Below are 57,671 nucleotides of genomic sequence, written 5' to 3'. Positions count from 1 at the left end.
GAGAATTAGTAGCAGACGCTATGGAAAAAGTATCCAACGACGGAGTTATTACAATCGAAGAATCTAAGACAATGAAGACAGAATTAGATTTAGTAGAAGGTATGCAGTTTGATCGTGGTTACTTATCTGCTTACTTCTCAACAGATATGGAAAAAATGGTTGCTGAATTAGAAGATCCTTATATCTTAATTACAGATAAGAAGATTTCTAATATTCAGGATATTCTTCCATTACTGGAACAGATCGTACAGAGCGGAAAGAAATTACTGATCATCGCAGAAGATATCGAAGGTGAAGCACTGACAACATTAATCGTTAATAAATTACGTGGAACATTCTCTGTATGTGCAGTAAAAGCTCCTGGATATGGTGATAGAAGAAAAGCAATGCTGGAAGATATCGCAATCTTAACAGGTGGTACAGTTATTTCTGAAGAAGTCGGAATGGACTTAAAAGAAGCAACAATTGATCAGTTAGGACGTGCAAAATCTGTCAAAGTTGAAAAAGAAACAACAGTTATCGTTGATGGTGAAGGTGATAAAGATGCTATCCAGGCACGTATCGCTCAGATCAAAGCACAGATCGAAGAAACAACATCTGAATTTGATAAAGAAAAATTACAGGAAAGACTTGCAAAATTATCTGGTGGAGTTGCCGTTATCCGCGTAGGTGCTGCAACAGAAACAGAAATGAAAGAAAGCAAACTTCGTCTGGAAGATGCTCTGGCAGCTACAAAAGCAGCCGTAGAAGAAGGAATCATCTTCGGTGGAGGATCTGCATACATTCACGCTTCTAAGAAAGCAGCTGAATTAACAAAAGACCTGGAAGGAGACGAAAAGACTGGTGCAAATATTATCTTAAAAGCATTGGAAGCACCATTATTCCAGATCGCAGTAAATGCAGGTCTTGAAGGAGCTGTTATCGTAAATAAAGTAAAAGAATCCGAAGTTGGACAGGGATTTGATGCATTAAATGGAGAATATGGAGATATGGTTGAAAAAGGAATCATCGATCCAGCCAAAGTAACAAGAAGTGCATTACAGAATGCAACATCTGTAGCATCTACACTGTTAACAACAGAATCTGTTGTAGCAGATATCAAAGAAGACGCTCCAGCAATGCCAGCAGGAGCAGGTGCCCCAGGAATGGGAATGATGTAGGAATTAAGCACTTAAGAGGCGTAACTTGAATTTAGTGTGAAATCTATCTTGATATAACTAAAATCCTCAGAAATTTAGTGAAATTTCTGAGGATTTTTTTGTTTCATAGAAGATTAAAAGCGATATGCTTTCTCTTTTTTCCAAACTAAATAATAAGTTACATTTGCAGCTTTATCTGTAACCGGAATAATCTTTCGATTCTCAAGGAATCCATCTGGATAGGTTCCGAAATTTGTAGTAAAACAAAAAAGAGTCGAAGAACGTACTAACTCTAAAAATTCAGATTCATCTGTCTGAATAAGAAATTTGGATGCCGGCATTTTTCTTTTACAAAGATTTGTCCAGAATCCAAGTTGATCACGAAGCAGACAGTTATATCCATTTAGCTCATCAAAAGTCAAAGTATCTTTTTTATACAATTCATGTTCATAAGGAATACAGACGGACAGATGCTCTGTAAAAAAAGGTGTAACATAAAAAGAATCATCGATATATTTATAAGGCAGGATTCCAACATCGATCACATCTGATTTAACATCGGAAATAACTTTATCTGTATCACAGATGGAAGAAGAAATCGTATAATCAGGATAAGCCGTGGAAAGTTTTGGAGACAAAAGCCATAAAGGAGCGGGCGCACACGATGAAATCGTGATAGAATGCAATTTACGGTCAAATTCCTGTACCATCAAAATTGCATTTTTTTCATCTTTTAAAAGCTGCTTGGCGTATTCCACAGCCTTTATCCCAGTCTCATTTAAAGACAATTTATTTTTACGGCGTGCAAACAAAGATACCCCAAAGGAATCCTCCACATGCTTCATATTTCGGGTAAGGGTCGGTTGGGAAATATTCATAAGTTTTGAAACTTTTGATAAAGTTCCGTATTTAGAAAAAGCAACAAATTGTTCCAGTTCAATTAAATTTAACATAAAATTCCTCACTATTCATATTATGAAAACTGTATTTCTTTATTTCTATTGTACAATGATGAAAAAACGTTGTAAACTTAAAAATATAGATAAGATAATTATTCAATTTTATAAAAGTAATAAAGGAGGAAACATCCATGGAATATGTAACATTAAATAACGGAGTAAAAATGCCTCAATTAGGATATGGAGTTTATCAGACACCACCAGAAGATACAGAAAAATGTGTTTTAACAGCGATTCAAAATGGATATCGAAGCATTGACACAGCTCAGGCATATGGAAATGAAGAAGGCGTTGGAGAGGCTATCTCAAAATGTGGTGTGCCAAGAGAAGAACTATTTATTACAACAAAGATTTGGATCACAAATGCAGGATATGAAAAAGCAAAAGCATCCATCGAAGAATCTCTAAAAAAATTAAAAACAGATTACATCGATCTTTTATTGATTCATCAGCCATTTGGTGACTATTATGGAAGTTACCGTGCAATGGAAGAAGCATATGAAGAAGGAAAAGTCCGTGCGATCGGTGTATCAAACTTCTATCCTGATCGATTCATTGATATTGCACATTTTGCAAAAATTAAACCAGCGGTTAATCAGGTAGAAACACATGTATTCCAGCAGCAGAAAGAAGCTAAGAAATATCTGGAAAAGAATCATACACAGATCATGTCCTGGGGACCATTTGCAGAAGGCAGAAATGACTATTTCAACAATCCGGTATTAAAAGAAATTGGTGAAAAACATGAAAAGAGTGTTGCACAGGTAGCTCTGAGATTTTTATTGCAATCTAATGTGGTTGTTATTCCAAAATCGGTTCATGAGAATCGAATGAAGGAAAACTTTGATGTTTATGATTTTGAATTAACAAAAGATGAGATGAAAAAGATTGAAGAATTAGATACAGGAAAGAGTTTATTTTTCTCTCACTATGATCCAGAAACGGTAGAATGGTTTATGTCTATTTTATAGAGAAAAAGCATATAGTTATAATTATTTAATATAAAAACATATTAAAAAGATCGGATTGTTTTATGATAAGGCCGATCTTTTTTACTTCATAAAAAATTTTAATCAAATGGACTATAAAATGTAAGGTAGGATTCTTTCTTGTTAGAAGGAAAGTTATGGTATAATAAAATTAACAGATAACAGCAACAAGAAACATTCAGGAGGTTAGATATGAACAATTTTACGTATTCAATTCCGACAAAAATTCATTTTGGAAAAGGACAAATTTCACACCTTGATGAATTGGTAGAGAGTGGAAAGAAGGTATTGCTTGTTTATGGGGGAGGAAGTATTAAACGTGCCGGAATTTATGACACAGCAATGAGCATTTTAAAAGAAACAGGACTCCAGGTTTTTGAACTTTCTGGTGTGGAACCAAATCCAAAGATTGAATCTGTGCGAAAGGGTGTAGATATTTGCAAAAAGGAAGACATTGACATGGTACTTGCCATTGGTGGCGGAAGTGTTATTGATTGTGCAAAAGTTGTGGCGGCTGGTGCTTGTTATGATAAAGATCCATGGGATCTTGTAATTGCCCCATACCGCATCAAAAAAGCGTTGCCAATTTATAGTGTTTTGACGCTTGCGGCAACGGGCTCTGAAATGGATAAATTTGCGGTGATTTCGGATATGTCAAAGAATGAAAAATGGGGAACAGCAAGTGAATATTTAAAACCTAAAATGTCAATTTTGGATCCGGAATATACATTTTCAGTATCAAAGAAACAGACTGCAGCTGGAACTGCAGATATGATTAGTCATACGTTTGAAAACTACTTTACGAATGTAGAGCATGCGGATGTACAGGCTAGATTTGCAGAAGGATTATTAAAAACATTTTTCCATTATGGTCCGATTGCCTTAGAACATCCAGACAATTATGATGCAAGAGCGAATCTGATGTGGGCAGCTAGTATGGCAATCAATGGACTGATTGAAAATGGCGCTGAAGTTGCATGGTGTGTCCATCCGATGGAACATGAATTAAGTGCTTTTTATGATATTACGCATGGAGAGGGACTTGCAATTTTAACTCCTCATTGGATGGATTTTGCATTAAATGAAAAGACGGCAAAGAAATTTGCAGAATATGGAAGAAATGTCTGGGGAATTCTCATTGATAATGATATGGAAGCCGCAAAAAGTGCAATTGCAGCCACCAGAAATTTCTTTCAGAAGATGGGATTGCCACAAACATTAACAGAAGTTGGAATTGATAGAAAATATTTTGATATTATGGCAGAGAAAGCAGCAAATGGATGCAAAGGATCCTTTGTACCACTTAGCAAAGAAGATATTATCAGCATTTTTGAAGCAGCTTTATAATTTTCATGATGAAAAGTTGAAAAAGATCTGATTGTTTCATGATAAGACCAATCTTTTTTATTTCATAGGGAAATTCGATGAAATCCCCTATGAAATAAAAAGCTCTTCGGGCAGGATCACACTGTAGCGGAGGGGAAAGTTGTCGCTGAAGCGACATGCAGCAAGTGGAGAATCCTGTTTTACAGGATTCTTTCTTTTATATATGATAGAAATAGGAAATAGAGTAAGAATCGAGGTGATAGAAAAAATGGCAGCTGGTATTTTGGGTGCGATTGTAATGGCTTTGGGAGGTGGAGTTTTTGCAATCCTTTTGATTGTCATCGGTATTGCAGGAATTGTTTTAAAAAAAGGCAGGATTTTTAAAGGAGTGCTTGCTGCAGGAATTTTATGTTGTATTCTTCCTGCAGGGATTGGCGCAATGATGGTTTCTTCGGTAACACATTCTTATATAGAAGAAGTTCGTTATCATAAAGAGTATCCAATCCATGCAATCTTTGATGATGATTTGGATAGCAAACGTCAAAAAGAGATTGGTGAATGGATTCAGAAGTATAAGGATAAGATTAATCAGAAAGATGAAGGTGGTTATACAGTTCTTGATAACTACATGTGCTCGGAATGCGTGCAAGCCAAGTATTTGAAAATGCTTTTGGAAGCTGGAGCAAAGCGATCGGAAAGATCCTTTCAGGAGGATGGGAGTTCTTTTTTTATCATAGCTGGAGCTACAAGAATAGATCAAGAGACAGAGAAAGGTTTTGAAAAAAATCAAATCGAGTGTGCCAAACTTCTTTTAAAATATGGAGAGGATATTAATCATAAAGAACCATCCCATCAAAATGCGACACCATTGATGGCAGCGAGTGGTTTTTTTGAAAAAGAAGAGGAAAAAGATATCCGACAGATGCAGAAAGATCCGGAAGTCAGAGAAAATGTGTCAGAAAAAATGATTCAGTGGATGAAAGAACATGGAGCAGATCCAAAATTAAAAGATGATACAGGAAAAACAGCAAAAGATTATTATAAAATAATGATTTCTAAATAAAAATAGTGATAAAATAGAGGTAAGATTTTCTAAAATGATGGTTTTTAAAAAAAGTTCTTTTCTATTGTCTGTAAAAAGGTTATAATGAACATAAAATGTTTATGACCTTGTAGAAGGCAGGGTGATCAACAAAAGATTCAGAAAGAGGTGTAAATGGTGTATAAAATCATGAAAAAGACCAGACTGAACAGCCTGGTTGAATTAATGGAGATTCATGCTCCTTATGTTGCAAGAAAATGCGAACCTGGACAGTTTATCATCATTCGTGTAGATGAAGATGGAGAAAGAGTTCCTCTAACAATTGCAGACTTTGATCGTGAGAAAGAGACTGTAACAATTATTTATCAGATTGTTGGTTATACAACAGAATTATTAAGTAAGAAGGAAGAAGGGGACTATGTACAGGATTTCGTAGGACCTCTTGGACAGCCTTCTCCTCTTCATAAATGTGATCGTGTGATTGGTGTTGCCGGTGGTGTTGGTGCAGCTCCTTTATATCCACAGCTTCGTAAATTAGCAAAAATGGGTGTTCCTGTTGATGTCATCATCGGAGGAAAGAGTGCTGAATTCGTTATCTTAAAAGAATTATTTGAAGAGTTTTGTGATAACGTTTATATTGCAACAGATGATGGAAGTCTTGGAACCAAAGGTTTTGTTACAACGGTATTAGAAGATCAGATCAAAGCTGGTGTGAAATACGATGAAGTTATCGCAATCGGACCATTGATTATGATGAAGAACGTTGTAAAGATTACAAAACAGTATGATATCCCAACAACAGTATCTTTAAATCCAATTATGATTGATGGAACTGGTATGTGCGGTGGATGCCGTGTAACTGTTGGCGGAGAAACAAAATTCGCATGTGTAGATGGACCAGATTTTGATGGATTTAAAGTAGACTTTGATGAATGTATGCAGCGTCAGGGAATGTTCAAAGAAGAAGAACATCAGTGTAAAATTGGAAGGGGGATGTAATCATGCCGAATATGAGTCTTACAAAAGTGCCAATGCCTGAGCAGGATCCAAATGTACGTAATAAGAACTTTGAAGAAGTTGCTCTTGGATATACAAAAGAAATGGCAATGGAAGAAGCTACCCGTTGCTTAAATTGTAAAAATAAACCTTGTGTGAATGGATGCCCTGTTAATGTGCCAATCCCTGCTTTTATCGAAAAAGTTGCAGCTGGTGATTTTGAAGGTGCTTATGAAGTAATCACAAGTGAAAATGCATTGCCAGCGATCTGCGGACGTGTCTGTCCTCAGGAAAATCAGTGCGAAGGTAAATGTGTCCGTGGTATTAAGGGAGAACCTGTTGGTATCGGACGTATGGAACGTTTCGTTGCTGATTGGCATATGGCCAATGCAAAACCAGTAGAAAATAACGTAGAAAAGAATGGAATGAAAGTTGCAGTGGTAGGATGCGGACCTGCAGGTATCACATGCGCTGGTGAACTGATTAAAAAAGGTTATGATGTAACGGTTTTTGAAGCATTACATAAACCGGGTGGAGTATTAAGCTATGGTATTCCTGAATTCCGTCTGCCAAAAGATCTGGTTGCAAAAGAAATTGAATCTGTTCAGAAACTGGGCGTTGATATTGAGACAAACGTTATTGTTGGACGTTCCATTACTATTGATGAATTAATGGAAGATGGATATAAGGCAGTCTTTGTAGGAAGCGGTGCCGGTCTTCCAAGATTTTTAAATATTCCTGGGGAAAATCACCTTGGAGTTTATTCTGCAAATGAATTTTTAACTCGTGTCAATCTGATGAAAGGTTACAAATTCCCAGAATGCCCTACACCAGTCAAAGTTGGTAAAAAAGTAGCCGTCGTAGGTGCAGGTAACGTGGCAATGGATGCTGCAAGAACTGCAAAGAGACTTGGAGCAGAAGAAGTTTATATTGTATATCGTCGTAGTGAAGAAGAAGCTCCAGCACGTCTGGAAGAACTTCATCATGCAAAAGAAGAAGGAATTATTTTTAAATTCTTAAATAATCCGGCTGCAATTAAGGCAGATGAAAATGGATGGGTAAATAAGATGGAAATTATCAAACAGGAACTGGGAGAACCAGATGCATCTGGAAGACGTTCTCCAAAACCGATTGAAGGTTCTAACTATGATCTGGATGTCGATACTGTAATCATTGCCATCGGACAGAGCCCGAACCCACTGATCCGTCATACAACACCAGGACTGGATACTCAGAAATGGGGCGGAATCATTGTAAATGAAGAAACTATGGAAACTTCCAAAGAAGGTGTATATGCCGGAGGAGATACTGTAACTGGAGCGGCTACAGTTATCCTTGCCATGGGTGCAGGAAAGAAAGCTGCAGCGGCAATTGATAAAAAATTAAAAGGTGAATAAAAATAAGAAAAGAGGAGGGTTTTGCTATGAGCAGAGTTATATTTCATACGGAGGTCATTGAACTCGGTGAGCAGGTAGAAGCATTTTTTGAAGAAGGAATGTTTGTGCTGTTCGGGGAAAATGTGCCGGATACTTTAAAAGATTTTTGTTATTTTATTGATTCAAAAGATGTTGACGGGACAATGAAAGCAGGAGACCGTCTGATCATTGATGGAAACTCTTATGAGATTACATCCGTTGGAGAAATTGCGCAGAAGAATCTTGAAAATCTCGGACATTTAACGGTTGTATTCAATGGTGCAAAAGAAGCAGGTCTTCCGGGAAGTATCTGTGTGGAAGCAAAACCGATGCCAAAACTTATTATGGGAAGTAAGATTTCCATAGAGGAAGAATAAGAGATACCGCGTGTATCGTAATCATAAAAAGGAGTTGCCCTTTTGCGGCGATTCCTTTTTTTGAAACATAGCCAATAATGTATTGACAGAGGCAGAAAAACTTGTTAGGATATTAAATTATATTATACAGGAAAAAACTTCCGCTTTGATCCGAAGCGGACAACAACAAATCACTAAGAAAGCGAGGAAAAAAATGGGTAAGTTAATTGGTGAAGGAATTACATTTGATGATGTGTTATTAGTTCCAGCATATTCAGAGGTTATTGCAAATGATGTGGATACAACCACTCGTTTGACAAACAAGATTAAATTAAATATTCCTTTGATGAGTGCAAGTATGGATACTGTAACAGAACATCGAATGGCAATTGCTATGGCAAGACAAGGTGGAATCGGAATTATTCATAAGAATATGACCATCGAAGAACAGGCAGAGGAAGTGGATAAAGTAAAACGTTCAGAAAACGGTGTTATTACAGATCCATTTTCACTATCACCAGAACATACCATTCAGGATGCAGATGATCTGATGGCAAAATATCGTATTTCCGGTGTGCCAATCACAGAAGGTACGAAATTAGTGGGAATCATTACAAACCGTGATCTGAAATTTGAAACAGATTTTTCAAAGAAGATCAAGGAATCTATGACTTCTGAAGGACTGGTTACAGCAAAAGAAGGAATCACACTGGAAGAGGCAAAGCAGATTCTTGGAAAAGCTAGAAAAGAAAAACTGCCGATTGTTGATGATGATTTTAATTTAAAAGGATTAATCACAATCAAAGATATTGAAAAACAGATCAAATATCCAAATGCTGCAAAAGATGATCAGGGAAGACTTCTTTGTGGAGCTGGTGTTGGTATCACAGCAGATGTTCTTGATCGTGTAAAAGCTTTAGTAGATGTTCATGTAGACGTTGTTGTTGTTGACTCTGCACATGGGCATTCTGCAAACGTTTTAAGAGTTGTAAGAATGATCAAAGAAAAATATCCAGATCTTCAGATCATTGCAGGAAACGTTGCAACAGGAAAAGGCGCTAAGGCACTGATCGAAGCTGGTGCTGACTGTGTTAAGATTGGTATTGGACCAGGATCTATTTGTACAACACGTGTCGTAGCTGGTATTGGTGTACCTCAGATTACAGCAATCATGAGTGCTTATGAAGAAGCAAAGAAAGCCGGAATTCCAATTATCGCAGATGGTGGTATTAAATATTCCGGAGAAATTACAAAAGCAATTGCAGCTGGAGCGGATGTTTGTATGTTAGGAAGCATGCTTGCAGGATGTGATGAAAGCCCTGGAGATTATGAATTATATCAGGGAAGAAAATATAAAGTATATCGTGGAATGGGATCTCTTGCAGCGATGGAAAATGGAAGCAAGGATCGTTACTTCCAGACAAACGCAAAGAAACTGGTTCCAGAAGGTGTTGAAGGACGTGTTGCTTACAAAGGAACCGTTGAAGATACAATCTTCCAGATGATGGGTGGTCTTCGCTCTGGTATGGGATATTGTGGAGCAAAAGATATTAAAACATTACAGGAAACAGGTGAATTCGTGAAGATTACAGCTGCATCCTTAAAAGAAAGTCATCCACATGACATTCATATTACAAAAGAAGCACCAAACTACAGTGTAGAATAAGGTTTTTTGCGGATAAGAAGACGAAAATGAGGAAAAGACCTGAGTCAGTCTTAAATAACTGGCCTGGGTCTTTTTTCTTGATATGAGTATGAAAGGGTAAGAGTATGATTTCAAAATTTAGCGTTCGGAAGCCCTATACAATCATTGTTGGGGTGGTTTTGATTCTAATTCTAGGAATTGTATCATTTTCTAAAATGAGTACAGATCTTTTACCAGATATGGAGCTTCCTTATGCGATCGTTATGACGACTTATGAAGGAGCATCGCCGGAGGAAGTAGAGACGACGGTAACTAAGCCAGTCGAGCAGTCAATGGCAACGATCAATAATATTAAAGAGGTAAATTCGGTTTCCAGTGAAAATATGTCTTTAGTTATTCTCGAATTTGAAGGAGATACAGATATGAATGCGGTGTCTTTGGATATGCGAGAGAAATTGGATATGATCAAAGGCTACTGGCCAGATAAAGTTGGAAATCCTTCTATTATGAAATTAAATCCGGATATGATGCCGGTTATGGTAACAGCAATTGATTCTAAGAATATGGATACAGCGCAGATGTCTGATCTTGCACAAAAGAAAATTGAACCGTCCATTGAGGCAGTCGAGGGAGTTGCATCTGTTAGCACCAATGGCTTAGTGGAAGAAAATATCAATGTTCTGGTAAGTGAAAAGAAGATTAATAAGCTGAATAAAAAAATCCAAAAAGCATTAAATGGACAATTTAATGAGGCTCAAAATAAGTTAGATCAGGCAAAAGCAAAGCTTGAATCCGGGAAAAATACCTTAAATATAAAGAAAGAAAAGGCAAATAAGGAACTTGCGAAAGCACAGGCTGCTTTGACGAACAATCAGATGTCTCTAGCTCAGAAGGAAGTGCAGGTCACTGGTACCTTGACAAATCTTCAGACACAGAAGAAGACGGTAGAAGCTTCCAGAAGAACATTAGATAAACAAATTGATCAGTTAGAAGCAAAGATGAAACAAGTTCCAGATGGAGCAATGAAACTGCAGCTTGCAACACAGGTTAATGAATTAAAAAAGCAGAAAAAAACAACCGATCAGACAGTTGCAACGCTTAATAAAAATATTGCTTCTTTACAGAAAGCATTAAAACAGATTCAGGCTGGGAAAAAGAAAGTAGAGGCAGGATTGACGCAATTCCAGGTAAAATCTTCGCAGGCAAATGCGCAGATGTTATCTGCAGAGTTAAACATTGCACAGGGAGAAAGTCAGATAAAATCAAGCCAGAAAGAATTAGATTCAAGCAAATCTCAGGCGAAATCAGCAGCTGATATTAAAAATAAGCTGACAGTTGAAAATGTGAAATCAATGCTGACAGCACAGAATTTTGAAATGCCGGCAGGTTATATTACAGAAAAAAATGTGCAATATCTTGTGCGTGTTGGAGATAAGGCAGAGAGTGAGAAAGATCTTCAGGATATGGAACTGATGGATCTTGGAATTAAGGGAATTCCTCCAATTACTTTAAGCGATGTCGCAGATGTTGCGGTAGTCAATAATCAGGATGATGTTTATTGCCGTGTCAATGGAAACAGCGGTGTGATTATGACAATCCAGAAACAAAATAATTACTCAACAGCGGATGTGGCAAATCGTGTAGCGAAGAAATTAAAACAGTTAAAAAAGGACAATGCAGGATTCCACTATATTAATATTATGGATCAGGGCGTGTATATCAATATGGTAACAGGTTCTGTTATTCAAAACCTTGTCATGGGAGCTGTTCTAGCGGTACTGATTTTATTATTATTTTTAAAAGATGTACGTCCAACGTTGGTGATTGCATGTTCAATTCCATTGAGTGTTATTTTTGCTATTGTACTGATGTATTTTACAGGAATTAGCTTAAATGTCATTTCGTTATCAGGACTTGCACTAGGGGTTGGTATGCTTGTAGATAACTCGATCGTTGTTATTGAAAATATTTACAGGTTGAGGAAAGAAAGAGTTCCGGTGAAAGAAGCAGCAATTACCGGAGCCAGAGGTGTTGCAGGAGCCATTACGTCCTCAACATTAACAACAGTCATTGTATTTTTACCGATTGTATTTACAACAGGAATAACAAAACAGCTGTTTGCAGACATGGGATTGACGATTGGATATTCTCTTTTGGCCAGTCTGATTGTTGCAGTCACTTTTGTTCCAATGATGTCTTCTGGCGTTTTGCACAAAGTACAGGAAAAAGACGTAAAATTTGTTGACAAGATGCAGGCGTTTTATCAAAAAGTTATGGGAAAACTTCTTCCAAAGAAACTTCTTGTTGTTGGTGTGACAATTGCCTTGTTTGCAGTTAGTGTTTTTGGAGCGACAAAAATCGGAACATCCTTAATGCCTGATATGGACAGTACACAGATGACGATGACAATTAAAATGCCAAAAGGCTCTTCTATGTCAGACACTGCGGCGATGACGGACACGGTAATGTCAAAAGTAAGAGGCATTTCTGATGTAGATAGTGTAGCGGCAATGATTTCGTCTTCAGATTCTACAGGACTTTCTTCTATTTCTTCGTCAGGGAAGAAAACAACGGATCAGTCTAGTATGTATATCCTTTTAAAGGATAAGAAAAAACATACAAATAAACAGATTAAAAATGAAATTTTAAAAAAGACAAAGCCATTTGATTGTGAGGTTGATGTACAAGAGTCTAGTATGGATATGAGTGCACTTGGCGGCAGTGGTATTTCGATTGAGGTCAAAGGAAATGATCTTGAGAAACTTCGAGAAGTGTCGGGACAGATTGCTAATATCGTAAAAGGCGTGGATGGAACGACCAATGTCTCTGATGGTGTGGATGAAACAACACCGGATATTCATGTTACAGTGAATAAGAAAAAGGCAGCAAAATACGGACTTACGGTAGCGGGAGTTTACCAGCAATTAAATCAAAAGCTTCAAGATGCGTCTCAGGCAACAACGATTTCCATTGATGATAAAGAAATGGATGTAAAAGTTGGAAATCAGAAAAATACGTTGACGAAAGCCGGATTAAGAAAAATAAAATTAAGTGGAACTTCAACCTCTGGACAAAAAACAAAAAGTGTTGCTTTAGAAGATATTGCATCCTTTAGAAATAGTGACAGTCTTTCTTCTATTAATAGGAATCAGCAGGAACGTACTTTGACGGTTAGTGCTGAATTAAAAGATGGCTATAATATTGGAAAAGTGAGTCAGAAGGTAGAAAAGAAGCTGAAAATGTATGAGGCTCCAAAAGGATATACTTATACAATCAAAGGAGAAATGGATTCAATTAATGAAACTGCAGGACAGGTAGGATTGATGCTTTTGCTTGCCGTTGCCTTTATGTATTTAATTATGGTGGCTCAGTTCCAGTCTTTAAAATCACCATTTATCATTTTATTTACGATTCCAATGGCATTTACCGGAGGATTTTTAGGCCTTCTTTTTGGAGGAAAAGATTTAAGTGTTATTGCTATGATCGGATTTGTCATGTTATCTGGTATTATTGTAAACAATGGAATTGTGCTTGTAGATACAATTAATCAGTTAAAAGAACAAGGATATGAACAAGACAGAGCAATTATTACGGCAGGAACCTTAAGAATACGGCCAATCCTTATGACGGCTTTGACAACGATTTTGGGACTTTCAACAATGGCAGCAGGATTTGGACAAGGAGCAGAAATGATGCAGCCAATGGCAATTGTCGTGATCGGCGGACTGATTTATGGAACGCTTCTTACGCTGCTTGTTGTTCCTTGTGTTTACGCACTTTTCCACCGCAAAAAGGAAAAGGAAATCTTACAAAAGTATTAAAAATATGGCTCTTTCCTTTACATTTTTCATAGGGAAAGATATAATGTACAAGAATCATGTCATAATCTGGCATGATTTTTATACATAAAAGGAAATATTGCTTAAGAAAAAAAGAGGCAGATTTATGAAGAAAAAAAAGGGTTATATTTTTGGAATTGTACCATTATATGCAGTCATTCCGTTGATTTCTTCCTTTGTATTTAATACGGTAATTTATTCAGGTACTATGATTTTAAGACAGGGAGCATATCATCATAATTTTACAACTGCTTTTGATCGGATGGTTCCGGTAATTCCGGCATTTACCAGTATTTATTTGATCTGTTATCTTTTCTGGGCAGCTAATTATATTATGATTGGTTGGATTGGAAGAGAACATATGTATCGATTTTTGGTAGGAGATTTTATTTCAAGAATTATTTGTGGAATCTTTTTTATCTTTTTACCAACAACTTTGATTAGACCAGAAATTACGGGAAATGGATTGTGGGAGCATTTGCTTCGATTTGTTTACTCTGTGGATCAGTCTGCGAATTTATTTCCATCGATTCACTGTCTGGTTAGTTGGTTTTGTTATGTAGGAATCCGTGGGCAAAAACAGATTCCAAAATGGTATCAGAGATTTTCCATGATTTTTGCAATTCTTGTTTGTATTTCTACACAAGTGACCAAACAGCATTATATTGTAGATCTCATAGCAGGAATCTTGCTGGCAGAAGGATGTTATCAGATTGGACAGAGAACAAACTGGTATCAGAAACTTTGGAGCTTTTTTGGCAGGATCAATGGTCTGTTAGGTCTTGAAGATCGAGGAAAAAAACAGAAAGGAAAATTATCTGAGATCAAGGGGTAGGAAATTATGAAAAATAAGAAAAAAGTCATAGGCAACGCTGTATTTTTCATTGCTCTTTTCGGACTGACAGCTTATGCGGTTCTCAAAGGAAAAGAAGTATCTGAAATATTGACGGTTATGAAATCTGTAAATCCTCTCTATTATATTGCAGGTTTTATCTTTATCAATGTTTTTGTTTGCAGTGAGTCTTATATCATCTACCGTTTTTTACGAGTACTACATTATGATCATGTACCAAAGAAGAATTGTGTAAAATATTCGTTTGTTGGATTCTTTTTCAGCTGTATTACACCTTCTGCAAGTGGAGGTCAGCCAATGCAGCTGTATTATATGAATCGTGACAAAGTCGATGTTTCGGTAGGAACCGTCATTTTGATGATTGTAACGATTTTGTATAAATTTGTTCTTGTTTTTTTAGGGGCATTGATTTTTATTTTTCGGCATTTTCTAATTACGGATTACATTCGAAACGTATCATTCTTTTTTTATCTTGGAATGGTATTGAATATTGCATGTGTGACGATTATGCTCGTTCTGGTTTTTGAACCAACACTTGCATCGAAAATAGTGATAGCGTTAATGCGAGGACTTGAAAAAATCCATGCTGTAAAGAAAAAAGAAGAACGAATGAAAAAAATTGAAGAGTCTATGGTGAAATATCATCAAGCGGCATCAGTCATTCAGGTGCATAAAATGATGGTATTTCGAATGTTTCTTGTAACATTGTTTCAGAGAATCGTTCATTTCTCGATTACATATCTTGTATATCGGGCACTTGGACTTCATGCGCTTGGCTTCGTTGATGTAGTAGCACTTCAGTGTGTAATATCAATCGCTGTTGATATGCTTCCGCTGCCAGGAGGAATGGGAATCAGCGAAGGCCTGTTTTTAAATATTTTCCGTAAGATTTTTACGGGAGGGCTTTTATATCCGGCAATGTTATTAAGCCGTGGAATCAGTTACTATGCACTAGTTTTGATTAGCGCAGTTATGACTTGTGTAGCACATATTACGATTAAACGTAAGGAATAGAGGGTGGATATGATAGGATTTTATAATGTTTCAGTAATTTTGACATACTTGGGAGTTGTCAGTGCAGTTTTTGGTATGTCACAGGCATTTCAGGGGAATTTTAAGATAGCAATTCTCTGTTTGATGATTTCAGGATTTACTGATATGTATGACGGTACAATCGCGAAAAAGATTAAACGAAGTGAAGATGCAAAGAAATTTGGAATTGAAATTGATTCTCTTTGTGATCTTGTATGTTTTGGAGTGTATCCTGTTGTCATCGGATACTGCCTTGGAATGGATACATGGTATGCCAAGATTATTTATATGATATATATTCTTGGGGCTGTCATCCGTCTTGCATATTTTAATGTAACAGAAGAACAACGTCAGGCCCACAGCAATTCTAGAAGAAAACACTATCAGGGCTTGCCAGTGACATCGGTTGCTTTGATTATTCCAATTGTTTATCAGCTGCGAAGATTTTTTACACAGCAGTTCCCATACATTTATATTGCAATGATTCTAGTCATTGGACTGTTATTTGTCATTGATTTTAAAGTGTTTAAGCCAGGAAAGAAATGTATGCTTGGATTTGTTGTAATCGGAGCGTTGGTGGCAATCAAAATGTTTTGTTTTAAATAGAGGAGAAAATGGATGAAATACGCAGATCGAAATGGAAACATTTATGAGGAAGATAATTCTCAAGATCGTTTTTTAAGGCTGCTGTATTCTACATTTGCCGGGCAGGCAGGACTTAAGGTATTGACCATGCCATGGGTATCGAAAGTAGGGGGAGCTTTTTTAAGTTCTCCTTTTTCTAAATGTATGATCAGTGGTTTTATCAAAAGAAATAAGATTGATATGAAACAATATGAGCCAGCTTTTTATAAAAGTTATAATGATTTTTTTACAAGAAAGATTCGTCCAGGAAAACGTCCGCTGCCAAAGGATCCGAAGGTCCTTTTTAGTCCTTGTGACAGTAAAGTAAGTGTATACTCGATTGGAGAAAATACTTCTTTTGTTGTAAAAGATACGAGATACACGGTGGCATCTATTTTAAAGAATAGAAAACTTGCACAACGCTTTCAGGGAGGGTATGCGATTATTTTAAGACTTACGGTGGATGATTATCACAGATACTGTTATATAGATGATGGAGAAAAAAGTGAAAACTATTTTATTCCAGGAGTTTATCATACCGTAAATCCGGTAGCAAATGATCATGTGAAAATTTATAAAGAAAATGCAAGAGAATTTACAATGATCAAGACCAATCATTTTGGGAATGTGATTCAAATGGAAGTTGGAGCTTTGATGGTTGGGAAGATTGTCAATCATCACGGAGAAGGTCCGGTAAAACGTGGAATGGAAAAAGGATATTTTGAATTCGGTGGTTCTACCATTGTGTTATTTGTTGAAAAAAATCGTGTGGAAATAAGAAAAGAATTATTGGAGCGTACAAAAAAATTATGTGAAACAAAAGTACGTCAGGGTGATCCGCTGGGACGAGCAATATAAGAAAAAATAAGGAAACCTTTGTGAGCAGAAAGGTTTCCTTATTTTTTTGTTTCTTAGAAGTTTTTTGAAAAATTAAGAAAATATTAAAAGTGAAAAAATGACTTAATAAAAAATTAACAATTGAAATACTTGATTAACAAACTAAAGAATGTTATACTAAAACTGTTGGAAAAGTGGAGGAGATTTTAGATGATTGCATTTTTACCGGAGGTTTTTTATGGGAATCAGTAAAAAAGCCGGCACATATATTGCGGCCGCCTGCTTTAGTTTTATGATGGTAGCGCAGCCAGCAGGAGTTATGGCCGCACAAAAGCAACAACAGTCGAAACCATTAAAAGTTGTATATTACAACCAGGCAGATTATCCAGGAAAGAAGATTGGAGGAAGCACCATACAGGCAGCTGGCTGTGGGCCAACAAGTGTGGCAGTGTGTTATAGTTCTTTAACTGGGAAAAAAGCTGATGTCCCGAAGATGTGTAAACAGGCATATGAGCATGGCTGGTATTACACTGGACAGGGATGTACACATAATGTAATTCCAGGGTTATCCAAATTGTACGGGCTAAGTTGTAAGGGACTTGGATACAGTAAAAGTGCCGTGGAAAAAGCATTGAACGCAGGACATCCAGTCGTTGCATTGATGGGACCTGGAGATTTTACAAAACATGGTCATTTTATTGTGCTGACACGTATGATCGGAAAAGATAAAGTAGAGGTAGCGGATGTTGGAAGCCGTGCGAATACAGCAAAGACGTGGTCATTAAGCAAAGTAGTAAGCCAGGGAAAAGAAGGGGCAACTGCAGGAGGACCATTCTGGGAAATCAGTACAAAAGAAGAAACAACAACAAAGCAGACACCAAAAGAAGAAGTGTATAAACAAGAAATTCAGAAATCACATAGCAAAATCAATGCAGTTCAGTCTGCAATCTTAAAATCTATTAATGATTAAAGAAAATTCCCTGAGAAACAAGAAGTTTTCAGGGAATTTTTTGTATAAAATGTAGAATTAAATTTCCATTCTTTTTAATTCAGGAAGTATAGTACAAAGCATAGTAACAAAACATAGTCCCCCGCCGATTACGTTTGACACAGGCTCTGCAAGAAATACACCGGAAGTTCCCATATGTAATGCATACGGCATCAGATAAGTCAGTGGAACAACAATAAATACCTTACGAAGCAGCGAAAAGAAGATCGCATGCTTTTTTTTATTTAAAGATTTAAATACGGTCTGTCCGATATACTGTAGATCCATGAAGATGAAAGCTGCAAAATACTGGTTTAATGCAGGGATCGAATCCCTTATAAGAGCAGTATCAGAGCTGAAAACACGGATCAGTGCACCAGGAGCGAGAATGATGATGCCCCACATAACGGCAGTATAGCATAAAATCATGGATGCCATTACAACCATTGCTTTTTTTACACGGGCAGGACGTCTGGCTCCATAATTATAGCTTAAGATTGGAGATGCTCCTTCGTTCATGGCGTAGATTGGTGTTTCTACCAACTGACGTATGCTGGAAATAATGGTCATAACAGAGATATAAATATCTCCTCCGGTAACGGAAAGTACATTGTTGCAAACGATGCTTACCAAACTGTTTGTCAATTGCATAATAAATCCGGCAGTTCCAAGGCTGATGATATTTTTGGCGTAGGTAAGGCTTTCTGATAATTCATTTTTGTGAAGAAAATGTACTTTTAATTCGGCTTTTCTTGTAAGGAAAAACAGAACAAAAGAAGCAGAAAGACATTGAGAGATTACAGTTGCAATCGCAGCACCGCGTACACCGAATCCTAATACAAAAATAAAGAGTGGATCAAGCACAAGATTTGCAATCGCACCGATCGCAACAGAAAACATTCCGATGGTTGAGTACCCTTGAGCATTGATAAATGGATTCATTCCGATCGCGATCATAGATGGCAGTGTACCAATGAGATAAATCATCATATAAGGAAAGGCATAAATAAGAGCATCTGTGGAAGCTCCGAATAATTTAAGAAGTGGGCGTGCAAATAAAAGTCCGATGAACATTAATAAGACAGCACTGGTACAGACCATGAAAAATGAAGTATTCATGATATGGATAGCCTGTTTATTTTTTTTCTGCCCTCTGCTGATGGAAAACAATGGCGCACCACCGCTTCCAAACAGATTTGCAAATGCGGTGATAATTACAACCAGTGGAAAACAAAGTCCGACAGAACCAAGGGCAGCAGTTCCAACATGTGGGATTCGTGCGATATAAATACGATCGACGACGTTATATAACAAGTTTAATATTTGAGCAACAAGCATAGGAAGAGCGGCTCCAAAAATATTTCCAGTTACGGTTCCATTTTCAAAATCAATTCGTTTCATTTTAAAATCATTCCTTTTCATTCTACTTGATTTTTAGTATAACAACAGTTGTCCTATATGTAAATTATTGATTTTATATCATAATTCAATAAAATTTATGATGAATATGAATTAGATAAAGCGGTAGAAATGATCATGGCAGCAAAGAAACCATTACTTATTTCTGGTGGTGGTGTTCGCTATTCAGAAGCAGGAGAAGCGGTAATGGAATTTTGTAAGGAATTTAATATTCCAGTTTCTCAGACACAGGCAGGACATTCTGCATTGCCAGATTCTTTTGAATTAAGTGTTGGTGGTGTTGGTGTAACAGGTGGTCTTGCGGCAAATCTTCTTGCTAAAGATGCAGATTTAGTGATCGGAATTGGAACAAGATTTAATGATTTTGTAACTGGATCTAAATGGGTATTGTTTAGAAATCCAGATATAAAAGTATTAGCAATCAATACATCGGAATTTCATGCAGAAAAGGTAGATGCAGTTCGTTGTGTCGGAGATGCAAAAGTCACGGTGGAAGAATTAACAAAGCGTTTGAAAGAAAAAGGATATAAGAGCGGATATACGACAGAAATACAGGAAATAAAATGTGCTTTGATACGATCTTCTCTTCTTACATACACAGGACGAGCTTCAAAATCTGTTTTCATGATCCTGAAATTTTCTTCAATCTCCCATCGCTGTTTATTGATATTTATGATCTCACGGATATCACTTTCCAGATTTGTGATCACAGCATAAAATCCATCATACATTTCTTCTTTTTTGATCTGTTCCAGATCGATATCATATACTTTTTTCTCTGCGATCTCGCCATCCGGTGTTTCAATGATCTTTTTTGCACGTTCGATCTGACGGGAACGGATCTTTCGCTGATAAGCTTTATATTTTGGAGAATAAGTGATGATCAGATTTTCATCCATGTTTCCAGTGACAACAGGGATTTCTTTATAGTAGATGGAATTGAACACATCTTCTTCTTTCTTCATTTTTTTCAAAGAATGGGTAATGATATATGCCCGGTTTCCCAGCGTGTTAAATCGACGATTGTTGGAACTTTCGAGTCCGGCATCAGAACAGAAGATGAACTCACTGTAATCAAAATCCTGCAGGATTTATAAAGCCTGCAAAGTGTTTTTAATTTATTCAACTGTCAAACTCCCGAGAAACATTCGTCATAATACACAAAAAAGTTTGTGAAATTGGAATAAATGACGAAAATAGAAAAAACAATGGACAAATAAAAAGTTACTTGATATTATAATGACAGTAAGTTTGTTATTACGTAATGGTAAGCAAGACTGTTTATGACATAGGAAGAGAAGTATGTCTTAAGCAGTCTTTTTTATGTCATAGGAAATTCCGATGGAATCCCCTATGATATGAAAAAGCTCTCCGGGCAGGATCGCACTGCGGCGGAAGGGTAATATGTCGCAGAAGCGACCCGCCGCAGGCGGAGAATCCTGTAAAGCAGGATTCTTTCTTGTACATTTATAGAGATACAAAAAATGATGAAAAACTTAGATAAAATTAGAGGAGAGGATGAACGTGAAAATAATCAGAGTTCTGAATACAAATGCTGTGGTCAGTGTAGATTCACAAGGAATGGAATTGATCATGACAGGTCCGGGAATTGGATTTAAAAAAAGAAAAGGTGAAAATATTGATCAGTCTCTGGTAGATAAGACATATCATCTAGAGAATAAAGAAGAAAGCAAGAGACTACAGGAAGTAGTAAAAGAGATTTCGGAAGAATACCTTGGAATTGCGGATCGTGTAGTAAAAGAGGCAAAAAAAGAAAAATTAGAAATAAGAGATTCCTTATATGTGACACTGACGGATCATATCAATTCAGCAGTCGCTCGTTATCGAGAAGGAATCGCATTAAAGAATATGATGAAAATCGATATTCGTAAGTTTTATCCAAAGGAATATCAGGTTGGTATGCATGCGATTGAATGGATTAAAGAACAGACAGGAGAGGATTTGGGAGATGATGAAGCTGCATTTATTGCAATGCATATCGTGTCTGCAGAATTAAATGCACAGAATATAACCGATGTGAATCAGATTACAGAGTTGATCAATACAGTCTTACAGATTGTAAGGATTCATTTTAAGATAGATTTAAATGAAGAATCTATTTCCTATGAGAGATTTTTAACACATTTAAAGTTTTTTGCGGCAAGAGTCTTTGACCATATGGAATATGAAGATACGATGCAAGAAATTTATAAAGTGATGGTAGAACAGAATGAAAATGCTTTTTCAGGAGTAAAAAAAATTGCAGAATATATTAAAAAGCAATATAACTATAAATTAACAATTGATGAACAATTATATTTATTAATTCATATCAAACGAATTTTAGATGAACAAACAAAATAATCATAGGTTTGTTATTATTAAGTTAAGCAAGACCTGACGATAGATGAAATAACCCCGGGAATTATTTTATCTATTGTCAGGTCTTTGTTATATAAAGAAAGATGAAAATTTTTAAATCCAGAAAAAAAGGAGGAAAACAAAATGGATTATGAAAATACAGCAAAAAAGATCCTTCAAAGAGTTGGAGGAAAAGATAATGTCATCAATCTGGTACATTGTATGACAAGACTTCGTTTCACATTAAAAGATGAATCCATCGTTGATGATGAAGCAGTAAAGAAAACAAAAGGTGTTATGGGAATCATGAAAAAGGGCGGACAATATCAGATCATTATTGGAAATGATGTTGGAAACGTATTTAACGAATTAAATAAACTTGGGAATTTTTCTAATGAAGTAAAAGAAGTACCAGCAAAATCGAATGAAAAGAAAAATATCTTTACAATGCTGATGGATACGATTTCAGGTATCATGGCACCTGTTATTCCAGCAATCATTGGTGCAGCTATGATCAAAGTATTGCTTACATTACTTCCTATGATCGGTGTGTTAAGCACAAATGGGCAAACATATCAGTTATTAAGTGTTATAGGAGATGGTGCGTTTTTCTTCATGCCAGTACTGATTGCAATTTCAGCATCCAAAAAGTTTGGAACAAATATGTATTATGCAGCAAGTATTGCACTGATCATGTTACATCCAAACTTGATTACACTGATGAATACAGCACATGATGCGGGACAGACTGTGAAATTTTTGAAATATATTCCGGTAACTTATGCATCCTATTCTTATTCGGTTATCCCAATCATTTTGGCAGTATATTCTCTAAGATATGTAGAACGTTTTGTAGATAAAATCACGCCAGTTGTCACAAAGAACTTCTTAAAACCAATGTTAGTTGTTTTAATTGAAGCACCGATCGCATTGATCGTTCTTGGACCTTTAGGAGCTATTTGCGGTAATGGATTATCAACAGTAGTTTATGCAATTCATGATAAATTAGGATTTATTGCCATTGGTCTTGTGGCTGGCGTTTATCCATTCGTTGTTATGGCAGGTATGCATCATGCATTTACACCGATTAAATTAGGGATGATCGCAACAACAGGATATGAGAACTTTATCTGTATCGGAGAATTATGTTCTAATATGGCACAGGGTGCAGCCTCTCTTGCAGTTGCACTTCGAAGCAAAAACAAAGACTTTAAACAGGTCGCAGGATCTTCTGCGTTTTCAGCATTATTTGCTGGTATCACAGAACCTGCACTTTATGGTGTAACACTTCGTTTAAAACGACCAATGTTAGGAGCATGTATTGGTGGTGCTGTTGGTGGATTAGTCGGTGGATTTTTCCAAATGAAATGTTTTGGAATTGCAACACCAGCAATCGTAACGATTGTTCAGTATGTAGAAAAAGGAAAACCACAGACATTATTATTTGCAGCACTCACAATTTTGGTCACAGTAGTTGTTACATTTGTTGCAACACTGATTATTGGCTTTGAAGATATTGTAGATGAAGATGATGATTTAGATTTTGTAGAAGAATCTAATGCACAGTTATTAGATAATGAGATCAGCATTACAAGTCCAGTTGAAGGGAAAGTGATTCCTTTAACAGAAGTGAAAGATCCAACATTTGCGCAAGAAATCTTAGGAAAAGGAGCAGCGATCATTCCTGAAAAAGGAGTTGTCTATGCACCATTTGACGGAAAAGTAGATGCTGTTTTTGAAACAGGACATGCATTAGGATTAGTAAGTGAAGATGGAGTAGAACTTTTGGTACATGTAGGAATCGATACAGTAAATTTAAAAGGAAAATATTTTACTCCAAAGAAAAAATCTGGAGATACAATGAAAAAAGGGGATATCTTACTAGAATTTGATATTGACAAGATTAAAGCAAATGGATACGATGTAACAACACCGATCATTATTTCCAATACAGAACAATTTGCAAAAGTCAAAGCATGTGAAGATAAAGTAGTAACAAAGGAAAGTAAATTATTAAGTGTACAGTAGCAGAAAGGAAGCGTAACATTTATGGAAGAAATGAAAGTTACAAAATTTCCAGAAGGATTTTTGTGGGGAAGTGCTTCAGCTGCCTATCAGATTGAAGGTGGCTGGAGAGAAGATGGAAAAGGGATCACAAACTGGGATCAATTTGTAAGGATTCCAGGAAAAACATATAAAGCGACAACTGGAGATGTTGCAGTTGACCATTATCATCGCTACAAAGAAGATATCGCGTTGATGGCGGAAATGGGATTAAAAACTTATCGTTTTTCTGTTTCATGGGCAAGAATCTATCCGGAAGGAAGAGGAGAGGTCAATCCCAAAGGAATTGAGTTTTATGAAAATATTATTGATGAATGTTTAAAATATGGGATTGAACCAATGGTGACAATTTACCATTGGGATCTTCCTCAGGCATTAGTGGATCTCTATGGAGGATGGGAATCTGAGGAGATCATTGAGGATTATGTAAATTATGCTAAGACTTTATTTAAGGCATATGGAAGTAAGGTAAAATACTGGATTACATTTAATGAACAAAATATTTTTACATCACTTGGATGGCTGACAGCACAGCATCCTCCAGGAAAGTTTGACGATCAGAAAACATTTTATCAAGTGAACCATCACGTCTTTATGGCACATGCAAAGGCTGTTTTGGCATATCGCGAGATGGGCGGAACAGGAAAGATTGGTGCAAGCTTTGCTTATACACCATCTTATGCACTTGATTGTAAACCTGAAAATGTTATGTCAAAACATGATTATGATGAACTGAAGAATTTCTGGTGGATGGATGTTTATGCATATGGAAGATATCCCAAAGCAGCCATGAATTATTTAAGAAAAAAAGGATTTGCACCAGTTGTCACAAAAGACGATCAGAAAATTTTAAAGGCAGCAGCGGCAGAGATTGATTTTATGGGAGTTAATTATTATCAAAGTTGTGTATGCGAGTATAATCCGATGGATGGAGTAACACCATATGGTACAATGAATACAACAGGAGTGAAAGGTTCTGCGCAGGTACTTGGAGTTCCTGGAATTTATAAAAATCCAGCCAATCCATATTTGATGACAACAGACTGGGATTGGAGTATTGATCCAGTTGGGCTTCGTTATTGTTGTCGTGAGATCACAAGTCGTTATGATCTGCCAATCATCATTTCGGAAAATGGACTTGGAGCATTTGATAAGAAGACGGAAGATCATAAGATTCATGATGAATATCGAATTGATTATCTAAGAGAACATTTAAAAGAATTAGGAAAAGCCATCGAGGAAGGCTGTGAAGTGCTTGCATATTGTACATGGTCTTTTACAGATTTGTTAAGCTGGCTGAATGGATATCAAAAACGATATGGATTTGTGTATGTAGATCGCGAAGAAGAAGAGGGCGCTACATTAGATCGATATAAGAAAGATAGTTTTTATTGGTATCAAGATGTGATCAAACAGGATGGAGAGAATCTGTTTAACATAATAAATAACTAAGACTTCCCATTTTAGGTATGGAAAGTCTTAGTAAATAATTAGAAATTTTGGATAAAGAAAAAAACAAGCAGCAAAAAACAGACTATAAAAAGAAAATGTTAGAAAGCCATAAAAAGATTGATGCTGTCGCTGAGGCAATTGATAAGGTTGCTGATCACAAATAAAAAAGAAAACATTCTTAAAAAACTGAATAATTTTGATATAAAAATGAAATCCTAGGATCTTTTCAGTGAAAAGACTCTGGGATTTTTATATATTGTATACAAAAAATAAAACACAAAAATCGTTAAAATAAGACAAAAATAACAGTGTAAATTGTATCGAAAATCATGTAAATGTGCAGTTTTTATAATGAAAAACGATAAAAATGAAAAAAATTATGTAAAATACACAAAAAAGTTTTGCAAAATCTGAAATATGTGGTACAATAAGTTCAATGACATATGAATGTGACATAACTTAATTTTAGGAGGTATAGACATGTCAACAAAATGGGTTTATAAATTTAGCGAAGGAAATGCAGATATGCGCAACCTTCTTGGTGGAAAAGGCGCAAACTTAGCAGAAATGACAGGATTGAATCTGCCAATCCCTCAGGGCTTTACCGTGACAACAGAAGCCTGCACCAATTATTATGAATGTGGAGGAAAAATCAGTGACGAAGTGGCAGATCAGATTTATGATGCCATGAAAGCACTGGAAGAGATCCAGGGAAAGAAGTTCGGAGACCTGGAAGATCCTCTTTTAGTGTCTGTTCGTTCTGGGGCCCGTGTCTCCATGCCGGGTATGATGGATACCATCCTGAATTTAGGTCTGAATGATGTAGCTGTTGAAGGATTTGCAAAGAAAACAGGAAACCCTAGATTTGCTTATGATTCTTACCGTCGTTTCATTCAGATGTTTGCGGACGTTGTAAAAGAAGTGGACAAAGCAAAATTCGAAGAAGTACTGGATGATATTAAAGAAGAAAACGGAGTACAGTACGACACGGAATTAACTGCGGATGACTTAAAAGAAGTTATCAAACGTTATAAGAGAATTTATAAAAAAGCATTGAACGAAGATTTCCCACAGGATCCAAAAGATCAGTTATTTGAAGCAATCAAAGCAGTATTCCGTTCATGGGATAATCCTCGTGCAATTTACTATCGTCGAATGAATGATATCCCTGGTGACTGGGGAACAGCGGTTAATGTACAGACGATGGTATTTGGAAACATGGGAGATACTTCTGGAACTGGTGTAGCGTTTACAAGAAACCCATCGACTGGTGAAAAACAGATTTATGGAGAATATCTGATCAATGCACAGGGTGAAGACGTTGTAGCAGGTGTTCGTACACCACAGCCAATCACAAAATTGGCAGAAGATTTACCAGAATGCTACAAACAGTTTATGGATATCGCACATACACTGGAAGAGCATTATCGTGACATGCAAGACATGGAATTTACCATTCAGGAAGGAAAACTTTATTTCTTACAGACAAGAAATGGTAAAAGAACAGCACCAGCGGCTCTTCGTATCGCATGTGAATTAGTAGATGAAGGAAAGATTTCAAAAGAAGAAGCGGTATCAAGAATTGATGCAAAAGCACTTGATCAGCTGCTCCATCCAAACTTTGATGATTCAGCCTTAAAAGCAGCAGTTCCGATTGGAGAAGCGCTTCCTGCATCTCCTGGAGCAGCAGCAGGTAAAGTTTACTTTGATGCTGAAATGGCAAAATTGCATCATGAAGCAGGATTAAAGGTTATTCTTGTTCGTCTGGAGACATCTCCGGAAGATATCGAAGGAATGCATGCAGCAGAAGGTATCTTAACAGCACGTGGTGGTATGACATCTCACGCAGCCGTTGTAGCTCGTGGAATGGGAACAGCATGTGTAGCTGGATGCGGAGATATCAAATTCGCAGAAGATGGAAAATCATTTACTTTAGGTGGAAAGACAATCAAGGAAGGAGATTATATTTCTCTGGATGGTTCTACTGGTAAGATTTATCTTGGAGAGATTCGTACCGTACCTGCAAGCATTAGCGGAAACTTCGATCGTATTATGAAATGGGCCGATGAAATTCGTACATTACAGGTAAGAACTAATGCAGATACACCTGCGGATGCATTAAATGCAGTAAAATTTGGAGCAGAAGGTATTGGACTTTGCCGTACAGAGCATATGTTCTTTGATGCAGAAAGAATTCCAAAGATTCGTCGTATGATTCTTTCTACAACAAAAGAAGCAAGAGAAATTGCATTAAATCAGCTGATTCCTTATCAGAAGAAAGATTTTAAAGATTTATATGAGGTTATGGAAGGAAAACCGGTTACAATCCGTTTCTTAGATCCACCTCTTCATGAATTCCTTCCAAATACACTGGAAGAAATCCAGGCTTTAGCAAAAGATATGGGGGTTACGGTAGAAGAAATTAACATGAGACGTGCGGCTCTTCATGAATTCAATCCAATGATGGGTCATCGTGGATGCCGTCTTGCGGTAACCTATCCTGAAATTGCGAAGATGCAGACAAGAGCCGTAATGGAAGCAGCGATTGAAGTAAAACAGGAAAAAGGATATGATATTGTTCCTGAAATCATGATTCCATTAGTAGGAGAAAAGAAAGAGCTTGCATTTGTAAAAGAAGTTGTTGTAAAAACTGCAGAAAAAGTAAAAGCATATTATGAATCTGATATCCAGTATAAAGTTGGTACAATGATTGAGATTCCTCGTGCTGCATTGCTTGCAGATGAAATTGCAGAAGAAGCAGAATTCTTCTCCTTTGGAACGAATGACTTAACACAGATGACCTTTGGATTCTCTCGTGATGATGCAGGTAAATTCCTGGAATCTTATTATGAAAATAAAATTTATGAATCTGATCCATTTGCAAAATTAGATCAGAAAGGTGTTGGACAGCTTGTCGAAATGGCAGCAAAGAAAGGAAAACAAACTCGTCCAGATATCCATCTTGGAATCTGTGGAGAACATGGTGGAGATCCATCTTCCGTAGAATTCTGCTATAGAGCTGGATTAGACTATGTATCATGCTCACCATTCCGTGTGCCAATTGCAAGACTGGCAGCAGCACAGGCAGTTATTAAAGATAAAGAAGCATAAAAAATTCTTAAAAGAAGGCGGCAGTACTTATCGAGGAAGATGGGTATCTGCCGTCTTTATCATATTGAAAAAAGGAGAATGAGAAATGGAAAAACAAGTATTAGACGAAGTGATAAAGAAAACAAACGAATTGATTGCGGCTCCTTCTTGTAGTCAGGAGGCAAAAGATGCAGCAAATGCATGGCTGCAGGCGGTTGGTACAGACAAGGAAGCAGAAGAAACAAAACGTTATATTGCAGAACTTGAGGAAGATATTATGCCAATTGATGGATTGATTGGATTTGCAAAGTCTGAGGCAGGTGTGAAAGTTTTTGGAAAAGAAAAGGTAAAAGAAGTTCTGGCTCATGCAGAAGAAATCAAAGCAGCAGGAGCAAAATATTGCGATTGTCCTGCATGTGCGGCGGTAGAAGCAATTCTTTCGAAGATAAAATAAAGGATTGTTTGACAAAATGCATAGAGAATGATAATATGATGCAAAGAAAGGCAGTGAGGCTCGAAAGGGTTCTCACTGCCTTTTTTTGTTAAAAGAATACAGAAAATAAGTTGGGAGGAAATCGATCATGCGTCTGACACCAAAAGAACAGGAGAAGCTGATGCTTCACATGGCCGGTAATCTGGCAAAGGAACGAATGCAGCGGGGACTTAAATTAAATTATACAGAGTCTATGGCCTATATCAGTTCAGAATTGATGGAAATGGCAAGAGATGGAAAAGAAGTAACGGAATTGATGCAGCTTGGTACAAAGTTATTGACAAAAGAAGATGTTATGGAAGGTGTTTCGGATATGATTACACAGGTGCAGGTAGAAGCAACCTTTCCGGATGGAACAAAATTAGTAACGGTACATCATCCGATTCAGTAAGGAGGATACGAATGAAAGTTGGAGAAATCATGCCAATGGAACGTGAAATTACGTTAAATGAAGGAAAACCTGTAATAACAGTCATGGTGGCAAATATCGGGGACAGACCAGTGCAAGTTGGATCACATTTTCATTTTTTTGAAGTGAATCGATGTCTGAAATTTGAACGTGAAAAAGCATATGGTTATCATCTGGATATCCCGTCTGGAACATCGGTACGTTTTGAACCGGGAGAGGAAAAAGAAGTACAGCTTACGGCAATTGGAGGTACAAGAAGAATTTTTGGATTAAATGATCTAACTTGTGCACAGGCATCAGAGGCAACAAAAGAAACAGCTATTAAAAATGCAAAATTAAGGGGATTTCTTTTGGAAGAAACAAAAAAATGACAAGCAGACGGAGGAAGAAACATGAGTATAAAAATATCAGGAGAGAAGTATGCTATGATGTATGGCCCGACAACGGGTGATAAGGTTCGTCTGGCAGATACACAACTTATCATTGAAGTAGAAAAAGACTACACAACCTATGGGGATGAGAGCAAATTTGGCGGTGGAAAAACATTGCGTGATGGAATGGGGCAGTCAGTAACAACGACAAGTGCAGACGGAGATCTAGATCTTGTAATTACGAATGCACTGATCGTTGATTATACCGGTATTTATAAAGCAGATATCGGAATTAAAAATGGAGTCATTCAGGGAATTGGAAAGGCAGGAAATCCTGCAATTATGGATGGAGTGACTCCTGGAATGACAGTGGGGGCTTCAACAGAAGCCCTGGCGGGAGAAAATTTGATTGTAACAGCAGGTGGTTTGGATACGCATATTCATTTTATTTCGCCGCAACAAATTGACTGTGCGTTGTATAGTGGAATTACGACGATGATCGGTGGGGGAACGGGTCCGGCCGATGGAACGAATGCAACAACTTGTACCCCTGGGCCATGGAATATAGAACGAATGCTTCGAGCTGCAGAAGAATACCCAATGAATCTTGGATTTCTCGGGAAAGGCAATTGTTCGGATGAAAAAGCACTAGTAGAGCAAATAAAAGCTGGAGCTATGGGATTAAAATTACATGAAGATTGGGGCTGTACACCGGCAGCAATCGATCATTGCTTAAATGCAGCAGATGATTATGATGTTCAAGTGGCAATTCATACGGATACTTTAAATGAAGGTGGATGTGTGGAAGACACGTTAGCGGCGATTGCAGGACGTACCATTCATACATATCATACAGAAGGTGCAGGAGGAGGACATGCGCCGGACATTATCCGTGCAGCAGCGGCTCCTAATGTTCTTCCTTCTTCTACCAATCCAACGATGCCATTTACCATTAATACGTTGGATGAACACTTAGATATGTTAATGGTATGCCATCATCTAGATAAGCGAATACCAGAAGATGTTGCATTTGCAGACTCTAGAATTCGTCCGGAGACAATTGCAGCAGAAGATGTTTTGCATGATATGGGAGTCTTTAGTATGATGAGTTCAGATTCTCAGGCAATGGGGCGTGTTGGAGAAGTCATCACAAGAACATGGCAAACTGCAAGTAAAATGAAGGAAGAACGTGGACCACTTCCAGAAGATCAAGGACATGAAAATGATAACTTTCGTGTAAAACGATACATTTCGAAATATACGATTAACCCGGCAATTACACATGGAGTGGATCAGTATGTAGGCTCTGTTGAAAAGGGGAAAATGGCAGATTTAGTTCTTTGGAATCCTGCATTTTTTGGTGTAAAACCAGATATTATCATCAAAGGTGGTATGATCATTGCTGCTAAAATGGGAGATGCGAATGCTTCGATTCCAACTTGTGAGCCAGTATTGTATCGTCCAATGTTTGCAGCACATGGAAAAGCAAAGTATGATTCCTGCATAACTTTTGTATCAAAAGAAGCAATAAAAGAAGGAGTGAAAGAACGGTATCATTTAGAAAAAATGGTAGTTCCAGTGTCTGGATGTCGTAATATTGGAAAAAAAGATATGAAATTTAATGATAAAACACCAGAAATCACGGTAAATCCAGAAACCTATGAAGTCTGTGTAGATGGAGAACATATAACATCAAAACCAGCGAAAAAGCTTCCATTAACGCAGCTATACCATCTGTTTTAAAATGGATGAAAGGAGAAAAATTTATGCTATGTGAAAAGATTGAAGGAAGATTGGATGAAATAGAGGTATCTGGAAAAACAATTGAGTATGTAGATATTGAATGGCATGAAGCATTTAAGAAAATTCATAGAAAAAAAACCGATGCTGGAAGAGAAATTGGAATTCGTCTGGGTGATTCTATTTTGACCAGAGGATTATATGAAGGAGATGTCTTATATAAAGATGATGATTTAATCATTGCCGTTCATACGCCAGCATGTGAAATTATTAAGATCACAATCGATCCAAACCATGCTTTTATGGTTGCAAAAACCTGTTATGAAATCGGAAATCGTCATGCTCCATTATTTTATGGAGAAGATGCGTATTCTTTTATTACTCCATATAATGAGCCAATGCTTCAAATGCTTCAAAAACTACATGGAGTAACTGTAAAAAAAGAAATAGAAACATTAAATTTTGATAAAAGAATTTCTGCAACTGTACATCATCATCAGCATTAAGAAAAAAGGAAAGAACTATGGAGAAACAAAAAGGTTATTTTTTTCTGCTTCAAATAAATGATTCTCTGTTTCCAATTGGTGCTTATTCTCATTCTTATGGTTTAGAAACTTATATTCAGAAAGACTTGGTTCATGATACAAAAACCGCGCAGGAATATATCAAAAAAAAGTTAGGATATAATTTCCTTTATACAGATCTTCTTGCGGCCAGAATGGCATATGAGGCATCGATAGAACAATCACTGGATAGGATGGACTGGCTGGAAGAAGTGATAGAAGCTTCTAAAATTCCAATGGAGATCAGAGAAGCCTCCAAAAAACTTGGAAATCGTTTAGTAAAAACATTGTTACATATGCAGATTCATGATATTTCTTCCTTTTTTGAACAGTATCTTGCAAGGAGAAAAGGAAAAACAACTGCTCATCCATGTGTGTATGGTGTTATTTGTGCATGTGCAGGAATCGAAAAAGAGCAAGCACTCGCAAATTATTTGTATGCACAAGCTTCAGCAATGGTAACAACATGTGTAAAAACGATTCCGTTAAGTCAGTCAGATGGACAGAGAATATTATATTCTTTGGATACGTTTTTTGAAGAAATCTTACAGCAAGTACAACAGGCAGGAGAAGAAATGTTATGCTTATCAACACCAGGATTTGATCTTCGATGTATTCAACATGAACATTTATATTCAAGGCTTTATATGTCCTAAGCATAAAAAAGAAAGGAAGAAATTGTGATGTCATACGTAAAAATAGGTGTCGCCGGACCGGTAGGTTCCGGAAAAACTGCTTTGATTGAAGCTGTTACACGAAAAATGGCAAAAGAATATAGCATTGGCGTTATTACCAATGATATTTATACGAAAGAAGATGCTGAATTTTTGGCAAAAAACAGTGTTATGCCACAGGAAAGAATCGTAGGAGTAGAAACTGGAGGATGTCCACATACCGCAATCCGTGAAGATGCGTCTATGAATTTAGAAGCGGTTGATGAAATGATGGAAAAATTTCCGGATATTGAATTGCTTTTTATTGAGAGTGGAGGAGATAATTTATCAGCAACCTTTTCTCCAGAACTCGTTGATGCTACAATTTTTGTTATCGATGTGGCAGAAGGAGATAAAATTCCAAGAAAAGGTGGTCCAGGAATTACCCGTTCAGATCTTTTGGTTATTAATAAGATTGATCTTGCACCTTATGTAGGAGCAAGCCTTGAAGTTATGGAACGAGATTCAAAAAAAATGCGAGGAGAACGACCATTTCTTTTTACTAATATTCGTGGAGGGGAACATGTAGATGATATCATAACATGGATCAAACAAAATGTTCTTCTAGAAGGGATGTAGTCTATGGGAGAAAATCCATTTGGAAAAACTTCCAAGCTTTCACTTACAGCAATAAAAAAAGAAGAAAAAACCATTCTTGGGGATGTGAGTTTCACAGCACCATATAAGATCATGCAGCCATTTCAAAAAAAGGATGGTGCGATTGAAGTTATGCTTTTGGCAGCTTCTGCAGGAATTATGGAAGGAGATCGTCAGGAATTTGATTTTTGGATCAGACAGGGAGCTGATTTGAAATTTATATCACAGTCTTATGATAAAATTCATCAGATGAAAAAAGGATGTGCAAAGCGCCAGACAAAAGTTGTAGTAGAAAAAGAAGCAAGTTTTTGTTTTTATCCGCAACCTATCATTCCGTTTAAGGATTCTGCTTTTGAAGGAGTCATGAAGGTTTATCTGGAAGATGAAACTGCTGCGTTTTGTATGAGTGAAATTTTTTCTTGTGGGAGATATGCTTCTGGTGAGAAATTTCAATATCGTTATTATCATAACTTGATAGAAATTTATAGAAAAAATAAATTAATTTACAGAGATAATGTACGATATAAACCTTCTTCTTTTGATATGCAAGGAATGGGAATGTATGAGGGATATACGCATCTATCTAGTATGTTTATAAGCAGGCCAAAAGAAGAAAAAGAAGAGTCATTTAATCAACATGTTTGTCAATTTCTTAAAGAAAAAAAACTGGAAGGCGATATTACAAGGCTTGTCCATGGAGATTATGTAATTCGAATCTTTGGGAGACGAGCACAGGAACTTGAAAAAGCAAATCAAAAAATTTTAGAATATCAAAAAATGCTCAGGCATCAGTAAATTGGTTGCCTGAGCATTTATATTGAAGTTAATTACTTTTTTTTGCAAAAGTGAATGCAAGAATAATTCCGATAATTCCCATTAGGAAGGCAGCTAAAATAGTTCCAGAGAATCCATAAGCAATAGCAGCCGCTTGTGTTTTTCCGTTGGCAAGTGCTGTTGCCTGGCGGACACTTTCGATACCTCCAAATAAAGAAGAACCAACACTGGCAGCAATCTGCATAAATGTATTGACAATTGCAACTCCATGGGAGTTTAGATCAGGTGTTAGTGTGGCAAGCGCAGAAGTCTGTGCAGGTGACATGGAAAATGCAAGCCCCTGATAAATGATAATGTGGATCACAACAATAAAGATTAGGCTAGAATTTTCATTGCAACGAGAAAGAATCAATAGTGCAGCACTAAAAACGGCAAATCCAGCAGGAAGCATAAGATTGACTCCATGTTTATCAAGAATTTTTCCGCTAATATTGGTTGATGCAGCATTTAATAAGACTCCTGGAAGAAGTAATAGTGCAGATGCCATACTTGCAACACCAAAAGCTCCCTGCAGGAAGGATGGCATTACAACATTTAATGAAAAGTTGATCAGCATAGCAATAAAGACCATAGCAACACCAAGAGTAAATTTCATATTAGAAAATGGTTTGAAATTTAATAAAGGTTCTTTTAAATGTCCCTGTCTTATAACAAAAATGGCAAGAATGATAATTCCTGCAACAAGACAGATCAATCCGGTCGTAAGCTGTGACATTACAATACTGATTCCATATAAAAAAGTGGCTAGTCCTGCTGTTGAAAGAATAACGGAAAAAATATCAAGATGCGGTTTGGATAATGGAGCTACATCATCAACAAAAACGGCACCACAGATGATTCCGATGACAAGTAAGATGAGTAACAGTACAAAGACGCTTTTCCAGTAGAAGAACTGCACAAGGATTCCGGAGATGGTTGGTCCAAAAGCAGGTCCAAGTGTGATTCCACAAACACAAAGTGCCATGGCAGTTCCAATCTGTGTCTTTGGAACAACGATTAATACCGTGTTCATCATAATTGGAATCATCATTCCAGTACCAATCGCTTGAATCATACGAAAGAGCAAAAGCACTGGAAAAGATGGAGCTAAAAGACATCCAACAGTACCAATTAGGATAATCATCATGGCACCAAGAAATAATTTTTTGGTTGGAATACTCTGATATAAAAATGCAGTGACTGGTACCATAACGGATGTAACAAGCATATAGCCAGTAATGAGCCATTGTACGTTTGCCATTGAAATTTTCATATCCTGTGAAATGATACGAAGAGCTACATTTAAAATAGTTTCGTTAAAAGTTGCAACCAGAGCACTAAATACAAGTACACCGATTACAATCCATGGGTTTCTTTGTTTTTGATTCATGTTAAATCTCCTCTCAAGTTATTTTTACAAGAAAAAAGAGTCACTTTAGGACTCAAAGAAAAACAGGAATGTTGGGACATTCCTGTAATTTTATCTTGTTTTTTTAGATATTTTTATTTTAATATAAAAATATCTGGATGTGAAATAGAAATATGTTATTATTAATAATATATTGGAATTAATAAAAAGAATTAATAGAGAGGATAAAAATATGAATTCAAATCAATTGAAATGTTTTCTAGAAGTTGCAAAGGAACTAAATTTTGCAAAAGCTGCACAAAATCTTCATTTTTCACAGCCATCTGTTAGCAAGCAAATACAGTCTTTGGAAGAAGAATTAAAAGTAAAATTATTTGAAAGAAATACAAGAAGTGTTTCTCTGACCAATGCAGGAAGACTATTTTTTCCAAATGCAAAAAGTATTTATCGACAAGAATTAGATGCTATCCATAATCTTTCAAAACTTGAGCAAGAATATTTACCACGCTTGCTTGTTGGAAGTTATGGAATGGAAGTTTTTTTCTATATGCATCATATTTACAGCAAATTAATGCAGAGGATTCCAGGTCTTCAGCCGGATGTTATTTTTGCGCCATATCAGTCTCTAAGTAGTTCTTTGAAATCAAATGCGATTGATATGGTGATTGGAATTAAAGAATTAATTGAGGAACAAAGCTCTGGCATAGGAACATTTGAAAAGCTTACAGATGCTCCAATTACTTACATTTTGCCAGAAAATATTTCAATATCTGCCAGGCAAAAACTTTATCATGTGATTTCGTCTGATAAAAAGACTTTAAGTGGTTTAACAGCGGAACTTTTTAATATTATGGAAGATTGCAATATTAAAAGACGTGTGACAAGTCCAGTTCTTGAAAGTGCGATTCGCAGCCGCTTGAATATTTATGAGTTAGCAGGGAGGTATGCAGATGAAAATGTACAATATTGTGATAATGTAGAATCTGCATTCTTGCAGGTGAAAGCGGGAAATGCATTTTTCATTATGCCACAACCTGAAAAAATTAAGAATAAAAAACTGATAAATTTACCGCTTTTGTCGGTTCCTTCTTTTCATTATGGATTTTATTGCCATCATGAAAGTGAGAAGGAAACCGTGCAGCAGTTAAAAAAAGAGCTTCAAGATTATTTTAGTGATTAAAATTCAAAATCAGCATAGTCTTCTGGAAGGAAACGATGATAAATGATATGGCATCCTTCATCTTTAAAACAGTAATAATAAGGATCGCTTCCATCTTCAAAACGAATAAGAAGATCAAATTCATCATTGTTCATCGGTTCTGTATGGACTTGATCTGAGTAAGAAGAAAAAAGGTTTTTGATTTCATCCATCGTACATCCATGTTTTGCAACAAGATTGACTAATGCTTTGATGAATTCATTTTCTTCCATTCTATCATGGACATATTCAGAAGCTTTTTCTGAGAGCGTAAAACAAAATCGATCTTTTTTATGAGAAACAGTAACTTCGCCAAAAATATTGTAAATATAAGATGGAAAATCACAAAGCATCTCTTGCATTTTATCTGCATCTGCCTGACTTTTGAAAAAATGATTTAAAGAGCTTAATGGATAATAAAGATGAATGATCTCTTTGCGATATCCAAGTTTTGCTTGTTCTTCTTTGATTAGGTCGATTAAACTATGTTCTAAACGTGTATAATTCATAAAAATATTTCCTTTCTGACTTTCCCCTTTATAATAGAAGAAATGGTTTTGAAAATCAAGAAGATTTTTTTTTACAAATGAGACAAAAAGTCAAAGTCCATTGTATATAAAGTAGAATGAATTTATAAAAAGCGGGAGGTGGCAGTATGAAAAAGGAAAGGAACTATACTGTTCGGATTTTCTTTTGGATGATGGTGATTGTGGCAGCAACATTTTTTTGTAGCATGCCTGTGAATGCAAAGGAAGAAAATGTATCTTATAAGATGCAAAAAATGACAGCGTTATTGGATCATGGAGGAATACAAAATTCCAGTAAAGAAATAACAATGAAAAAGGATGAGAAAGCCAAAGGTATTTTCTTTTCAGGAAAAGCGGAGCAGTTTCATCAGGCGTTATTTTCATTTACAAAAACATTTGATTTTGATCAGCAAGAGCCAGGTTATGTAGTTGTAGATGGATTAGCAGCAAAAGGGGAAAATGTCAGAGTAGAACTCTATTTGGACAATGAAACGCAGGCATTTGCTTCCATCAATTTAGTTAGACAGAGAAGAAAAGATAAATGGACTTATGAGAATTCACAGATGGCAGATATTTCTGATCAGAAATTATCAGGAGAACATAAAATTTCCTTTAAGATCGTAAATGATGGCGAGGGATCAACGAAAACACTCATTCGTTCCATTGAATTTATGAAAAATGAAATTCCGGTTGTTTCTTTTCAACTGGACGAAAGTCAGGGAAGCATTGAGGCGATGAATAATGATTCTAGTCATGAGACAGAATGTTATGGAACAATGAGTATTAAGATTCCAGAAAATTATCAGAGTGAATATACAGAGAAAAAATTAAAATCAGAAACTTATGAACTGGATTATATTAGAGGAAGAGGTAATTCTACCTGGATGCAGGATAAAAAGCCTTATAAGATCAAATTGGATAAAAAGGCAGATCTACTTGGAATGGGTGCTAATAAACATTGGGTATTGTTGGCAAATCGACTGGATAATAGTTTGCTAAGAAATAAAGGAACATACTGGCTTGGACAGCAGCTTGGGATGGCCTTTACACCAAAATCAGAATTTGTTGATGTGTTTGTGAATGGCACCTATTATGGAAGTTATTGTCTTAGTGAACAGGTAAGAGTCGGTAAAACAAGGGTAAATATACCAGATTTAGAGGAAAATGATGCCTCCAAAAAAGCAACAGATGAAGCAACAATTTCTGGTGGATATTTACTTTCCTTGGAACCTTATGGAGATGAAGAAAAAAAATCCTTTGTAACAAGTCATGGAACTACATTTTTAATTGAAAGTCCATCTTTTGAGGACTATAAAAATGATGCGCAGTACAATTATATTAAAAAATATGTTCAGAAAACAGAAGATGCTATTTATGGAAAAAACTTTAAAGATAGTTCCGGTAAATCTTATGAAGATTATATGGATGTAAAAACAGCAATTGATTATTATTGGATTCAGGAGATCTCTCAAAATGGAGATGGATTTGTTACGACAAGTACTTATCTATATAAAGATCGTGGAGGAAAGCTTTGCTGGGGACCACTATGGGATTTTGATTATGTAGCCTGGGGAGATACAGATTATTCGAAAGATGTAGATTGCAAGGGGTGGATACATAAAGACAGTATGTGGTTTCAAAAACTGTTCCAAGATAAAAAATTTGCGAAAAAGGCAGTGGAGCGCTGGCCTGTGATTAGAGAAAAATTAAAAGAATTATATAAAGATGGAGGACAGCTTGATCAGTATGCGAAGAAAGTAGGAACAAGTGAAGGCTATGACTTTGAAAAATGGGGATTCATGATTTTTGATGATGATATCGCACAGTGTAAAACATACAAAGAAGAAGTCGAACGTTTGAAATTATGGATCAAAAAAAGAACGCAGTGGATTGATAAAAATATTAATACACTCATCCCAAAAGAGTGTAAAGTTGTATTTAAGAATGGAAAAAAAGTTTGTGAAACACAGACCTTAATACAAGGAACATATCTGACTCAAATGCCGAAAAATCCATCGAAAAAGGGATATGTCTTTACTGGATGGTATGATAAAAAAGGTATACGTTATACAAAAGGAATGGGTATTGAAAAGAATCTTACATTAACGGCAGGCTGGATCCGGAAAAATCAGGTTGTAAAAGCAAAGAATATCTATTTTCAAATGTCGGATATTTATGTAAACCTGGATGATGAAAGTTGTTATCCTGCTTATTGTGTGATGCCGGATAATACAACTTTTGATGAAGTGAAATTAAAGAGTGGCGATAAAAAGATTGCTACGATTCAGAAAGATGGAGGAATTGCTCTGAAGAAGAAAGGAACGGTAACAATTACAGCATATACAAGTGGAAATAAAGTAAAAGCATCGTTCCGTCTTCATATTAAAACAAATGTGCAGTATCCGGATCGTTTTTCAATTAGTAAGAAGACAACGTTAGAAAAAGGAAATTATAAACAGCTTCCAGTGACTCTTTATCCAAAGGAAAGCGTGATTCCTCAGTTTTTCTGGAAATCAACGGATGAAAAAATTGCTACAGTAGATAACTTTGGAATTGTAAGAGGAAGAAAAGCAGGAAATGCAACGATCATTTTATCTAGTGATGGAGGAGGAGAGGTTGCTTATTGTAAAGTAACGGTAAAAAAAGGAACTAAAAAAAGAAAATAAAAAGATAAAAAGCTGGCAGAGGGCAGGGTATGATTTTTTCATAAGGTATGCTATAGTGTAATCAGATACACAGGAGGGATAAATTGAGAAAAAAATTAAAAATTATTTTGCTTGTACTGCTGGCTTTTCTTTTGTATTTTGTTGTTGGGATGTTGGCACCATTTGTACATCTGAAAACTGTTCGTCCGCAGGAGAAAGAAAAAATTCAAACAGAGTCTTTTTACAATAGATCTGGAAAAAATGGAGTTGATCGTGCTAGGATTGTGGAGGATAATCAGGAAGCATTGGATATGAGACTTCATATGATACAGAAAGCAAAAAAAGAAATTATTCTTTCAACATTTGATATACGCGAAGGGGATAGCACCGAAGATATTTTCGCAGCATTGGTGCAGGCTGCACACCGTGGTGTTCGCGTAAAGATCTTAGTAGATGGACTTTATGGGACTTTGCATATGAGTGGGAAACCTATATTTCAGGCAGCAGGAAGTGATCCGAACATTGAAATCAGATTTTATAATACACCAAATCCTTTAAAACCATGGACAATTCATGGCTGTCTTCATGATAAATATCTTGTCATAGACAATCAATATTTATTGATGGGTGGAAGAAATACGTTTGATTATTTTCTTGGAACTCATAAAGGAAAAGGCGTTGGACTTGATCGGGAAATTTTTATTGTTAATACAGGAAAGGAAAAAGATAGTGCCGTCGGACAGGTAAAACAGTATTTTCAAAACGTATGGAATCTGAAAGTATGCAAAACAGCTTTTGATCGGTGGTCTGCTGCAAAACGGCAAACAGAAATACAACGGTTATTAAAAAAAGCACAAACGCTTCGGATACCAAAAATAGATGATGAGGAAATAACAGTACCGACTAAGAAAGCGACACTTGTTACAAATCCAACACATATTTACGGAAAAGAACCGCTTGTATGGGAAACATTAAAACAATTAATGCTCCATGCGAATCGACGAATTATGATTCATACGCCATATGCAGTCTTTTCGAAAGAAATGTATCATGGAATGAAAGAAATCACACAAAAAGTTCCTGATACGACAATTATTTTAAATTCTATTGCATCTGGGGATAATATATGTGCATCTGCGGACTATCAAAAAAATAAAAATAAAATTATTCATACAGGAGTTTCTTTATACGAATATATGGGAAAACATTCCACGCATGGAAAATCACTGGTTATTGATGATGATCTTGCAGTGGTTGGATCTTATAATTTTGATTGTCGCAGTACATATGTTGATACAGAAACAATGCTTGTTGTACATGGAAAAGAAATTACAAAACAACTGGAAGAAAAGCTTTATGCTTTAAAGGATGGCTCACTAAAAGTTCGACGAGATGGAACTTACGAAAAAAATAAGAAGGTCAGAGAACAAACGATGGATACAAAAAAGAGACGTATGATTACATTTTTATCATATCTTATCCAGGGATTCCGATATCTGGCATAGAAAAACGGATGGAAAGGCAGTAAAACAGTAGTGTTTACTGCTTTTTTATTTTTTCATAGGCAAAACAAGATACTTTCTTATTGACAAGGATATGCTTACTGTATATACTGTTTATATACAGTAAGCACGAAGAAACAATAAAAAGGAGGTGATTTTCTGAAGATTATTATTAGCAATAGGAAAGGTCAGCCAATTTATGAGCAGATTTATGAACAGATAAAAAATCTGATCATCATGGGAGAGCTTGAAGCAGATCAGATGTTGCCATCGATTCGTGGACTTGCAAAAGATCTTCGAATTAGTGTGATCACGACCAAAAGAGCCTATGACGAGCTTGAAAAAGATGGGTTTATAAATTCTGTAGCAGGAAAAGGTAGTTTTGTTGCAAGAAAAAATACAGAATTGATTCGAGAGGAAAATTTAAAAAAAATAGAACAATATTTGGAGAAGGCTTTGCAATTATCAAAAACCTGTGGGTTAACAAGAGATGATCTGATCGAGATGATTACGATCATGGGAAAGGATGAGTTATGAAAAATGCAATAGAATTAAAAAGTGTGTCAAAACGATTCCCTGGATTTGAAATTAAAAATATGACTTTTTCCCTGCCATCTGGTTGTATTCTTGGATTGATTGGAAAAAATGGTGCAGGAAAGAGCACAACAATTCACTTGATTATGAACATGCTTCGGAAAGATCAAGGTTGTATCAAAGTGCTTGGAAAAAATAATGAGGAGCATTTTGAACAAGTGAAAGAAGATATTGGCGTTGTCCTCGATGAACCAGGGTTCCCAGAATTTATTACAATCGATAAGGTAAATAAAATTATGAGAAATATTTATAGAAATTGGGAAGAGGATCGATATTATGAGTTAGTGAAACAATTAGAATTGCCAAGGGGGAAAAAACAATTTAAAGATTATTCTAAAGGTATGAAAATGAAGCTTGCCATTGCAGTTGCGCTATCGCATCAGGCGAAGCTTTTAATTCTGGACGAACCAACCAGTGGATTAGATCCGGTCGTTAGAGATCAGCTTCTTGACATTTTTTATGAATTTACTAGGAAAGAAGGTCATTCGATTTTGATTTCTTCTCATATTGTTGGGGATTTGGAACGTTTATGTGATTATATTGCTTATATTGATGATGGACGGTTAAAAATATTTGAGGAAAAAGATCAATTGTTGCAGCAATATGGATTATTAAAGTGTTCTATAGAAGAATTGCAGGAACTTGATGAGTGTGCAATTAAAGGAATTAGAAAATATACATATGGAGTTGAAGCTTTAGTAGATAAAAGAAGAATACCACAGGGGTATCAAACGGATATTGTAACGTTGGAAGAAATTCTTGTATTTCTTGCAAAAGGGCAAAAGGGAGTGAGAATATGAAGGGATTATTATTCAAAGGCTGGTTGGATTTAAAATATCGTTTTTGGATGTTTTTCATTGTTGATATTATTTTTGGAGTCGGAAGTTCCATGATGCTTAAAAACGGAAATTTTCTTGATCTGCGATGGATTGGTTTTTATCTTGGAATTTTTTTGTCATCGATTCCTTTAAGAAACATGCTTTTTGATGAAAAGGCTAAATGGAATTTGTATCAGTTAGTTCTTCCTGTTCATAAAAAAGATATCCTATGTATGCAATACTTTATTGGAATAGGATCTTTGGTTTTAGCCTGCATTGGGTATGGAATAGGATTTGAGGCAGGGTCTTTGATCGCAGGGGAAATTGTATGGAATGATCTTAATGCGATTGGACTTGTCATACAGCAAATATTTTTTTTGGCAACGATTCTAATGGTTATTGAGTTTCCAATGATATTTTTTCTTGGACAAAAGAGGGGAAGAAAATTTATTGTAATTTTAAATGGATGTGTGGCAGGTATTTTTATTGTGGCAGTTTTAAACGGATACACATTGCTTCCATACGATCTTCCATATCGGAAGTGGATCATGGCCGGATTTTTGATCATAGCATGGATTCTTTCTTATAAAATATCATTTCAATTATTTCATTTAGGAAGAGATTAGAAACAAAGAGTTTCAAAATGACTTTTGTTTTATGCTATAATGAGAAAAAACAGAAAGCAGGTGATCCTTTTTGAAGTTTATCCATATTGCAGATGTTCATTGGGGTGCAAAACCGGAACGTACAAAATCATGGGGAAAAATCAGAGAAAAAGATATTAAGGAGACTTTTTTTAGAATGATTTCCTATGCAAATGAAAGAGAAATGGATTTACTTTTGATTGCGGGAGACTTTTTTCACAACCAGCCAACAGTGCAAGACTTAAGAGATGTTGATTATCTGCTTGGAAAACTTACGACAGCCAGAGTTGTATGGATTGCCGGAAATCATGATCATTTAAAAGAAGGGAAACCTTTTTATGAGTATTCTTGGAAGACACCGATATATTTTCTGAAAGATCAGAATCTTGAAAAAGTGTCTTTTTCAGATCTCCAGACAAGCGTTTATGGGTTCAGTTATTGGGAAAATCAGATTCGTCAGCCTTTATATGATAGGGTAAAGCCTGAAGATGATGGAAATTTTTCTATTTTACTTGCTCATGGAGGTGATGAAAGTCATATCCCAATCGATCAGGAAAAATTAAAATGGTCTGGGTTTGATTATATTGCACTTGGTCATATTCACAGACCTCAGATTATTTTTGAAGATTTGATGGCTTATGCTGGTTCAATGGAGCCTTTGGATCGTACAGAAACTGGACAACATGGATTTATTGAAGGAGAAATTAGTGAAGAAAAGCAAATGATACATTTTGTTCCATTTGCTAGACGGCAGTATATGCAGGCAGAAGTTTTTATATCAGATAAAATGGGTCAAGCAGAAATTTTGGATCGTATAGAGACAGAGTTGTCTTATCGAGGAAAAGAGAATATGTATGAGATTGTACTGACAGGGACGAAAGATCCGAAATTGCATCTTGATTTTGAAAGAGTCGAAGATTCTTATTTGATTTCTAGTGTTCATGATGAAACAAGAAATCCATGGGAATATGATCGAATATCAGGGGATAATGATTTTTTAGTTAGCAAAGTTGCAGAAATATTAAAAGACCACCCAAAGGCACTTTCTTATGCAATGGAAGCATTAGCAGCATCCAGGGAGGATTAATTTATGAAAATTAAAGAAATATCGATCGATGGATTTGGAAAATTTCATAAATATCATTGTAAACTGTCAGACGGGATTCAGGTCTTTTATGGAGAAAATGAGTCTGGGAAAACAACACTGCGAAAATTTATGATTGCCATGTTATTTGGAATGGAAAAAGGGCGTGGTATGGCAGCAAAAAATGACGATTATACAAAGTATGTGCCGATAGATGGAGGAAACTATGGTGGTTCTATGATTTTTGAAAAAGATGGAATTTCCTACCGAGTGCAGAGAATTTTTTCTCCAGGTCGAAGTCAAGTCCGTTTATTTTATTCGGATACGATGGAAGAAATCATTCTTCCGGAAAAAAGTCTGGTACATAAGATTTTTGAGAGTAATAAAAATGCATTTGAAAACACTGTTTCTATGACACAATCAGATATCAGAACTGGAAAAGAAATGAAAGAAGTGCTGCAAAGTTCTATGGCTAATTTACGCAGCAGTAAGGATTCGGAGATTGATATTCGAAAAGCGATTGATTATTTAAAAGCAAAACGAAGAGAAAAGAGAAAAGATTCCATTTTTGCTAAGGCAGATAAGATCAGACAGCAAATTAAAATTGTAACCTATGACCCTAATAAATTGGAGCAATATACAAAAGAAGAACAAGAGTTAAGGAAAAAACTAACCAAGAGAGAACATTATAACTTTTTTCAAAGACTACTTCGATGGATTCGAAGACTTCTTGGTGTAAATGAAGATCAGATAGAAAAGATGGAAATTCTTCATCGCCTGGATATTGTTCGTATGGAAATAAAACAGTTAACGGATCAAAAGGAAATGCAGCAAGAAATTCATATTCAATATCAAAAGATTATGGAGCAAAAAAAGAGCATAGAAGAAGAAATTCGTCAGATAGAAATGGCTATTTATGCAATTGAGCAGGCAGCTTTAGCGGTACAAAAAACATTTGGACAAGAATTGAATGAGAAAATATCAGAAATTTTTGAGCAAATGACAGGAAGTGATTATAAAAAGGTTGTAATGAATGATGCGTTGGAAATGATGGTGCAAAAAGATTTTGACTATATTGATATGAAATATTTAAGTAATGCAACCGTAGAACAGTTGTATTTTGCTCTACGCCTGGCAGCAGCAGATCTTTTATATAAAGAAGATCATTTTCCATTGTTTTTGGATGATGTTTTTGGAAATTATGATGATAAAAGATTAAAAAGAACACTCTCTTATCTTGGACAAAAAAGTGATCGACAGATTTTTTTATTTACTGGACGAAGTGAGGTTGTGAAAGCGTTAAAAGAACAAAAAATGAACTATCATTTGATAGCATTATAAAAAGGCAGAATCTTTTTGTGAATTCTGCCTTTTGATCTTAAGTTTTATTTTTCTATATATTTTGCTTTTAGTTCTGCAACCTTTTTAGCGTATGCATCGTTGCGTTTTTGCTGGGCAATGATACCTTTAATAGAAGCTTTTACATCATCAAAGACAGATGCCTGAGCATCTTTTTTGTCTTCTACTTTGATTAAGTGATATCCAAACTGAGTTTTTACAGGACCTACGATGTGACCAACTTCTGCAGCAAAAGCAGCGTCTTCAAATTCTTTTACCATCTGTCCTTTTCCAAAAGAACCAAGATCTCCACCCTGCTGTCCGGATGGGCAAGTAGAAAATTCCTGTGCGGCATCTTCAAAAGATTTTTCTTCTGTTGTAATCATTTCCAGGATTTCCTGACACTTATCTTCGTTATCAACAAGAATATGTTTTGCATGAACGGTTTCACCATTGAGAAACTGATCTTCATTGGCATCATAATATTCTTTTGCTTCTTCATCAGAGACTGTGATGTCTTTCATGACTTCTCCAACTGCCATCTGTGCAAGGATTTCTCTTCTGGCATGAGCCATGTTTTCTTTAAATGCATCAGTTTCTTCCAGTTTCTGATCTTCACCGTCTTTTGCAAACAGATGAATTGTGATCAGCTGTTCTAAACATTGCTGTCTGAACTGTTCATTTCCAGCATAAGCCTGCTGTTCTTTTGGAAGAGCATGTAAAAGCGCATCCAAATCTTTCTGAGTAATTTCTTCTCCGGCAACGACTGCCAGTACATTCTGGTTTTCCATTCGGTTTCTCCTTTTGTTTTTTTATGTGATAAAAACATATTATATCATAATCGAACAGACTCCACCACTGAAATCATTGATTTTCATCTAGAAGATTTTTGCACAATGTTGGTGTATATGATTTTTTGTGGTAAGATATTAAAATAGAAAAATGCAATAGGAGGAAGAGATATATGGCAAAAAAAATGACCATGGCGGATATTGCGCGCTTGTCGGGTGTCGGAAAAAGTACGGTTTCCCGTTATTTTAATGGAGGTTATGTAAAAGAGGAAACGAGAGCAAAGATTCAAAAGGTCATTGAGCAGTATCATTATACACCAAATGCATTTGCAAGATTAAATGCAAGACAGAGTAATGTGATCGGAGTGATTGTGCCTACTTTAAATTCTAAAATTACAAGTCGTGTGATCACGAGTATTGATCGTTATCTTCGGGAAAAAGATTATACAACATTAATTCAAAATTCGGATCATGATATTGATCAGGAACTAAAAAATATTCAACGTTTGATCCAGTTAAATGTGGATGGTATTTTAATTAGTTCCATTGCGATTACAAAGGATCATAAAGAATTACTAAAAAAAGCAGAAATCCCAATCGTTGTTCTAACGCAAGATTATGAAGATGGAATTTCGATCATTTATGATGATTATCATGCGGGAAAGATGATGGGAGAATATATAGGAAAAAATGGACATAAAAAGGTTGGTTATATCAGTGTTTATGAGACAGACCGAGCGGTTGGTATCGAACGAAAACGTGGAGTTTTGGATGGCTTGAAAGAATATGGGATTGATGCAGTTGTTGGAAAAAGCGATTATAGTTTTATTGGTGGACAGAAGGTAGCAAGAGAACTTTTGGAAGAACACTCGGATCTGGATGCTATGATCTGCGCAACAGACCGGCTGGCATTTGGAACTTATAAAATTTTACATGAAAAAGGGAAAAAAATTCCAGAGGATGTGTCAGTTGCTGCATTTGGAGGATATGATGAAAGTTCTCTTCTTACACCAGAACTTACAACTTTGAAATTTGATTCCTATGGAATGGGATATCTTGGGGCGGAAACCATTCTTAAAATGATCAAAAAAGAAGTGGTATCTAAAAAACAAATCATAGGATATGAATTTGTGGATGGCAAAAGTGTACGATTTCTTAGATAGAAGAGATTAAATTGATAAAATGAAAATAGGAGACGCAGAAAGTTGTCTTCTATTTTTTTACCATTTTTGATGATATAAAAAAATGGAACCGATACCATAAAAACTCTTGACATTTTCATTGAAAAGTAATATGATACAAATATGGAACCGATACCATAAATGTTTCAGAATTTAAAAAGGAGAAGAGATATGGATTATGCAAAAATCGCAAGTCAGGTCATTGAAAATGTCGGCGGAAAAGCAAATATTAAGTCTGTACAGCATTGTGCAACAAGACTTCGTTTACAACTTCGTAACAATGACCTGCGGAATGAAGATGCCGTAAGTGACATCGAAGGAGTTAAAGGAGTATTTTTAACACAGTCACAGTTCCAAATTATTTTTGGATCAGGTCTTGTAAACCTTGTTTGTGATGAAGTACAAAAACAGCTTGGGATGTCAACAGCAGCACCAGCTGAGGATGATGAAAAGGAAGAGAAAAAAGGAAATCCTCTGCAGCGTCTGGTAAAACTGTTAAGTGATATTTTTGTACCAATCATTCCGGCAATTGTAGCTGGTGGTTTGTTAATGGGTCTAAATAACATTTTAACAGCAGCAATGTTTGATGGAAAATCCGTGATTGATCTTTATCCACAGTGGAAGGGTCTTGCGACAGCGATTAATATGTTTGCAAGCGCACCATTTACGTTTTTGCCTGTATTGATTGGATTTAGTGCAACGAAGAAATTTGGAGGGAATCCATATCTTGGAGCAGCTATGGGTATGATCATGGTACATCCAGATCTTTTAAGTGCGTACAGCATTGGAATTGCCAAAGCTCCTGTATGGAATATCTTTGGATTTAAGATTGCAGCTATCGGATATCAGGGAACAGTTCTTCCGGTATTAGCAGTTGCATTTATTCTGGCAACTATTGAAAAGAAATTACATAAGGTAACACCGACATGGTTAGATAACTTGACAACACCACTGATTTCAATCATGGTAACATCTTTCCTTACATTTATCTTCGTAGGACCAGTTTTAAGAGAAGCAGGAAACTTACTTGCCGATGGTATTACATGGGTATATAACACACTTGGATTTATTGGTGGAGGACTGTTTGGTCTTGTATATGCTCCAATTTGTTTAACGGGTATGCATCATAGCTTTATCGCAATTGAAACACAACTGATTGCGGCAAAAGCTACGACAGGTGGAAGTTTTATCTTTACAACAGCCAGCATGAACAACGTAGCACAGGGTGCAGCTGTTATTGCAGTATTATTTTTAACAAAAAATGAAAAAATGAAATCTATTTGTTCTGCATCTGGTGTTTCTGCACTCCTTGGTATTACAGAACCTGGAATGTTTGGTGTAACTTTAAAATTAAAATATCCATTCTACGCAGCGATTATCGGATCTGCCGTAGGAAATGCTTATTGTGCAGCAACAAAGGTACTGGCACAAGCGTTAGGAGCCGCTGGACTTCCTGGATTCCTTTCCATGCTGCCAAAGGATTATTTAAACTTTGCCATTGGTTTGATTTTATCCATGGCTGTATCTGCAGTATTGACTGTAGTCTTCTGGAAGAAATTTAACATTGAAGGAGAAGAACCTGTAAAGAAAGAAGAAGTTGAAAAAGTTAAAAAAGAAGAATTAAAAGAAGAACCAAAAGAAGAACCTGTAAAAGTACAGGGACCACAGGATTTATATTCTCCAATGAAAGGTGAAGTTTTATCCGTAGAAAAATCCAATGATCCTGCATTTGCATCCAAAGCAATGGGAGATGGTGTAGCGATTAATCCAACAGAAGGTATTGTATATGCACCAGCCGATGGAACAATCAGTCTTGTATTTCCAACCAAACATGCAATGGGAATTACCTTAAATTCCGGAGTAGAACTTCTCGTTCATGCAGGAATTGATACAGTCAAAATGGAAGGGGAAGGTTTTACAACATTTGTTTCCACTGGAGATCAAGTAAAAAAAGGTGATAAACTACTAGAATTTGATATGGATCTTGTTAAGGAAAAGGGATATCAAACACAGACTATGTTCCTTGTAGCAGATGCAAAAGAAAAAGAAATAGAAGTAAAACCTGCAGTAAATGCAGATAATGAAACAAAAATCATGGTATTGAAATAATCGTAAAAATAATAGAAGGGAAAATCAAATGTTTGAGAAATACAAAAAAGTCCTGAAAGAAGATTATAAAGCATGGTATAAAGAAAATGAAGATTATAGAAAAAAAGTGGCAGCAGATCCAAGAAGATTAAGCTTTCATTTGATGCCAAAGACCGGATGGTTAAATGATCCAAATGGATTATGTCAGTTTCATGGAACGTATCATATTTATTATCAGTATACACCGTTTGAACCAACCGGGGAACTGAAAATGTGGGGACATTATACAACGAAAGATTTTGTACATTATAAAGATTACGGTCCAGTTGTATTTCCTGATAAAGACTTTGATGCTCATGGGGTTTATTCTGGATCTGCATTTATTGAAGATGATACCATTCATTACTTTTATACAGGAAATTTAAAATATTTTGATCGTGATGATTATGACTATATTAACAGCGGACGTGGAAGTAACACGATTACATTTACAAGTAAGGATGGATATGATTTCTCAGAAAAACAGTTACTAATGACGAATGATGATTATCCTTCGGATATGAGCAATCACATCCGCGATCCAAAGATCCTGAGACACAAAGACACATATTATATGGTTCTTGGTGCAAGAGATAAAAAAGGGGTTGGAATGATTCTTCTCTATCAATCAAAGGACCTTAACCACTGGACTTATCTTAATAGAATCACGACACCAGAAAAATTCGGTTATATGTGGGAATGCCCAGATCTATTTGAACTGGATGGCCAGTTATTTTTGATTTGCTGTCCACAGGGAGTAGAGCAAAAAGGGATTGATTATGAAAATGTACATCAAACAACAGCAATGAAAATTTCATATGATTTTGAGACGAATGAATATGAAATCAAAGATATCAAGTTATTTGATCGCGGATTTGATTTTTATGCACCACAAACATTTGAAGATGAACATGGAAGAAGAATCTTAATCGGATGGATGGGAATTCCAGATGCAGATTATACAAATCCAACGGTAGAAAATGGATGGCAGCATGCTCTTACGATTCCAAGACAGCTTTTGGTCCGTGATGGAAAATTAATCCAACAACCAATAGGGGAAATGAAACAGCTTCGAAGCGAAGACAAAGCTGTTTGTAATTTCTATGACGGTCAAGAAATTGTTTTGCAAAATGTTGTTTATGAAGCTATTGTCGAGTATAATAAATGTAGTAGTATGACAATGACTTTGCGGGAAGGAATTACATTATCTTATAAGGATGAAATTCTTACATTAGATCTTGGAGCGTATGGTGCTGGAAGAACAACGAGAAAAGTTCATGTCAAAGAACTTTCTCATCTCCAGATTTTTGCAGATACATCTTCTATTGAAATTTTTGTCAATCATGGAGAAGAGGTCTTTACTTCAAGAATGTATAATCTGAATGGAAGAGTTACAATCCAAGGACAATGTCAAGGTAAGATGACAGTATACCCGTTGAAATCTTTTGAAATTGAAGGAGACGACAATGAAAAATAAGTTATGTGGAATTGGAGAAGCATTGATTGATTTTATTCCGGAAGTGAAAGGACAGAGATTGAAAGATGTCCCATCTTTTACAAGAGTTGCCGGAGGAGCACCAGCGAATGTTGTCGGAGCAGTTACAAAACTTGGAATTCCATCAAAATTTTTAACAAAACTTGGAGATGATCCATTTGGGGATTATATTGTTGAAGTTCTTGATCAGGCAGGGATTGACACATCCAATATTGAAAGAGATCAGGAAGGAGAGACAGCACTTGCATTTGTCTCTCTTGCAGCAGATGGAAATCGTGACTTTAAATTTTATCGAAAAAATAGTGCAGACTTAAGATATAATGTAGAAGATATTCCAACAGATGTATTAGATGATTGCGGAATGATTCATTTTTGCAGTGTGGATTTAGTGGAATCGCCAATGAAACAAGCTCATAAAAAACTAATTGACATGGCAATTGCTCAAAATGTCAAAGTATCTTTTGATCCAAACTTAAGATTTTCTTTATGGGATGATCTTGATCAGTTAAAAGAAACAGTGAATGAATTTCTTGATTATGCAGATATTATTAAAATTTCTGATGAAGAGCTGGAATTTATTACAGGATATACAGATATTAAAGATGCGGTGCCTGGCCTGTTAAGCAAACGTGCAAAATACGTTGTTTATACAAAAGGAAAAGATGGCGCAGAAGTTTACACAAAAGATGGTGTTGTAGAAGCTTCCGGATATACTGTTGATGTTCGGGACACGACGGGAGCAGGAGATTCCTTTATTGGAGCATTTTTATACTGCCTATTAAGAGATGAAGTGGAAGATCTTAATAGTGTAAGTAAGGAAACATTACATAGTTATCTTGACTTTGCGAATGCATATGCGGCCAATACAACAACAAAAGAAGGCGCGTTGGCAGCTATGGCTGATGCGCAAGAAGTGGAAGCATGGATGGCACAATTAAAAAAATAAAAATATAATTTTTAAGAGGGAATTCTTTTTGGATTCCTTCTTTTTTTCACTACATAAAAGGAATATAATACTGTAAGAATCATAAATGAAAAATGGGAGAAATGACATGAAAAAACGAAAACTTGCAGTAATTTTACCGGGACTTGGATATCATTGTGATAAGCCTTTACTATATTACACAAAAAAATATTTAAAAACGAAGAGCTACGATATAGAAGAAATTACCTATCATGATTTACCACAGTGGAAGAAAGATTCCCTCCCTCAGATAGGAAAGATCGTAGTGCAGCAAGCATGTGAGGCCTTTGAAAAAATTTCTGTTAAAGATTATAATGAAATTGTATTTGTATCAAAGAGTATAGGGTCTGTAGCTGCATGTTATTTATCACAGACAGTAGATATTGATTGGAAACATATCTGCTTTACACCGGTAGATCTTACAATTCCGTTATTAGAAACTGGGCATATGACAATTTTTTCTGGAACAGATGATCCGCTGGTGGATGGAAGTCATTTGGAGAGAGTATGTAAAGAAAAAAAGATTCCATTACATCGGATAAAGCATGGAAATCATTCGTTGGAAACAGGGGATGTCTTTTATGATATTCGACAGTTAAAAGACATTATAACGATTGTCAACAAAATAGAAAATTTATAATTTATTAGGTCATTCATAGGAATATGGATGGCCTTTTTGTATACATGAAAAAAAGATGGTTGAATGGTTGACATGACTAAGTTTGTGATATATAATTAGCATACAAAATATTAGTACACTAAAACTAAGCAAGCAAATAATAAAACGAACGAATAACTTGGAAAGAAAATAAATAAAGCATTTCAACAATAGGAGGAAAGAAAAGATGGTTGAATTTAAGCTGACAAAAGAACAGTTACTTGCAAAAGAATTGTTCAAAAATTTCGCTGAAAACGAAATTAAGCCAATTGCCAGAGATATGGATGAAGCAGAGAAATTTGATATGGATTTATTGGCTAAAATGAAAAAATACGGATTGATGGGAATTCCTTATTCAAAAGAATATGGAGGAGAAGGTGCAGATGTTTTAACGTATGCATTAGCGATGGAAGAAGTATCAAAAATTGACGCAAGCACAGGGATTACAATTTCTGTACATACCTCCCTTTGTTGTTCTTGCATCAATGATTATGCATCAGAAGAGCAGAAACAGAAATTCCTTCGTCCACTTGTTGATGGAACAAAGGTCGGATGTTTTGGATTGACAGAGCCTGGTGCAGGTACGGATGCAAGCGGAGTAAAGACAACAGCAAAAGCCGATGGTGATTTTTATGTATTAAATGGACAGAAGGTATTTACAACAAACTCTGGTTTTGCTGATACATTTGTAATCTTTGCATATACAGATAAGAGTGCAGGAACGAGAGGGATGTCAGCATTTATTGTGGACCGTAATACAGAAGGATTATCTGTAAGTAAAGATATTCCACGTATGGGAATTCGAGCAGCATCCAATGCAGAAGTTGCCCTTGTTGATGTAAAAGTACCAAAAGAAAATCTGATTGGAAAAGAAGGTATGGGATATAAGATTGCAATGGGAGCTCTGGCAGGAGGACGTATTGGAATTGGAGCTCAGTCTGTAGGAATTGCGCAGGGAGCTTTAAATGAAGCAATTAAATATGTAAAAGAAAGAAAACAGTTTGGAAAACCAATCGCAAAATTCCAGAATACACAATTCTTAATCGCAGCGCTTCAAACAAAGATCGATGCGGCTCGTCTCATGGTATGGAGAGCAGCAAAAGCAAAAGATGATCACGAAAATTATGCACCGTTGGCAGCACAGTGCAAATTGTTTGCTTCTGATGTAGCGGTTGAAGTTACAAGAGGATGTGTACAGATGCTTGGTGGTTATGGATATTCAAGAGAATATCCGGTAGAAAGAATGTATCGTGATGCCAAGATTACAGAAATTTATGAAGGTACATCCGAAGCTATGAAGATGATCGTTGGCGGCGGATTGTTAAGATAAGGAAATGGAAGGAGAGTAAGAAGAATGAAGATCGTTGTTTGTGCAAAACAAGTACCAGATACAACTGAAGTGAAATTGGATCCAAAAACAAATACTTTGATTCGTGATGGCGTTCCAAGTATTATCAATCCAGATGATAAGGCGGGAATTGAATCAGCGTTACAGTTAAAGGAAAAATGCCCGGGAAGTAGTGTAACGGTTGTTTCTATGGGACCTCCTCAGGCAGATATTGCCTTAAGAGAGGCACTGGCTATGGGGTGCGATAATGCCATTTTGGTTTCAGATCGAGCCTTTGGAGGAGCTGATACATGGGCAACTTCCTCAACAATTGCAGCAACTTTAAAAAAATTAGATTATGATGTGATTATCACAGGACGTCAGGCAATCGATGGTGATACTGCACAGGTAGGGCCTCAAATTGCGGAACATCTAGGAATTCCACAGGTAAGTTACGTAGAAAAAATGGATGTGGAAGGTGATGATACCATTGTTGTTCAGAGACAGTTTGAAGATCGTCATCAGGTGATTGAAGTAAAAACACCATGCCTTTTAACAGCACTTGCAGAACTGGCAACACCAAGATATATGTCGGTACATGGTGTATTTGATGCATATCATGAGAAAGAAGTTAAAGTATGGGGATTAGCAGATATTGAAGATACCGTTGATCAGGCAAATATTGGTCTGAAAGGTTCTCCTACAAGAGTAAAGAAATCCTTTACAAAACAGGCAAAAGGTGCCGGAACAATTTTAAATGATTTATCGGATGATGAAGCAGTAAAAGCGATCGTTGATAAATTACAGGAAAAACATATCATTTAATCAAAGGAGGATCAATCAAAATGAGTAAAGACGTATATGTATTTGCTGAACAAAGAGATGGTGAACTTCAGAAAGTTGGCATCGAGCTGGTTGGAGAAGCAAAAAAATTAGCAGCGGATCTTGGACAGCAGGTAGTTGCAATCCTGCTTGGATCCGAAGTAAAAGATAAAGCCAAGGTATTAATTGCACATGGAGCAGATAAAGTTGTCGTTGTTGATGACCCAATTCTTGCAGAATATGTGACAGAACCTTATACAAAAGCAATCACTGAAATTATTAAAGCAAAAGATCCTGAAATTGTTCTTTATGGGGCATCTTCCATCGGTCGAGATCTTGCGCCTAGAGTATCTGCAAGAATTCATACAGGATTGACTGCAGATTGTACAAGTCTTGCAATTGATGAAGATACAAAGCTTTTGATGATGACGCGTCCAGCATTTGGTGGAAATATTATGGCAACAATCGTGTGTGAAAATTTCAGACCACAGATGGCAACCGTAAGACCAGGTGTTATGAAGGCATTAGAAGCTGATGAGAGTCGAACAGGAGAAGTGGAAGATTTTGTAGTTGCATTTACAGATGCAGATATGAATGTAAAAATCCGAGAAGTTGTAAAGACAACACACAAATCGGTTGATATTACAGAAGCAAAAATTCTTGTATCTGGTGGTCGTGGTGTCGGAAGTGCCGAAGGATTTAAAGATCTTGAAGTGCTGGCAGAAACATTAGATGGAGAAGTAGCAGCATCTAGAGCAGCAGTTGACTCTGGATGGATTAGCAATGATCGACAGGTTGGGCAGACAGGAAAAACGGTTCGACCAGAATTATATCTTGCATGTGGTATTTCTGGAGCAATTCAGCACGCAGCAGGGATGGAAAATTCTGAACTAATTATTGCGATTAATAGAGATGAAGATGCAGCAATTTTTGATATTGCAGATCTTGGAATTGTAGGAGATATCAAAAAGATTCTTCCAAAATTAAACGATGCGATTAAAGCAATCAAAGAAAAATAAAAAAATAAGTAATGATATTATAATATAGGAAAACTCCAAAAAAAACAAAACCTTCTAAAAAATTAGTCAGAGGGACAAAGAATGATGGTGCAATCTTTGTCTCTCTGGCTTTTGTTATGAAACATACGGGTGAAAAACCAAGCCCATGGGAAAAGATAAGAAGGCTATTTTCATATTCTATTTTGCTTGTTTTTGGCAGAATAAATAATCTATTCCCAAATATATCAAAGACAGTATCATCGTAATTCCACTGTTAAATATATCTGAGTTAAAATCCACCTGACTGTGTGGTATGAAGTAGATGGAAATATGTGTAATGACAATCGGTACAGGTTTAAAGCTAGCAGAGCAAAGTCGAAGACATGCTATAAATGATTGTGAAATTTCAAAAAGTTTTGTATATTATCCAAGTAGCAGCAATGCAAATAAGTGAAATACAGGAACCCAATGTAAAAACAACGAATTTTTTCAAAAGAAATGCAAGCATTGACAGAAACGGAATCGGAATAATACTGATTACTAGTAGAGTTTTTAAAATAATTTTCTCTTTCGCTGTTAAAACTGCGAGTATTATAAGCCATATGGCTATAATTGATATAATGACAATGATAAGCTGTTTGAAGTAAAATAGTTACAAATCAAACATATAAAAATAGCAATTAATGCGAAAATAGAAATAGCTGCTAAAATATTGAGTTTTATTTCTTTTCACTTTTCATTTACGAATGTTTGTTTTAATTTGTAAGTTTTCGTATCCATTGATATTGATTGACTCTTCGTGCAGTTGGTAAGCACTTAAAGATCTGGTCAGAATTTAAGAGGGCAACGACGGCAGCAACGGGAAGATTCCATATGAAAGCACCAAGGAAGGATAAGGGAATCACGATTGCCCAGGTTGAGATTATATTTAACCAGAGAACATAGGTAACATCTCCACCTCCTTTTATGATGCCTACACCAGCTGGCATCTGATATGCCATGCCAACAAAGATAAAGCATAAGATTATCAGAATTTGGTTCGATAAAAGATAAGCATTTGGTGTCAGATCATAAAAAGATAAAAATGGTTTCCGAAGGGAAAATAAAATGATTCCAAGCAAACATCCAACAATGAGATAAATAGCTTGTAAGGATTTACAGTATTCTTTTATTTTTTTTAAGTTTTTTCCGTCAGAGCCTACGATTGTTCCAATAAGAACGGATGAGGCAGAGGCCTCTCCAACGGTAATTACCTTCAGATATTGAAAAATAGTAGTTGATACGGAATTTGCGGCAATGGCATCGGATGATAGATGTCCACGATTTCATGCTTGATTTTCCCCTTATGCTTATGATATTCAGATTTCCTGTTTTTCAGATAATTATAATAAGCATTTGGTAGGATGTTCAGTCTTTTCAATAACCAACGGACACCGTATTTGTGCCCATACTGCTGAAGAAATC

The 57,671-nt window shown here is 36.1% G+C and carries 47 protein-coding genes and 3 pseudogenes (1 of these 50 running past the window's edge); 43 read left to right on the top strand and 7 right to left on the bottom strand.

Features of this window, described 5'->3' with window-relative positions:
* On the top strand, positions 1-1,160 hold the 3' portion of the coding sequence (groL, locus tag KQI71_RS06555; RefSeq protein ID WP_216435117.1) for a chaperonin GroEL. Its footprint begins 469 nt before the window's first position; only the last 1,160 of its 1,629 coding nucleotides appear in the window; its start codon lies beyond the left edge, outside the window; the stop codon is at positions 1,158-1,160.
* A 113-nt stretch (positions 1,161-1,273) separates the two neighbouring features.
* On the opposite strand, the gene KQI71_RS06550 is transcribed toward groL, so the two are convergent.
* A complete protein-coding gene (locus KQI71_RS06550; protein WP_253287971.1) occupies positions 1,274-2,092 on the bottom strand; it encodes a LysR family transcriptional regulator in 819 nt (272 codons plus the stop codon).
* A 137-nt stretch (positions 2,093-2,229) separates the two neighbouring features.
* Between KQI71_RS06550 and KQI71_RS06545 the strand changes: the two genes are divergently transcribed.
* The 13 genes from KQI71_RS06545 (at position 2,230) to KQI71_RS06485 (ending at position 18,022) form a co-directional block, all read left to right on the top strand.
* Positions 2,230-3,069 carry an aldo/keto reductase gene (locus tag KQI71_RS06545; protein WP_216435116.1) on the top strand — a complete coding sequence of 280 codons (840 nt, stop codon included), beginning with the start codon at positions 2,230-2,232 and terminating at the stop codon, positions 3,067-3,069.
* A 210-nt stretch (positions 3,070-3,279) separates the two neighbouring features.
* Positions 3,280-4,434, top strand: a complete 1,155-nt coding sequence (locus KQI71_RS06540) for an iron-containing alcohol dehydrogenase (protein WP_216435115.1) — start codon at positions 3,280-3,282, stop codon at positions 4,432-4,434.
* Between the two features lie 139 nt (positions 4,435-4,573).
* Positions 4,574-5,476, top strand: coding sequence for an ankyrin repeat domain-containing protein (locus KQI71_RS06535; protein ID WP_216435114.1), 903 nt, complete (start codon positions 4,574-4,576; stop codon positions 5,474-5,476).
* A 168-nt stretch (positions 5,477-5,644) separates the two neighbouring features.
* Positions 5,645-6,454 carry a sulfide/dihydroorotate dehydrogenase-like FAD/NAD-binding protein gene (locus tag KQI71_RS06530; RefSeq protein WP_253287970.1) on the top strand — a complete coding sequence of 270 codons (810 nt, stop codon included), beginning with the start codon at positions 5,645-5,647 and terminating at the stop codon, positions 6,452-6,454.
* 2 nt (positions 6,455-6,456) lie between these two features.
* Positions 6,457-7,848, top strand: coding sequence for an NADPH-dependent glutamate synthase (gene gltA, locus KQI71_RS06525; RefSeq protein WP_216435113.1), 1,392 nt, complete (start codon positions 6,457-6,459; stop codon positions 7,846-7,848).
* Positions 7,849-7,874: 26 nt separating this feature from the next.
* Positions 7,875-8,243, top strand: coding sequence for a PTS glucitol/sorbitol transporter subunit IIA (locus KQI71_RS06520; RefSeq protein WP_216435112.1), 369 nt, complete (start codon positions 7,875-7,877; stop codon positions 8,241-8,243).
* 193 nt (positions 8,244-8,436) lie between these two features.
* Entirely contained in the window at positions 8,437-9,888 is a 1,452-nt protein-coding gene (gene guaB / locus KQI71_RS06515; protein WP_216435111.1) for an IMP dehydrogenase, read from the top strand.
* 104 nt (positions 9,889-9,992) lie between these two features.
* Entirely contained in the window at positions 9,993-13,688 is a 3,696-nt protein-coding gene (locus tag KQI71_RS06510; protein WP_216435110.1) for an efflux RND transporter permease subunit, read from the top strand.
* Positions 13,689-13,812: 124 nt separating this feature from the next.
* Complete coding sequence (locus KQI71_RS06505; protein ID WP_216435109.1) at positions 13,813-14,541, top strand: phosphatase PAP2 family protein; 729 nt, start codon at positions 13,813-13,815, stop codon at positions 14,539-14,541.
* 6 nt (positions 14,542-14,547) lie between these two features.
* Positions 14,548-15,573, top strand: coding sequence for a lysylphosphatidylglycerol synthase transmembrane domain-containing protein (locus KQI71_RS06500; RefSeq protein ID WP_216435108.1), 1,026 nt, complete (start codon positions 14,548-14,550; stop codon positions 15,571-15,573).
* A gap of 9 nt (positions 15,574-15,582) precedes the next feature.
* Positions 15,583-16,197, top strand: coding sequence for a CDP-alcohol phosphatidyltransferase family protein (locus tag KQI71_RS06495; RefSeq protein ID WP_216435107.1), 615 nt, complete (start codon positions 15,583-15,585; stop codon positions 16,195-16,197).
* A 12-nt stretch (positions 16,198-16,209) separates the two neighbouring features.
* Entirely contained in the window at positions 16,210-17,073 is an 864-nt protein-coding gene (locus KQI71_RS06490; protein WP_216435106.1) for a phosphatidylserine decarboxylase, read from the top strand.
* 217 nt (positions 17,074-17,290) lie between these two features.
* Complete coding sequence (locus tag KQI71_RS06485) at positions 17,291-18,022, top strand: C39 family peptidase (protein ID WP_216435105.1); 732 nt, start codon at positions 17,291-17,293, stop codon at positions 18,020-18,022.
* Between the two features lie 57 nt (positions 18,023-18,079).
* Here the strand turns inward: KQI71_RS06485 and KQI71_RS06480 are convergent, their stop codons facing one another.
* Complete coding sequence (locus KQI71_RS06480; RefSeq protein ID WP_216435104.1) at positions 18,080-19,441, bottom strand: MATE family efflux transporter; 1,362 nt, start codon at positions 19,439-19,441, stop codon at positions 18,080-18,082.
* Positions 19,442-19,534: 93 nt separating this feature from the next.
* On the opposite strand from KQI71_RS06480, the pseudogene KQI71_RS12975 reads away from it, so the two are divergent.
* Positions 19,535-19,900 (top strand): annotated as a pseudogene (locus tag KQI71_RS12975) (carbon monoxide dehydrogenase beta subunit family protein); the annotation flags it as partial.
* A gap of 86 nt (positions 19,901-19,986) precedes the next feature.
* Here KQI71_RS12975 and KQI71_RS12970 read toward each other — a convergent pair.
* Positions 19,987-20,550, bottom strand: a pseudogene (locus KQI71_RS12970) (IS1634 family transposase); the annotation flags it as partial.
* A 427-nt stretch (positions 20,551-20,977) separates the two neighbouring features.
* Here KQI71_RS12970 and licT point away from each other — a divergent pair.
* From licT to KQI71_RS06415, 12 genes are all read left to right on the top strand, one after another.
* Positions 20,978-21,823, top strand: coding sequence for a BglG family transcription antiterminator LicT (gene licT / locus KQI71_RS06470; RefSeq protein WP_216435102.1), 846 nt, complete (start codon positions 20,978-20,980; stop codon positions 21,821-21,823).
* Positions 21,824-21,964: 141 nt separating this feature from the next.
* Complete coding sequence (locus KQI71_RS06465) at positions 21,965-23,848, top strand: beta-glucoside-specific PTS transporter subunit IIABC (protein WP_216435101.1); 1,884 nt, start codon at positions 21,965-21,967, stop codon at positions 23,846-23,848.
* A 21-nt stretch (positions 23,849-23,869) separates the two neighbouring features.
* Entirely contained in the window at positions 23,870-25,336 is a 1,467-nt protein-coding gene (locus tag KQI71_RS06460) for a glycoside hydrolase family 1 protein (RefSeq protein ID WP_117944895.1), read from the top strand.
* Positions 25,337-25,816: 480 nt separating this feature from the next.
* On the top strand, positions 25,817-28,447 hold the full coding sequence (gene ppdK, locus KQI71_RS06455; protein ID WP_216435100.1) for a pyruvate, phosphate dikinase: 2,631 nt from the start codon (positions 25,817-25,819) through the stop codon (positions 28,445-28,447).
* A gap of 85 nt (positions 28,448-28,532) precedes the next feature.
* The gene (locus KQI71_RS06450) at positions 28,533-28,880 is read left to right on the top strand and encodes a molecular chaperone Hsp90 (protein ID WP_216435099.1); all 348 of its coding nucleotides are present in this window, start codon (positions 28,533-28,535) and stop codon (positions 28,878-28,880) included.
* A gap of 127 nt (positions 28,881-29,007) precedes the next feature.
* Entirely contained in the window at positions 29,008-29,310 is a 303-nt protein-coding gene (gene ureA / locus KQI71_RS06445) for an urease subunit gamma (RefSeq protein WP_216435098.1), read from the top strand.
* An 11-nt stretch (positions 29,311-29,321) separates the two neighbouring features.
* A complete protein-coding gene (gene ureB / locus KQI71_RS06440) occupies positions 29,322-29,699 on the top strand; it encodes an urease subunit beta (protein WP_216435097.1) in 378 nt (125 codons plus the stop codon).
* Positions 29,700-29,720: 21 nt separating this feature from the next.
* The gene (gene ureB, locus KQI71_RS06435) at positions 29,721-31,442 is read left to right on the top strand and encodes an urease subunit beta (RefSeq protein ID WP_216435096.1); all 1,722 of its coding nucleotides are present in this window, start codon (positions 29,721-29,723) and stop codon (positions 31,440-31,442) included.
* Between the two features lie 23 nt (positions 31,443-31,465).
* Positions 31,466-31,945 (top strand): urease accessory protein UreE, encoded by a 480-nt coding sequence (locus KQI71_RS06430; protein WP_216435095.1) that lies wholly within the window; start codon positions 31,466-31,468, stop codon positions 31,943-31,945.
* A 17-nt stretch (positions 31,946-31,962) separates the two neighbouring features.
* On the top strand, positions 31,963-32,658 hold the full coding sequence (locus KQI71_RS06425; RefSeq protein WP_216435094.1) for an urease accessory protein UreF: 696 nt from the start codon (positions 31,963-31,965) through the stop codon (positions 32,656-32,658).
* 27 nt (positions 32,659-32,685) lie between these two features.
* Entirely contained in the window at positions 32,686-33,294 is a 609-nt protein-coding gene (gene ureG, locus KQI71_RS06420; RefSeq protein WP_216435093.1) for an urease accessory protein UreG, read from the top strand.
* Between the two features lie 3 nt (positions 33,295-33,297).
* On the top strand, positions 33,298-34,107 hold the full coding sequence (locus KQI71_RS06415; RefSeq protein ID WP_216435092.1) for an urease accessory protein UreD: 810 nt from the start codon (positions 33,298-33,300) through the stop codon (positions 34,105-34,107).
* Between the two features lie 28 nt (positions 34,108-34,135).
* Here the strand turns inward: KQI71_RS06415 and KQI71_RS06410 are convergent, their stop codons facing one another.
* Positions 34,136-35,515 (bottom strand): MFS transporter, encoded by a 1,380-nt coding sequence (locus tag KQI71_RS06410; protein ID WP_216435091.1) that lies wholly within the window; start codon positions 35,513-35,515, stop codon positions 34,136-34,138.
* A gap of 211 nt (positions 35,516-35,726) precedes the next feature.
* Between KQI71_RS06410 and KQI71_RS06405 the strand changes: the two genes are divergently transcribed.
* Entirely contained in the window at positions 35,727-36,674 is a 948-nt protein-coding gene (locus KQI71_RS06405) for a LysR family transcriptional regulator (protein ID WP_216435090.1), read from the top strand.
* Here KQI71_RS06405 and KQI71_RS06400 read toward each other — a convergent pair.
* Entirely contained in the window at positions 36,671-37,201 is a 531-nt protein-coding gene (locus KQI71_RS06400; RefSeq protein WP_216435089.1) for a DUF3877 family protein, read from the bottom strand. The two genes, KQI71_RS06405 and KQI71_RS06400, sit on opposite strands and share 4 nt — an antisense overlap.
* Positions 37,202-37,347: 146 nt before the next feature.
* On the opposite strand from KQI71_RS06400, the gene KQI71_RS06395 reads away from it, so the two are divergent.
* From KQI71_RS06395 to KQI71_RS06365, 7 genes are all read left to right on the top strand, one after another.
* Positions 37,348-39,885 carry a CotH kinase family protein gene (locus KQI71_RS06395; RefSeq protein ID WP_216435088.1) on the top strand — a complete coding sequence of 846 codons (2,538 nt, stop codon included), beginning with the start codon at positions 37,348-37,350 and terminating at the stop codon, positions 39,883-39,885.
* A gap of 83 nt (positions 39,886-39,968) precedes the next feature.
* The gene (locus tag KQI71_RS06390) at positions 39,969-41,369 is read left to right on the top strand and encodes a phospholipase D family protein (RefSeq protein ID WP_253287969.1); all 1,401 of its coding nucleotides are present in this window, start codon (positions 39,969-39,971) and stop codon (positions 41,367-41,369) included.
* Between the two features lie 156 nt (positions 41,370-41,525).
* Positions 41,526-41,903, top strand: coding sequence for a GntR family transcriptional regulator (locus KQI71_RS06385; RefSeq protein ID WP_216435150.1), 378 nt, complete (start codon positions 41,526-41,528; stop codon positions 41,901-41,903).
* The gene (locus tag KQI71_RS06380) at positions 41,900-42,760 is read left to right on the top strand and encodes an ABC transporter ATP-binding protein (protein WP_216435087.1); all 861 of its coding nucleotides are present in this window, start codon (positions 41,900-41,902) and stop codon (positions 42,758-42,760) included. The genes KQI71_RS06385 and KQI71_RS06380 overlap by 4 nt, the downstream gene beginning before the upstream one ends.
* Positions 42,757-43,404 carry an ABC-2 transporter permease gene (locus KQI71_RS06375; protein WP_216435086.1) on the top strand — a complete coding sequence of 216 codons (648 nt, stop codon included), beginning with the start codon at positions 42,757-42,759 and terminating at the stop codon, positions 43,402-43,404. Before KQI71_RS06380 ends, KQI71_RS06375 begins: the two co-directional genes overlap by 4 nt.
* A gap of 70 nt (positions 43,405-43,474) precedes the next feature.
* A complete protein-coding gene (locus tag KQI71_RS06370; protein WP_216435085.1) occupies positions 43,475-44,509 on the top strand; it encodes a metallophosphoesterase family protein in 1,035 nt (344 codons plus the stop codon).
* A gap of 3 nt (positions 44,510-44,512) precedes the next feature.
* The gene (locus tag KQI71_RS06365; RefSeq protein WP_216435084.1) at positions 44,513-45,847 is read left to right on the top strand and encodes an AAA family ATPase; all 1,335 of its coding nucleotides are present in this window, start codon (positions 44,513-44,515) and stop codon (positions 45,845-45,847) included.
* 44 nt (positions 45,848-45,891) lie between these two features.
* Here KQI71_RS06365 and KQI71_RS06360 read toward each other — a convergent pair whose 3' ends face one another.
* The gene (locus tag KQI71_RS06360) at positions 45,892-46,635 is read right to left on the bottom strand and encodes a peptidylprolyl isomerase (protein ID WP_216435083.1); all 744 of its coding nucleotides are present in this window, start codon (positions 46,633-46,635) and stop codon (positions 45,892-45,894) included.
* A gap of 173 nt (positions 46,636-46,808) precedes the next feature.
* On the opposite strand from KQI71_RS06360, the gene KQI71_RS06355 reads away from it, so the two are divergent.
* The 8 genes from KQI71_RS06355 to KQI71_RS06320 all read left to right on the top strand — a co-directional run bounded on the left by KQI71_RS06355 (position 46,809) and on the right by KQI71_RS06320 (position 56,228).
* Positions 46,809-47,798: a LacI family DNA-binding transcriptional regulator gene (locus KQI71_RS06355; protein ID WP_216435082.1), complete on the top strand. Its 990-nt coding sequence runs from the start codon at positions 46,809-46,811 to the stop codon at positions 47,796-47,798.
* A 189-nt stretch (positions 47,799-47,987) separates the two neighbouring features.
* Entirely contained in the window at positions 47,988-49,925 is a 1,938-nt protein-coding gene (locus KQI71_RS06350) for a sucrose-specific PTS transporter subunit IIBC (RefSeq protein WP_216435081.1), read from the top strand.
* 28 nt (positions 49,926-49,953) lie between these two features.
* Entirely contained in the window at positions 49,954-51,420 is a 1,467-nt protein-coding gene (locus KQI71_RS06345) for a glycoside hydrolase family 32 protein (protein ID WP_216435080.1), read from the top strand.
* Complete coding sequence (locus KQI71_RS06340; RefSeq protein ID WP_216435079.1) at positions 51,410-52,384, top strand: carbohydrate kinase family protein; 975 nt, start codon at positions 51,410-51,412, stop codon at positions 52,382-52,384. The genes KQI71_RS06345 and KQI71_RS06340 overlap by 11 nt, the downstream gene beginning before the upstream one ends.
* Positions 52,385-52,490: 106 nt before the next feature.
* Positions 52,491-53,042 (top strand): hypothetical protein, encoded by a 552-nt coding sequence (locus KQI71_RS06335; RefSeq protein ID WP_216435078.1) that lies wholly within the window; start codon positions 52,491-52,493, stop codon positions 53,040-53,042.
* 205 nt (positions 53,043-53,247) lie between these two features.
* Complete coding sequence (locus tag KQI71_RS06330) at positions 53,248-54,390, top strand: acyl-CoA dehydrogenase family protein (RefSeq protein ID WP_216435077.1); 1,143 nt, start codon at positions 53,248-53,250, stop codon at positions 54,388-54,390.
* Positions 54,391-54,414: 24 nt separating this feature from the next.
* Positions 54,415-55,212, top strand: coding sequence for an electron transfer flavoprotein subunit beta/FixA family protein (locus KQI71_RS06325; RefSeq protein ID WP_216435076.1), 798 nt, complete (start codon positions 54,415-54,417; stop codon positions 55,210-55,212).
* Positions 55,213-55,232: 20 nt separating this feature from the next.
* Entirely contained in the window at positions 55,233-56,228 is a 996-nt protein-coding gene (locus KQI71_RS06320; RefSeq protein WP_216435075.1) for an electron transfer flavoprotein subunit alpha/FixB family protein, read from the top strand.
* Between the two features lie 734 nt (positions 56,229-56,962).
* Here the strand turns inward: KQI71_RS06320 and KQI71_RS06315 are convergent.
* Positions 56,963-57,514 (bottom strand): annotated as a pseudogene (locus KQI71_RS06315) (MATE family efflux transporter); the annotation flags it as partial.
* Positions 57,515-57,671: the final 157 nt, after the last annotated feature.

The sequence above is a fragment of the Anaerostipes sp. MSJ-23 genome (assembly GCF_018918155.1).
GTDB lineage: Bacteria > Bacillota > Clostridia > Lachnospirales > Lachnospiraceae > Anaerostipes.
Note: the sequence above shows the minus strand (reverse complement) of the source record. Positions and strands in the feature narration are given on the sequence as shown.

What these genes read in the sequence shown, in the direction of transcription:
- KQI71_RS06550 (WP_253287971.1), bottom strand. Translation starts at nt 2,092, where the DNA reads ATGTTAAATTTAATTGAACTGGAACAATTTGTTGCTTTTTCTAAATAC.
- KQI71_RS06545 (WP_216435116.1), top strand. Translation starts at nt 2,230, where the DNA reads ATGGAATATGTAACATTAAATAACGGAGTAAAAATGCCTCAATTAGGA.
- KQI71_RS06540 (WP_216435115.1), top strand. Translation starts at nt 3,280, where the DNA reads ATGAACAATTTTACGTATTCAATTCCGACAAAAATTCATTTTGGAAAA.
- KQI71_RS06530 (WP_253287970.1), top strand. Translation starts at nt 5,645, where the DNA reads ATGAAAAAGACCAGACTGAACAGCCTGGTTGAATTAATGGAGATTCAT.
- gltA (WP_216435113.1), top strand. Translation starts at nt 6,457, where the DNA reads ATGCCGAATATGAGTCTTACAAAAGTGCCAATGCCTGAGCAGGATCCA.
- KQI71_RS06520 (WP_216435112.1), top strand. Translation starts at nt 7,875, where the DNA reads ATGAGCAGAGTTATATTTCATACGGAGGTCATTGAACTCGGTGAGCAG.
- guaB (WP_216435111.1), top strand. Translation starts at nt 8,437, where the DNA reads ATGGGTAAGTTAATTGGTGAAGGAATTACATTTGATGATGTGTTATTA.
- KQI71_RS06510 (WP_216435110.1), top strand. Translation starts at nt 9,993, where the DNA reads ATGATTTCAAAATTTAGCGTTCGGAAGCCCTATACAATCATTGTTGGG.
- KQI71_RS06505 (WP_216435109.1), top strand. Translation starts at nt 13,813, where the DNA reads ATGAAGAAAAAAAAGGGTTATATTTTTGGAATTGTACCATTATATGCA.
- KQI71_RS06500 (WP_216435108.1), top strand. Translation starts at nt 14,548, where the DNA reads ATGAAAAATAAGAAAAAAGTCATAGGCAACGCTGTATTTTTCATTGCT.
- KQI71_RS06495 (WP_216435107.1), top strand. Translation starts at nt 15,583, where the DNA reads ATGATAGGATTTTATAATGTTTCAGTAATTTTGACATACTTGGGAGTT.
- KQI71_RS06490 (WP_216435106.1), top strand. Translation starts at nt 16,210, where the DNA reads ATGAAATACGCAGATCGAAATGGAAACATTTATGAGGAAGATAATTCT.
- KQI71_RS06485 (WP_216435105.1), top strand. Translation starts at nt 17,291, where the DNA reads ATGGGAATCAGTAAAAAAGCCGGCACATATATTGCGGCCGCCTGCTTT.
- KQI71_RS06480 (WP_216435104.1), bottom strand. Translation starts at nt 19,441, where the DNA reads ATGAAACGAATTGATTTTGAAAATGGAACCGTAACTGGAAATATTTTT.
- licT (WP_216435102.1), top strand. Translation starts at nt 20,978, where the DNA reads ATGAACGTGAAAATAATCAGAGTTCTGAATACAAATGCTGTGGTCAGT.
- KQI71_RS06465 (WP_216435101.1), top strand. Translation starts at nt 21,965, where the DNA reads ATGGATTATGAAAATACAGCAAAAAAGATCCTTCAAAGAGTTGGAGGA.
- KQI71_RS06460 (WP_117944895.1), top strand. Translation starts at nt 23,870, where the DNA reads ATGGAAGAAATGAAAGTTACAAAATTTCCAGAAGGATTTTTGTGGGGA.
- ppdK (WP_216435100.1), top strand. Translation starts at nt 25,817, where the DNA reads ATGTCAACAAAATGGGTTTATAAATTTAGCGAAGGAAATGCAGATATG.
- KQI71_RS06450 (WP_216435099.1), top strand. Translation starts at nt 28,533, where the DNA reads ATGGAAAAACAAGTATTAGACGAAGTGATAAAGAAAACAAACGAATTG.
- ureA (WP_216435098.1), top strand. Translation starts at nt 29,008, where the DNA reads ATGCGTCTGACACCAAAAGAACAGGAGAAGCTGATGCTTCACATGGCC.
- ureB (WP_216435097.1), top strand. Translation starts at nt 29,322, where the DNA reads ATGAAAGTTGGAGAAATCATGCCAATGGAACGTGAAATTACGTTAAAT.
- ureB (WP_216435096.1), top strand. Translation starts at nt 29,721, where the DNA reads ATGAGTATAAAAATATCAGGAGAGAAGTATGCTATGATGTATGGCCCG.
- KQI71_RS06430 (WP_216435095.1), top strand. Translation starts at nt 31,466, where the DNA reads ATGCTATGTGAAAAGATTGAAGGAAGATTGGATGAAATAGAGGTATCT.
- KQI71_RS06425 (WP_216435094.1), top strand. Translation starts at nt 31,963, where the DNA reads ATGGAGAAACAAAAAGGTTATTTTTTTCTGCTTCAAATAAATGATTCT.
- ureG (WP_216435093.1), top strand. Translation starts at nt 32,686, where the DNA reads ATGTCATACGTAAAAATAGGTGTCGCCGGACCGGTAGGTTCCGGAAAA.
- KQI71_RS06415 (WP_216435092.1), top strand. Translation starts at nt 33,298, where the DNA reads ATGGGAGAAAATCCATTTGGAAAAACTTCCAAGCTTTCACTTACAGCA.
- KQI71_RS06410 (WP_216435091.1), bottom strand. Translation starts at nt 35,515, where the DNA reads ATGAATCAAAAACAAAGAAACCCATGGATTGTAATCGGTGTACTTGTA.
- KQI71_RS06405 (WP_216435090.1), top strand. Translation starts at nt 35,727, where the DNA reads ATGAATTCAAATCAATTGAAATGTTTTCTAGAAGTTGCAAAGGAACTA.
- KQI71_RS06400 (WP_216435089.1), bottom strand. Translation starts at nt 37,201, where the DNA reads ATGAATTATACACGTTTAGAACATAGTTTAATCGACCTAATCAAAGAA.
- KQI71_RS06395 (WP_216435088.1), top strand. Translation starts at nt 37,348, where the DNA reads ATGAAAAAGGAAAGGAACTATACTGTTCGGATTTTCTTTTGGATGATG.
- KQI71_RS06380 (WP_216435087.1), top strand. Translation starts at nt 41,900, where the DNA reads ATGAAAAATGCAATAGAATTAAAAAGTGTGTCAAAACGATTCCCTGGA.
- KQI71_RS06375 (WP_216435086.1), top strand. Translation starts at nt 42,757, where the DNA reads ATGAAGGGATTATTATTCAAAGGCTGGTTGGATTTAAAATATCGTTTT.
- KQI71_RS06365 (WP_216435084.1), top strand. Translation starts at nt 44,513, where the DNA reads ATGAAAATTAAAGAAATATCGATCGATGGATTTGGAAAATTTCATAAA.
- KQI71_RS06360 (WP_216435083.1), bottom strand. Translation starts at nt 46,635, where the DNA reads ATGGAAAACCAGAATGTACTGGCAGTCGTTGCCGGAGAAGAAATTACT.
- KQI71_RS06355 (WP_216435082.1), top strand. Translation starts at nt 46,809, where the DNA reads ATGGCAAAAAAAATGACCATGGCGGATATTGCGCGCTTGTCGGGTGTC.
- KQI71_RS06350 (WP_216435081.1), top strand. Translation starts at nt 47,988, where the DNA reads ATGGATTATGCAAAAATCGCAAGTCAGGTCATTGAAAATGTCGGCGGA.
- KQI71_RS06345 (WP_216435080.1), top strand. Translation starts at nt 49,954, where the DNA reads ATGTTTGAGAAATACAAAAAAGTCCTGAAAGAAGATTATAAAGCATGG.
- KQI71_RS06340 (WP_216435079.1), top strand. Translation starts at nt 51,410, where the DNA reads ATGAAAAATAAGTTATGTGGAATTGGAGAAGCATTGATTGATTTTATT.
- KQI71_RS06335 (WP_216435078.1), top strand. Translation starts at nt 52,491, where the DNA reads ATGAAAAAACGAAAACTTGCAGTAATTTTACCGGGACTTGGATATCAT.
- KQI71_RS06330 (WP_216435077.1), top strand. Translation starts at nt 53,248, where the DNA reads ATGGTTGAATTTAAGCTGACAAAAGAACAGTTACTTGCAAAAGAATTG.
- KQI71_RS06325 (WP_216435076.1), top strand. Translation starts at nt 54,415, where the DNA reads ATGAAGATCGTTGTTTGTGCAAAACAAGTACCAGATACAACTGAAGTG.
- KQI71_RS06320 (WP_216435075.1), top strand. Translation starts at nt 55,233, where the DNA reads ATGAGTAAAGACGTATATGTATTTGCTGAACAAAGAGATGGTGAACTT.